General features: G+C 63.7%; 56 protein-coding genes and 1 tRNA gene (2 of these 57 cut by a window edge). 27 read left to right on the top strand and 30 right to left on the bottom strand.

Annotated features, from left to right (window positions below; translation table 11 throughout):
• The 5 genes in view from ACR0NB_RS10275 to ACR0NB_RS10255 are tightly spaced (at most 23 nt apart) and all read right to left on the bottom strand, a layout consistent with a single transcriptional unit that may run on beyond the window.
• Positions 1-178, bottom strand: partial view of an ExbD/TolR family protein gene (locus tag ACR0NB_RS10275; RefSeq protein WP_480775578.1) — the start only. It extends 218 nt beyond the left edge of the window; the window shows 178 of its 396 coding nt (coding positions 1-178); it begins with the start codon at positions 176-178; the stop codon falls past the left edge of the window.
• Positions 175-546, bottom strand: coding sequence for a biopolymer transporter ExbD (locus ACR0NB_RS10270; protein WP_480775577.1), 372 nt, complete (start codon positions 544-546; stop codon positions 175-177). The genes ACR0NB_RS10275 and ACR0NB_RS10270 overlap by 4 nt, the downstream gene beginning before the upstream one ends.
• A complete protein-coding gene (locus tag ACR0NB_RS10265) occupies positions 536-1,201 on the bottom strand; it encodes a MotA/TolQ/ExbB proton channel family protein (protein ID WP_480775576.1) in 666 nt (221 codons plus the stop codon). The genes ACR0NB_RS10270 and ACR0NB_RS10265 overlap by 11 nt, the downstream gene beginning before the upstream one ends.
• A 4-nt stretch (positions 1,202-1,205) precedes the next feature.
• Positions 1,206-1,652 (bottom strand): hypothetical protein, encoded by a 447-nt coding sequence (locus ACR0NB_RS10260; RefSeq protein ID WP_254445444.1) that lies wholly within the window; start codon positions 1,650-1,652, stop codon positions 1,206-1,208.
• A gap of 23 nt (positions 1,653-1,675) precedes the next feature.
• Positions 1,676-3,640, bottom strand: a complete 1,965-nt coding sequence (locus tag ACR0NB_RS10255) for a TonB-dependent receptor domain-containing protein (protein WP_480775575.1) — start codon at positions 3,638-3,640, stop codon at positions 1,676-1,678.
• 307 nt (positions 3,641-3,947) lie between these two features.
• Here ACR0NB_RS10255 and ACR0NB_RS10250 point away from each other — a divergent pair, with 307 nt between their 5' ends.
• The 8 genes from ACR0NB_RS10250 to ACR0NB_RS10215 all read left to right on the top strand — a co-directional run bounded on the left by ACR0NB_RS10250 (position 3,948) and on the right by ACR0NB_RS10215 (position 12,739).
• Positions 3,948-5,000 carry a hemin-degrading factor gene (locus tag ACR0NB_RS10250; protein WP_480775574.1) on the top strand — a complete coding sequence of 351 codons (1,053 nt, stop codon included), beginning with the start codon at positions 3,948-3,950 and terminating at the stop codon, positions 4,998-5,000.
• On the top strand, positions 5,000-5,848 hold the full coding sequence (locus ACR0NB_RS10245; protein WP_480775573.1) for a heme/hemin ABC transporter substrate-binding protein: 849 nt from the start codon (positions 5,000-5,002) through the stop codon (positions 5,846-5,848). The genes ACR0NB_RS10250 and ACR0NB_RS10245 overlap by 1 nt, the downstream gene beginning before the upstream one ends.
• A complete protein-coding gene (locus ACR0NB_RS10240; RefSeq protein ID WP_480775572.1) occupies positions 5,845-6,918 on the top strand; it encodes a FecCD family ABC transporter permease in 1,074 nt (357 codons plus the stop codon). Before ACR0NB_RS10245 ends, ACR0NB_RS10240 begins: the two co-directional genes overlap by 4 nt.
• Entirely contained in the window at positions 6,919-7,695 is a 777-nt protein-coding gene (locus tag ACR0NB_RS10235; RefSeq protein ID WP_170420135.1) for a heme ABC transporter ATP-binding protein, read from the top strand.
• A 347-nt stretch (positions 7,696-8,042) separates the two neighbouring features.
• On the top strand, positions 8,043-8,993 hold the full coding sequence (locus tag ACR0NB_RS10230) for an ABC transporter substrate-binding protein (protein ID WP_170340226.1): 951 nt from the start codon (positions 8,043-8,045) through the stop codon (positions 8,991-8,993).
• A gap of 84 nt (positions 8,994-9,077) precedes the next feature.
• On the top strand, positions 9,078-10,115 hold the full coding sequence (locus ACR0NB_RS10225; RefSeq protein WP_170339611.1) for a quaternary amine ABC transporter ATP-binding protein: 1,038 nt from the start codon (positions 9,078-9,080) through the stop codon (positions 10,113-10,115).
• Positions 10,108-11,697 (top strand): ABC transporter permease, encoded by a 1,590-nt coding sequence (locus ACR0NB_RS10220; RefSeq protein WP_170436158.1) that lies wholly within the window; start codon positions 10,108-10,110, stop codon positions 11,695-11,697. The genes ACR0NB_RS10225 and ACR0NB_RS10220 overlap by 8 nt, the downstream gene beginning before the upstream one ends.
• Before the next feature lie 61 nt (positions 11,698-11,758).
• Positions 11,759-12,739, top strand: coding sequence for an arginase family protein (locus tag ACR0NB_RS10215; protein WP_170390782.1), 981 nt, complete (start codon positions 11,759-11,761; stop codon positions 12,737-12,739).
• Here the strand turns inward: ACR0NB_RS10215 and ACR0NB_RS10210 are convergent.
• Together ACR0NB_RS10210 and ACR0NB_RS10205 are read right to left on the bottom strand one after the other, a co-directional pair.
• Positions 12,736-13,704: an agmatinase gene (locus ACR0NB_RS10210; RefSeq protein ID WP_480775571.1), complete on the bottom strand. Its 969-nt coding sequence runs from the start codon at positions 13,702-13,704 to the stop codon at positions 12,736-12,738. The genes ACR0NB_RS10215 and ACR0NB_RS10210 overlap by 4 nt on opposite strands.
• An 83-nt stretch (positions 13,705-13,787) precedes the next feature.
• The gene (locus ACR0NB_RS10205) at positions 13,788-15,305 is read right to left on the bottom strand and encodes a trimethylamine methyltransferase family protein (protein WP_480775570.1); all 1,518 of its coding nucleotides are present in this window, start codon (positions 15,303-15,305) and stop codon (positions 13,788-13,790) included.
• 185 nt (positions 15,306-15,490) lie between these two features.
• Here ACR0NB_RS10205 and ACR0NB_RS10200 point away from each other — a divergent pair, with 185 nt between their 5' ends.
• Positions 15,491-17,926: a GcvT family protein gene (locus ACR0NB_RS10200; protein ID WP_480775569.1), complete on the top strand. Its 2,436-nt coding sequence runs from the start codon at positions 15,491-15,493 to the stop codon at positions 17,924-17,926.
• 90 nt (positions 17,927-18,016) lie between these two features.
• Positions 18,017-18,988, top strand: coding sequence for a LysR family transcriptional regulator (locus ACR0NB_RS10195; RefSeq protein WP_170339623.1), 972 nt, complete (start codon positions 18,017-18,019; stop codon positions 18,986-18,988).
• Between the two features lie 14 nt (positions 18,989-19,002).
• Here ACR0NB_RS10195 and ACR0NB_RS10190 read toward each other — a convergent pair whose 3' ends face one another.
• A complete protein-coding gene (locus ACR0NB_RS10190) occupies positions 19,003-20,028 on the bottom strand; it encodes a LacI family DNA-binding transcriptional regulator (RefSeq protein ID WP_480775568.1) in 1,026 nt (341 codons plus the stop codon).
• A gap of 135 nt (positions 20,029-20,163) precedes the next feature.
• On the opposite strand from ACR0NB_RS10190, the gene ACR0NB_RS10185 reads away from it, so the two are divergent.
• The 11 genes from ACR0NB_RS10185 (at position 20,164) to ACR0NB_RS10135 (ending at position 29,170) form a co-directional block, all read left to right on the top strand.
• Positions 20,164-20,346, top strand: coding sequence for a hypothetical protein (locus ACR0NB_RS10185; protein WP_170598971.1), 183 nt, complete (start codon positions 20,164-20,166; stop codon positions 20,344-20,346).
• A 24-nt stretch (positions 20,347-20,370) separates the two neighbouring features.
• Positions 20,371-21,516: a TRAP transporter substrate-binding protein gene (locus ACR0NB_RS10180; RefSeq protein WP_170340240.1), complete on the top strand. Its 1,146-nt coding sequence runs from the start codon at positions 20,371-20,373 to the stop codon at positions 21,514-21,516.
• Between the two features lie 98 nt (positions 21,517-21,614).
• Complete coding sequence (locus ACR0NB_RS10175) at positions 21,615-22,127, top strand: TRAP transporter small permease (RefSeq protein ID WP_093964490.1); 513 nt, start codon at positions 21,615-21,617, stop codon at positions 22,125-22,127.
• Between the two features lie 11 nt (positions 22,128-22,138).
• The gene (locus tag ACR0NB_RS10170; protein WP_170367758.1) at positions 22,139-23,467 is read left to right on the top strand and encodes a TRAP transporter large permease; all 1,329 of its coding nucleotides are present in this window, start codon (positions 22,139-22,141) and stop codon (positions 23,465-23,467) included.
• Positions 23,468-23,479: 12 nt separating this feature from the next.
• The gene (hisD, locus tag ACR0NB_RS10165; RefSeq protein ID WP_170356995.1) at positions 23,480-24,787 is read left to right on the top strand and encodes a histidinol dehydrogenase; all 1,308 of its coding nucleotides are present in this window, start codon (positions 23,480-23,482) and stop codon (positions 24,785-24,787) included.
• A complete protein-coding gene (locus ACR0NB_RS10160) occupies positions 24,780-25,541 on the top strand; it encodes an SDR family NAD(P)-dependent oxidoreductase (protein WP_480775567.1) in 762 nt (253 codons plus the stop codon). The genes hisD and ACR0NB_RS10160 overlap by 8 nt, the downstream gene beginning before the upstream one ends.
• Positions 25,538-26,518 carry a zinc-dependent alcohol dehydrogenase gene (locus ACR0NB_RS10155; protein ID WP_480775566.1) on the top strand — a complete coding sequence of 327 codons (981 nt, stop codon included), beginning with the start codon at positions 25,538-25,540 and terminating at the stop codon, positions 26,516-26,518. The genes ACR0NB_RS10160 and ACR0NB_RS10155 overlap by 4 nt, the downstream gene beginning before the upstream one ends.
• A 22-nt stretch (positions 26,519-26,540) precedes the next feature.
• On the top strand, positions 26,541-26,951 hold the full coding sequence (locus tag ACR0NB_RS10150; RefSeq protein WP_170340249.1) for a universal stress protein: 411 nt from the start codon (positions 26,541-26,543) through the stop codon (positions 26,949-26,951).
• A 49-nt stretch (positions 26,952-27,000) separates the two neighbouring features.
• Complete coding sequence (gene comD, locus ACR0NB_RS10145; protein ID WP_170339639.1) at positions 27,001-27,507, top strand: sulfopyruvate decarboxylase subunit alpha; 507 nt, start codon at positions 27,001-27,003, stop codon at positions 27,505-27,507.
• Entirely contained in the window at positions 27,504-28,058 is a 555-nt protein-coding gene (gene comE, locus ACR0NB_RS10140) for a sulfopyruvate decarboxylase subunit beta (RefSeq protein WP_170340252.1), read from the top strand. Before comD ends, comE begins: the two co-directional genes overlap by 4 nt.
• Positions 28,058-29,170, top strand: a complete 1,113-nt coding sequence (locus tag ACR0NB_RS10135; RefSeq protein WP_480775565.1) for an alpha-hydroxy acid oxidase — start codon at positions 28,058-28,060, stop codon at positions 29,168-29,170. The genes comE and ACR0NB_RS10135 overlap by 1 nt, the downstream gene beginning before the upstream one ends.
• On the opposite strand, the gene ACR0NB_RS10130 is transcribed toward ACR0NB_RS10135, so the two are convergent.
• The 12 genes from ACR0NB_RS10130 to ACR0NB_RS10075 all read right to left on the bottom strand — a co-directional run bounded on the left by ACR0NB_RS10130 (position 29,167) and on the right by ACR0NB_RS10075 (position 42,593).
• On the bottom strand, positions 29,167-30,300 hold the full coding sequence (locus ACR0NB_RS10130) for a membrane dipeptidase (protein ID WP_480775564.1): 1,134 nt from the start codon (positions 30,298-30,300) through the stop codon (positions 29,167-29,169). The genes ACR0NB_RS10135 and ACR0NB_RS10130 overlap by 4 nt on opposite strands.
• Positions 30,301-30,460: 160 nt before the next feature.
• A complete protein-coding gene (locus tag ACR0NB_RS10125; RefSeq protein ID WP_480775563.1) occupies positions 30,461-31,642 on the bottom strand; it encodes a carbohydrate porin in 1,182 nt (393 codons plus the stop codon).
• Entirely contained in the window at positions 31,639-32,442 is an 804-nt protein-coding gene (locus ACR0NB_RS10120; protein WP_170420570.1) for a DUF3299 domain-containing protein, read from the bottom strand. Before ACR0NB_RS10120 ends, ACR0NB_RS10125 begins: the two co-directional genes overlap by 4 nt.
• A 7-nt stretch (positions 32,443-32,449) precedes the next feature.
• Positions 32,450-33,733 (bottom strand): metal-dependent hydrolase family protein, encoded by a 1,284-nt coding sequence (locus tag ACR0NB_RS10115; RefSeq protein ID WP_480775562.1) that lies wholly within the window; start codon positions 33,731-33,733, stop codon positions 32,450-32,452.
• Between the two features lie 329 nt (positions 33,734-34,062).
• Positions 34,063-34,139 (bottom strand) — tRNA-Met (locus ACR0NB_RS10110).
• Positions 34,140-34,210: 71 nt separating this feature from the next.
• A complete protein-coding gene (locus ACR0NB_RS10105; protein ID WP_170405168.1) occupies positions 34,211-35,185 on the bottom strand; it encodes an alpha/beta hydrolase in 975 nt (324 codons plus the stop codon).
• On the bottom strand, positions 35,182-36,663 hold the full coding sequence (locus ACR0NB_RS10100; protein WP_480632576.1) for a flavin-containing monooxygenase: 1,482 nt from the start codon (positions 36,661-36,663) through the stop codon (positions 35,182-35,184). The genes ACR0NB_RS10105 and ACR0NB_RS10100 overlap by 4 nt, the downstream gene beginning before the upstream one ends.
• A 72-nt stretch (positions 36,664-36,735) precedes the next feature.
• Positions 36,736-37,536, bottom strand: coding sequence for a PaaX family transcriptional regulator C-terminal domain-containing protein (locus ACR0NB_RS10095; RefSeq protein WP_480632577.1), 801 nt, complete (start codon positions 37,534-37,536; stop codon positions 36,736-36,738).
• Between the two features lie 51 nt (positions 37,537-37,587).
• Positions 37,588-39,618 (bottom strand): phenylacetic acid degradation bifunctional protein PaaZ, encoded by a 2,031-nt coding sequence (gene paaZ, locus ACR0NB_RS10090; RefSeq protein ID WP_480775561.1) that lies wholly within the window; start codon positions 39,616-39,618, stop codon positions 37,588-37,590.
• A 43-nt stretch (positions 39,619-39,661) separates the two neighbouring features.
• Positions 39,662-41,014 (bottom strand): TRAP transporter large permease, encoded by a 1,353-nt coding sequence (locus ACR0NB_RS10085; RefSeq protein WP_480775560.1) that lies wholly within the window; start codon positions 41,012-41,014, stop codon positions 39,662-39,664.
• Complete coding sequence (locus tag ACR0NB_RS10080) at positions 41,011-41,517, bottom strand: TRAP transporter small permease (RefSeq protein WP_170598951.1); 507 nt, start codon at positions 41,515-41,517, stop codon at positions 41,011-41,013. Before ACR0NB_RS10080 ends, ACR0NB_RS10085 begins: the two co-directional genes overlap by 4 nt.
• A gap of 56 nt (positions 41,518-41,573) precedes the next feature.
• Complete coding sequence (locus ACR0NB_RS10075) at positions 41,574-42,593, bottom strand: TRAP transporter substrate-binding protein (RefSeq protein WP_480775559.1); 1,020 nt, start codon at positions 42,591-42,593, stop codon at positions 41,574-41,576.
• A 166-nt stretch (positions 42,594-42,759) separates the two neighbouring features.
• On the opposite strand from ACR0NB_RS10075, the gene paaG reads away from it, so the two are divergent.
• The 5 genes from paaG to ACR0NB_RS10050 all read left to right on the top strand — a co-directional run bounded on the left by paaG (position 42,760) and on the right by ACR0NB_RS10050 (position 46,183).
• Entirely contained in the window at positions 42,760-43,545 is a 786-nt protein-coding gene (gene paaG, locus ACR0NB_RS10070; RefSeq protein WP_480775558.1) for a 2-(1,2-epoxy-1,2-dihydrophenyl)acetyl-CoA isomerase PaaG, read from the top strand.
• A gap of 2 nt (positions 43,546-43,547) precedes the next feature.
• On the top strand, positions 43,548-43,976 hold the full coding sequence (paaI, locus tag ACR0NB_RS10065) for a hydroxyphenylacetyl-CoA thioesterase PaaI (protein ID WP_480775637.1): 429 nt from the start codon (positions 43,548-43,550) through the stop codon (positions 43,974-43,976).
• A gap of 15 nt (positions 43,977-43,991) precedes the next feature.
• Positions 43,992-45,302, top strand: a complete 1,311-nt coding sequence (gene paaK, locus ACR0NB_RS10060) for a phenylacetate--CoA ligase PaaK (RefSeq protein WP_480775557.1) — start codon at positions 43,992-43,994, stop codon at positions 45,300-45,302.
• 3 nt (positions 45,303-45,305) lie between these two features.
• The gene (locus ACR0NB_RS10055; protein ID WP_005978266.1) at positions 45,306-45,902 is read left to right on the top strand and encodes a TetR/AcrR family transcriptional regulator; all 597 of its coding nucleotides are present in this window, start codon (positions 45,306-45,308) and stop codon (positions 45,900-45,902) included.
• Positions 45,903-45,973: 71 nt separating this feature from the next.
• On the top strand, positions 45,974-46,183 hold the full coding sequence (locus tag ACR0NB_RS10050; RefSeq protein WP_170585162.1) for a hypothetical protein: 210 nt from the start codon (positions 45,974-45,976) through the stop codon (positions 46,181-46,183).
• Here ACR0NB_RS10050 and ACR0NB_RS10045 read toward each other — a convergent pair whose 3' ends face one another.
• The 10 genes from ACR0NB_RS10045 to ACR0NB_RS10000 form a co-directional block, all read right to left on the bottom strand.
• Complete coding sequence (locus tag ACR0NB_RS10045; RefSeq protein WP_170340287.1) at positions 46,184-46,942, bottom strand: Phenylacetic acid catabolic protein; 759 nt, start codon at positions 46,940-46,942, stop codon at positions 46,184-46,186. It abuts the gene before it with no gap.
• Positions 46,943-46,955: 13 nt separating this feature from the next.
• Positions 46,956-48,029 carry a 2Fe-2S iron-sulfur cluster-binding protein gene (locus ACR0NB_RS10040; RefSeq protein WP_480775556.1) on the bottom strand — a complete coding sequence of 358 codons (1,074 nt, stop codon included), beginning with the start codon at positions 48,027-48,029 and terminating at the stop codon, positions 46,956-46,958.
• A 10-nt stretch (positions 48,030-48,039) separates the two neighbouring features.
• Positions 48,040-48,501 carry a 1,2-phenylacetyl-CoA epoxidase subunit PaaD gene (paaD, locus tag ACR0NB_RS10035; RefSeq protein ID WP_480775555.1) on the bottom strand — a complete coding sequence of 154 codons (462 nt, stop codon included), beginning with the start codon at positions 48,499-48,501 and terminating at the stop codon, positions 48,040-48,042.
• Between the two features lie 6 nt (positions 48,502-48,507).
• Positions 48,508-49,269 carry a 1,2-phenylacetyl-CoA epoxidase subunit PaaC gene (gene paaC / locus ACR0NB_RS10030; RefSeq protein ID WP_480775554.1) on the bottom strand — a complete coding sequence of 254 codons (762 nt, stop codon included), beginning with the start codon at positions 49,267-49,269 and terminating at the stop codon, positions 48,508-48,510.
• Positions 49,269-49,553, bottom strand: coding sequence for a 1,2-phenylacetyl-CoA epoxidase subunit PaaB (gene paaB, locus ACR0NB_RS10025; protein ID WP_005978248.1), 285 nt, complete (start codon positions 49,551-49,553; stop codon positions 49,269-49,271). Before paaB ends, paaC begins: the two co-directional genes overlap by 1 nt.
• 23 nt (positions 49,554-49,576) lie before the next feature.
• Complete coding sequence (gene paaA, locus ACR0NB_RS10020; protein ID WP_480775553.1) at positions 49,577-50,569, bottom strand: 1,2-phenylacetyl-CoA epoxidase subunit PaaA; 993 nt, start codon at positions 50,567-50,569, stop codon at positions 49,577-49,579.
• 15 nt (positions 50,570-50,584) lie between these two features.
• Positions 50,585-51,787 carry a 3-oxoadipyl-CoA thiolase gene (gene pcaF, locus ACR0NB_RS10015; RefSeq protein WP_480775552.1) on the bottom strand — a complete coding sequence of 401 codons (1,203 nt, stop codon included), beginning with the start codon at positions 51,785-51,787 and terminating at the stop codon, positions 50,585-50,587.
• A 191-nt stretch (positions 51,788-51,978) separates the two neighbouring features.
• On the bottom strand, positions 51,979-52,371 hold the full coding sequence (locus ACR0NB_RS10010; protein WP_170365225.1) for a carboxymuconolactone decarboxylase family protein: 393 nt from the start codon (positions 52,369-52,371) through the stop codon (positions 51,979-51,981).
• Positions 52,355-53,479, bottom strand: a complete 1,125-nt coding sequence (locus ACR0NB_RS10005; protein WP_480775551.1) for an aromatic ring-hydroxylating oxygenase subunit alpha — start codon at positions 53,477-53,479, stop codon at positions 52,355-52,357. Before ACR0NB_RS10005 ends, ACR0NB_RS10010 begins: the two co-directional genes overlap by 17 nt.
• Complete coding sequence (locus tag ACR0NB_RS10000) at positions 53,476-54,363, bottom strand: MurR/RpiR family transcriptional regulator (RefSeq protein WP_480775550.1); 888 nt, start codon at positions 54,361-54,363, stop codon at positions 53,476-53,478. Before ACR0NB_RS10000 ends, ACR0NB_RS10005 begins: the two co-directional genes overlap by 4 nt.
• 68 nt (positions 54,364-54,431) lie before the next feature.
• On the opposite strand from ACR0NB_RS10000, the gene ACR0NB_RS09995 reads away from it, so the two are divergent.
• On the top strand, positions 54,432-55,919 hold the 5' portion of the coding sequence (locus ACR0NB_RS09995; protein ID WP_480775549.1) for an FAD-dependent oxidoreductase. 966 nt of this gene lie beyond the right edge of the window; 1,488 of the gene's 2,454 nt are visible here — the first part of the coding sequence; its start codon is at positions 54,432-54,434; the stop codon falls past the right edge of the window.

Raw genomic sequence — 55,919 nt, 5'->3', positions numbered from 1 at the left:
GCGCATCCGAGGGCTCGCGCCCTTCAAGATCGGCCGTCCGCACCAGTTGCACCGACTGGCCCAGGGGCGGCGCCAGCGTGCCCGCGATCATGAAGAAGACCAGCATCAGAAAGACCACGTTGATCAGGGCGATCGTCGGCTCGCGGCCGGGTTTCGTTTTGGGGGTCAGCCGGATCATCCGATGACCTGCGTGCTGAGCCGGGACACGGGCGCAAGGGCGGTCAGCAAGTCGATCAACTGCTGCGAGGTCGCCCCGCCGCCCAGGCTGATCAAGGCCAGCTCGTCGGTCCGGCCGTCGAACCGGGCGGCGACCGCTTCGGGCGCGACTTCGGTGCCGTCTATCAGGATGCGGTCGCGTTCAAGCTTGATGAACCGGATGGACCGCTGGGCCTGCGCCCCGCCCGCCGCGGCGGTGGTCAGCTCGACCTCGGCATATTTCGAAAACGTCGAGGTGAGCATGAAGAACAGCAGCAGCAGAAAGATGACATCGATCAGCGATGTCATCGACAGGCGCCGGCGCCGCCTTTTGCGGGTTTCAAGCGCCATGGGCCAGCGCCTCGGAGGACGGGATGGCCGGGCGTGGCGCGGCGGCGTGGCCGGGGGCAAACACCGTGCGCAGGGCGCGGTTGGCAAAGACCCGTTCGCGGGTCATCCGCGCCTCGAACCAGGTCAGGACCAGCGAGGTGGGCATGGCCACGGCCAGCCCCGCGGCGGTCGTCATCAACGCAACCCAGATGCCGCCGGCCAGCAGCGCCGGATCCACCGCGTTGCCGGCCGCCTGAAGGGTGCGGAAGGCCTCGATCATGCCCAGCACGGTGCCGAACAGCCCCAGCAGCGGCGCAAGCTGCGAGACCATGTCCAGCACGTTCAGTCCGCGTTCCAGCCCGGCAAAGCGCGCCTCGGCCTCGGCATCGGCGCGGTCCATCAGTTCCGGCCCGTGCCCCTCCAGCGCCATGGCGACCACCGGCGCCAGATAGCTGCGGCTTCGGTCCAGATGCGCGCGCGCGGTGGCCCGGTAGTTGCGGTCCCAGGCTTCGATGGCCTGCGACAGCTCGACATGCCGCCCGACCCCGGCGGCCTTGTACTGCCACAGCTTGTAGAGGATCAGCGCCATGGTCGCGACCGAGGTCGCGATCAGCACCGCCACGACCGGGCCGCCCAAGTCCAGAATTGCGGTCAGTCTTTGCAGAAACGCATCCATCGGATCATCCAATCAATTCGGTCTCAAGGCGGCTGCGCAGCGTCAGGCCGGACAGGCAGGCATCGGCCAGATCGCCGGGATAGGCGCAGTCCTGCACCCCGTTGATCAGGATCCGGCTGATCTGATTGCAGGCCAGACCGGCGAATTTGAACTGGCGCACGCGGGGCCGCCCGGCGGGCAGGTCCTGGAAATCCAGCAGCGTCAGCAGGGCCACTTCGCCTTGCGCGCCGAACAGCACCGTTTCGTAGACGGCGCCGCCGATATCGGCGGGATGGGCGTTTTCGACCACGAAGCTCAGCAGGCAGCCCTGATCCTGGTCCACGGCCGAGCTGAGCTCTATCGTGACGCCGCCCGCGACCTGCGTGTTCTCGGCGCTGGCCAACCCCGCCCCCGCGATGGGGGGCAGGGCCAGCAGGACCGCCGGAACAAGATTTTGCATGGCTTTTGTCATGACGGGTCCTTTCCCTTGTGGGTTCAGAAGGTCTTGGCCAGGGTCAGCTTGAAATTCCGGCCCGGCGAATTGCGGGTCGACAGGTTCGGCTGATAGGCCTTGTCGAAGATGTTCTCGATCCCGGCGCGCAGTTCGAACCCGGCCAGCGCCCCCTCTTGCGGCAGATAGGTTGCGCGCAGGGTGTTCACCCCGTATCCGCCCACCGGATCGCCCGAGGAATCGAGCCCCGACTTGGCGCCGAAGATCTCCCAGCTGACATCCAGGGTTTCACCGAACCGCCTGCCCAAGGTGATCCGGGCCGAATCCGTGGGTTCGTTGCGCCACGGCGATCCGATGCCCGCCGCGCTGAATTCGGTGGCGCTGACGATGTTGGCGTTGAAATCGACGTAGAAGCCCGTGGCATGGACATAGGACGCCTCGATCTCGACGCCCTCGGTTTCGACCTTGGACAGGGGCAGGGACGGGGTGCCCGACACGTACGAGGTGATGTCCCACAGATCGGTGCTGTAGAGATTGACCTTGGCCCGCACAACGTCGCCGGCGGCGAAGATGTCGCCGCGGTCATAGGAAAAGCCGGCCTCCCAGGTGCGAGATTTCTCGGGCTGGGTCATGTACAGAGGTGTGCCCAGATCGTCGATGATCGGCAGGCTTTCAGTATAGGCCCCGCCCGCGAACACAGCGAAGCCGCTGGCGAATTCGTATCGGGCCGACAGGCCGCCCATCAGCGCGTCGTTGTCATAGCTGGCGTTGAAGGGCGCGGCCGCGTCGCCGTTGCCCTTGATGTCCTGCGTTTCATACCGCAGCGCGGGCGTGACCGTCAGCCGGTCGCCGAACTGGATGTCGTCAACGGCAAACAGCGCGACGCGACGGTCGGTGCCACCCGGCGCCGATGGGGCATCCAGCCGCTCGCGGTCGATGAATTCCACCCCGAACCGCAGATCATGCGACGCGGCCCCGGTCTGGAAATACGCGCTGTTCTTGATCGTCAGCTTGGTGGTTTCGTAATTGTGCGTGGCATCGGCCAGCGCCCGGATGCCGGGGAAGAAGGGCGTTCCCTCCAGACTGGACGAGCCGGGCACATAGCTGCTGTCGATGGCCTGCTCGGAATAGCTGAGATTGACGTCCAGATCGACCAGATCGTTACCGGCCGGCCGGTACTGATAACGCAGAACGGCGATCCGGGTTTCTATGTCGCGGTCCACGTTGCCAAAGGCGTCCGCCGTCGTGCCGAAGGAATCATAGGGCACGTCCCGCTCTTCCGAGGTGGACTGGTTCCAGGACGCGGTGATCGAATGTTCAAGGTTGTCGCCAAAGCTGTATTTCCCCTTGGCCAACAGCGACGGCAGGGTAAAGGCGCTGTTGCCGATCGTCTCGCCGTTCCCGTCCTTCTGATCGCTTTGGTCGCGATAGGTGTAGTTGAACAGGAATTCGGTCTGCCGGTTGGGTTGCCAGGCCAGGATCGACGACGAGGCAAAGCCGCTGCCGTTGGAATACCCCTCGAGCGTCTGGCGGAAGCGGAACCCCGGCTCGCCGCCGGTAAAGTCGGACGCGTCCTTGGTTTCCAGCTGAACCACGCCGCCGACGACGCCCGAGCCGTATTCAAAGGACCCCACCGTGCCGCGGATGACCGAGACGCTTTTGTACAGCTGTGGATCGGTGAACAGCTGGTTGCCGATCCGGTACAGTTCTTCCGCGCCGGTGGTGGCGCCGTCGACCAGGATCAGAACCTTCTGGTCGGTGCCGAAGGTGCCGTTGGCTCCGTATCCGCGGATATTGATGCCCGATCCTTGCGGGGTCGAGCCGTTCACCAGGGTGACGCCGGGAACCGAATCGATCAGCTCGGCCACCGTGTTGGCCTGACGGTCATCAATCTCTTCCTGGTCGATATTCGTGACCGGAACCGCGGTGCCGGTCTGGATCTCGCGTTTGCTTCCGCCCAGTTCCAGGGTCCCGAGGAACCCGTCATCCTGTTCCTGCGCCCAAACCATGGACGCCATCAAACCAAGGCAAGAGGCAGTCCCAAGCAGGCCTGCAATATGAGTACGCGCACGCATTTCTGTCCCTTCGAAACAAGTGTGAGGACCGGAGATGCTTGCAGTTCGCTGGCGCTGGTCAGTTTTTTTGCTGTTTTTCGGAATCGCCTTTTCGTGGCGACTTGTGCTCGTTAATAAAGGTGACTAAAACAGTCAACATAGTTTCGTGCCTTTAATTTCGGCACTGCCAGCAGGACGCTGTTTGCGATCAGCGCCCGGGCCAGCACCCCCTTGGAACCACGAAGAAGACGGGAAACCCGCTATGGAACAGGCGCTTATGGCTCCTCAGGATATTCGTGCTGCCTATGCGCAGAAGACAGGCCAGCGAGACCGCGATTTCGCGGAAGCGCTGGGGTTGAGCGAGGGCCAGCTGGTCGCGGCCTTTGCCGGACAGGGCGTGACGCGGCTGACCCCCGGCCTTGACGGGATGTTCGGCCAGTTGGCCGGTTTGGGCGAGGTCATGGCGCTGACGCGCAACCCGTCCTGCGTGATCGAAAAGATCGGGCGATACGACAATTACCACGGCGGCCAGCATGCCGCGATGGTGCTGACCGAAGAGATCGACCTGCGCATGTTCCCCGCGCAATGGCACCATGTCTTTGCCGCCGAGCGGGAAACCGAGGCCGGTCTGCGCCGCTCGATCCAGGTGTTCGATGCGGCCGGGGACGCGGTTCACAAGATCATCCTGCGCGATGGCTCGGACCTGGGCCACTGGGACAGCTTGGTCCGGACACTGGCTGCCGAGGATCAAGGCCAGACGATGATGGTCGCGCCGCGCAAGCCGGCCGAAGCGCCCAAGGCCAATGCCGACAAGGCCGACGCGCTGCGCCGCGAATGGGCAAAGATGACGGACACGCACCAGTTCCTGCGCCTGACCTCGAAGCTCAGGATGAACCGGCTGGGCGCCTATCGCATCGCGGGCGAACCGCTGGCCCGCGCGGTTGATCCCGCGGCGGTCACCGGCCTGTTCGAACAGGTGCGGGACCGGCAGATCGAGGTGATGATCTTCGTCGGCAACCGCGGCTGCATCGAGATCCACGGCGGCCCGGTGCAAAATCTTCAGCAGATGGGGCCGTGGTTTAACGTGCTGGATCCGGGCTTCAACCTGCATCTGCGCAGCGATCACATCGCCGAGGTCTGGGCCGTCGACAAGCCGACCCAGCGCGGCCCGGCGATCTCGGTCGAGGCTTTCGACGCGGACGGCGCCCTGATCCTGCAGATCTTCGGGCGCCGCACCGGCGAAGCCGATCATCGCCCTGCCTGGGACGCGCTGGTGGCCGCGCTGCCCGGCCCGGCCGATACCGGAGCGGCATGATGCGGGGCCTGGTGACACTCTGCGCCGCCCTGCTGGTTTCGGCGGCGGCCGCGCAGGCCGAGAGCAACCGCGTGATCGCCATCGGCAGTTCGCTGACTGAGATCGTCCATGCCCTAGGCCAGCAGCACCGGCTGGTCGGCCGTGACCGCAGCTCGACCTGGCCGCCCGAGGCGGCGGATCTGCCCGATGTCGGGTATCGCCGGGCCCTGTCGCCCGAGGGTGTGCTGTCGGTTGCCCCCGACCTGATCCTTGCGCTCGAAGGGTCGGGCCCGCCCGAAACCATCGCGGTGCTGCAGGAGGCCGACGTGGAATACGTCACCATTGCCGACGAGTTCTCGCGCGATGGCGTCATCGACAAGATCCGCGCCGTGGGGGCCGCGCTGGGGGTCGAGGCCGAGGCCGAAACCCTGGCGGCCGAAACCGCGCGCCGGCTGGACCGGGCGCTGGCCGAGGCCTCCGCCGCGCAGGGTGCGCCGGTGAAGGTGCTGTTCCTGCTTTCGGCGCGGGGCGGCGAGTTTGTCGTCGGCGGGGCCGAGACCCAGGCCGACACCATCATCCGCATGGCCGGAGGCAAAAACGCGGCCGCCGATGTGACGGGTTTCAAGACGATGACGCCCGAAGCCATGGCCGCCACCGCGCCGGACGTGATCCTGATGATGGAGCGTCAGGGCGGGCCGATCCTCTCGGAGGAAGAGCTGTTCGCGCTGCCCGCGGTCCGGCTGACCCAGGCGGGGCGGAACCGGGCGCTGATCCGGATGCCCGGCGCCTATCTGCTGGGCTTCGGCCCGCGCACCGCCGACGCGGTCATGGATCTGTCGGCCGCATTGCGGGGCGTCCGGGGCTCATGACGCTGGCACTGGACAACGGCGCGCCCCAGTCCGCCGCGGCCCGCAGGTCGCGGGCGGCATGGGTGACCCTGGCTCTGATCGGCCTTCTGGCCGTGACCAGCGTGGCCAGCATTTCGGTCGGCGCGTCCGAGGCCTCGTTGAAGATGGCCATGTCAGATCTGCTGCATGGCCGGGGCCTGTCGGATCTGAACCGGATCGTGCTGTGGGACATCCGCCTGCCGCGGCTGGCGATGGGCATCCTGGTCGGCGCGGCGCTGGCGGTGTCGGGCGTGGTGATGCAGGGGCTGTTCCGCAACCCGCTGGCGGATCCGGGCATCGTCGGCGTCAGCGCGGGGGCGGGGCTGGGCGCGATCACCGCCATCGTCTTCGGCAACCTTCTGCCCGCCGCCGTTCTGGCCTGGGTCGGCAGTGGCCTGGTCGCGGTTGCCGCCTTTCTGGGCGGCTGGGCGTCGGTCCTGATCCTCTATCGCGTTTCGACGCGTCAGGGGCAGACCTCGGTGGCGACGATGCTGCTGGCCGGCATCGCCCTGGCGGCCCTGTCGGGCGCGGTGTCGGGGGTCATGGTGTACATCGCCGACGATCAGCAGCTGCGCGATCTGACCTTCTGGGGCATGGGCTCGCTGGCCGGCGCGACCTGGACCAAGGTCGCCACCGCCGCGCCCTTGATCCTGGCGTCGATCCTGTGCGCGCAGCGTCTGGCCCGCGCCCTGAACGGCCTGGCCATGGGCGAAGAAGTGGCGCATCACATCGGCATTCCGGTGCAGCGCAGCAAGAACATCGCGATCCTTACAGTGGCCGCCGCCACCGGCGCGGCCGTGGCCGTGTCGGGCGGGATAGGGTTCATCGGCATCGTCGTGCCGCATCTGCTACGGCTGGGCACCGGCCCCGATCACCATCGGCTGCTGATGAATTCCGCCTTGCTGGGCGCCGCCCTGTTGCTAGCCGCCGACATGATCAGCCGGGTGATCGTGGCCCCGGCCGAACTGCCGATAGGCATCGTCACGGCCATTCTGGGCGCGCCGGTGTTCTTCTGGATCCTGCTGCGCCGCCACGGATCGATGGGAATGTGAATGATGAAAGCTGAAAATGTCAGCGTCCGCATCGGGCGCAAGCAGATCCTGCGCGATGTGGATTTCCTGGCCGAACCCGGAGAGGTCACTGCGATCATCGGGCCCAACGGATCGGGCAAATCCACCTTGCTCGGGGCGCTGTCGGGCGACATCCCGCACACCGGCCGGATCACCTTGAACGGCCAGGACATCGCGGCCCTGCAGCCCTGGGAACTGGCGGCGATGCGGGGCGTTCTTCCGCAATCCTCGGCGGTCGCCTTTCCCTTTACCGCGCTGGAAGTCGTACGGCTGGGCCTGCCCGGCGGCCTGGCCGACGGCGACGACGCCTTGCCGTCGCGCGCGCTGGCGCATGTCGATCTTGCGGGGTTCGAGCCGCGCTCGTACCAGAACCTGTCCGGCGGCGAGCAGCAACGCGTGCAGCTTGCGCGCGTTCTGACCCAGGTCTGGAGCTCGGTGCGGCGCGACAGGCCGCGCTGGCTGTTGCTGGACGAACCCGTCGCCAGCCTGGACATCGCGCATCAGTTCACGGTTCTGCGCATCGCGCGCGAATTCGCCGATCAGGGCGGGGGCGTCGTGGTCGTGATGCATGACCTGAACCTGACCGCGTTGTTCGCCGACAAGGTCTGCGTTCTGTCGAACGGAGAGGTCTGGCGCACTGGGGCTGTTTCGGACGTCATGACCAACGAGGTGATGCGGCAGGTCTATGGCATAGATCTGCCGGTTAGCACGCTGCCGGCAACTGACGTTCCGTTTGTCTTGCCGCAGGCGCTGGTTTGAGGCCCAATCCCCACTGAACCAAACTGCATGGCAGCCAGATTTCATGCTGCAGGCGTACCAATCCAACGCACGGTCTAACGGGCTTCACCCCGACGCGTGGGACCGTTATTCGGAATTTAGCGAAACCATTTTGCGAGAATTTCGAAACCGTGACCCCGGTTCGAAGTTGCGCTTGATGGGTCAAACTGCAGGTGCTTCACTTTTTTAAGTGCGGGGCGTGTTCACATGCGAAACGCGCTCAATACATCCGAGACGCTGACCCGATCTCGACGATCTGGCCCGTCCGCCCGATCGCTTTCGATCAACGAGAATCAGCGCCGAAGACGACCAACATGGAGAGATGCAACATGAACAAACTTGCTACGTTACTGGGGGGCGCATCGATGGCGGTCGCTGCCCCGGTTTTTGCTGCCGATATCGTGATCGGTGTGCCGAACTGGGCGTCGGTGAACGCCACCGCGCACATTCTTGAAGTCGTTATCGAAGAAAACCTTGGCCTTGATGTCGAATTGCAGAACGGCACCAACCCCATCGTTTTCGAAGCGATGGATTCCGGAGCGATGCACGTCCATCCGGAAGTCTGGATGCCGAACCAGCAGAACCTGCACGACACCTATGTCAAGCAGAACGGCACAGTCGTGATGAACGAGAACCCGGTTCAGGCCGAGCAGGGTATGTGCGTTCCGACCTACATTGCCGAGGAATATGACATCAAATCCATCGACGACCTGAGCGATCCGGACAAGATGGCCATCTTCGACACTGACGGAAACGGCACCCCGGAGGTCTGGATCGGCGCACCCGGCTGGGCGTCGACCGTGGTCGAGAAGATCCGCGCCAAGTCCTATGGCTATGACCAGATCTTCGAACTGACCGAGTACGAAGAAACCATCGCCTATGCCAACCTGGCAAACGCGACCAAGGCCGGCGATCCGTGGATCGGGTTCTGCTACAGCCCGCACTACATCTTCGTGACCCAGGATCTGACCGTGCTGGAAGAGCCGCCGCATGATCCGGCCACCTGGACGATCGTTCAGCCGACCGATGACCCGGACTGGCTGGACAAGTCCGAGGCCTCGACCGCGTGGAACGGGGCAACTCTACACCTGCACTACGCCAAAGAGCTTGAGGAAAATCACCCCGAGGTCGCGGCCCTGTTCCGCAACTACCAGATGCAGGGTGATGATCTGAGCGCGATGGGCAAGGCGCTGGCCGTGGACAACATAGAAGCAGCCGATTTCGCCCGCCAGTGGGTGGCTGAAAACGAAGACACCGTTATCGGCTGGCTGACGAACTAAATCACAAACGCATGGGGCCGTCGCGACTGATCGCGGCGGCCCTTTGCCTGTTTGCCGGGATGCAACCCCGTAGATGAGGGGCAAATGGACGAACCTGTCGTAAAACTAGAAAATGTCTGGAAAATTTTCGGCGCACGGGCCGAAGAAGCCATGGCTGCGGTCCGGAATGAAGGTATTGGAAAACCTGAAGTTCTTGAAAGATTCAATTGCGTGGTCGGCGTTCAAGGCGCCACGTTCGAAGTGCCGCGCGGCGAGATTTTTTGCATCATGGGCCTGTCGGGTTCAGGCAAGTCGACCCTTGTGCGCCATGTCAATCGCCTGATCGAGCCCACGGCCGGAAAGATCGAGATCATGGGGCAGGACGTGTCCAAGATCTCCGAGTCCGAGCTGCGTCGCATTCGCGCCCAGCAGATCGGGATGGTGTTCCAGCACATGGCGCTGATGCCGCACCGCTCGGTGCGCGACAACGTGGCCTATCCGCTTGAGATCCGCAAAGTCTCGAAATCCAAGCGCTGGGCGGTGTCCGATCACGCGCTGGGACTGGTGGACCTGACCGGCTACGAGGACCGGCTGCCCAAGGAACTGTCCGGCGGGATGCAGCAGCGCGTGGGCATTGCGCGCGCGCTGGCCTCGGACCCGGAAATCCTGTTGATGGATGAACCATTCTCGGCACTGGACCCGCTGATCCGGCTGCAATTGCAGGATCAGTTCAAGGCGCTGGTTGCGCAGCTGAAAAAAACCACGCTGTTCATCACACATGACCTGGACGAGGCCATTCGCATCGGCCACCGCATCGCCATCATGAAGGACGGTGTGATCGTCCAGATCGGCACGCCCGAGGACATCGTGATGAACCCGGCCGACGACTACGTGCGCGAGTTCGTGCAGGGCATATCCAAACTCAAACTGGTCAAGGCGCATTCGATCATGGAGCCGCTGGACAGTTATTCCGGCCCGCTGGATGGCGCGCCGCGTGCCGATGAGGGCGCAGACCTCGACCAGCTGATCGACCTGGCCGTGAACACCGAGCTTCCGGTGGTGATCACCGATGGCGGTCAGGATGTCGGCGTCGTGACCAAACCACGCCTGTTGCGCGGAATTCAGGGGGGCAAAAATGACTGATGCAACCACGGAATTGAAAGTCACGGCCGCCTCCGACATCGAGGTGGACCGCGAGGCGCTGGATCGGTCGATCCATGAATTCGCCGGCCCCAACGGTGACTATTATGTCAACGCCTTTCACAAGATCCACGACGCGACCAGTCCGATCCCGAATACGTTCAACCTGTGGGCGGCGGTGCTGGGGCCGTTCTGGTCCGCCTCGCGGGCGATCTGGGGAATGTTCTGGACCTTCCTGATCCTTGAGATCATCGCCTGGGTGCAGATCGGTCGCGGTGCCTGGGGTAACCCGGGGGCCGATCTGGCCGAACGCGCGGCCCGTCAGCAGGAACGCGCAAACGAGCTGCTGGCCCGCGCGGCGGATGCAACCGAGAAGGCAGACATAGACCGGTTCAACAAACTGGCTGCAAATATCCAGAAAGCGGCGGACAGCAGCCTTGAGAAAGCGCAGCTGGCCCAGTCCGAAGCCCTAGGGATCATGGTCACCGGGCTTCTGATGCTGTTGGTTTTCAAGCTGGTTCAGGGGTTCTACTCTGACCGGGTGTACGAAAAACAGTACTCGAACTGGCGGATCAACCCCGACAACACCGAAAGCGGCCGCTCGACTCGGAACACGGTTCTGGGGGCAGTTCTGATCGCTGCGATCGGACCGCTGATCGTTTACAAGTTCACAGTGAATGCCTCGCTTCCGCTGCTGGATGCCTTCCCCGAAAAACAAGTGTCCGAGATGATACTCGGGCCTGATCAGGGAACATTGTTCTCGGTCGTGGCCAGCTGGATGGAGGCCCGGATCGACGCCGCCGCCGCCGCGGGCGGAGACATTTTCGACGGGATCGTTGCCGGTGTACGCTCGGTTCTGGACGGGCTGACCGTGGCCCTGATCGGGTCGCCCTGGCCCGTGGTCATGCTGGTGATCTGCGTGACCGCGTGGCGCGCAGCGGGTCCGCGCGTGGCGATCTTCACCGCCGCGTCGTTGGCCTATATCGCGCTGCTGGGCTATTGGGACGTGGCGATGGAGACGGTGGCTTTGGTGGGCGCGGCCGTGCTGCTGTGCGTCACCTTCGGCATTCCGCTGGGCATCTGGTTCGGCAAATCCAAACGCGCCTATCGCGCGGCCGAGCCTGTGCTGGACCTGATGCAAACCCTGCCGGCCTTCGTCTACCTGATCCCGATCATCGCCTTCTTTGGCACCGGCAACCCGCCGGGCATCCTTGCTACGATCATCTTCGGCATGCCGCCGGTGATCCGCCTGACGGCGCTGGGCATGCGCGGGGTGCCGGAAAGCATCAAAGAGGCCGCCGTGGCCTTTGGCGCCTCGAAATGGCAGTTGCTGAAGGACGTGGAAATCCCGCTGGCGCTGCCGTCGATCATGACCGGCGTGAACCAGACCATCCTGATGTGTCTGTCGATGGTCGTGATCATCTCGCTGATCGGCGGCGGGGGTCTGGGCAAGGAAATCCTTGAGGCGCTGCAATACGCGGCCAAGGGGCCGGGCCTGCTGGGTGGCTTTGCGATCCTGTTCCTGGCCATGGTCATGGATCGCATCGTTCAGGGCGCCTTCCGACGCGAAGACGAAAAGATCTGACGCGACAGCCGCCCCCCGGGTCACCCGTGGGGGCGGTTTCATTTAAGGGCGGGGAGACATGATGGCGGACCGCTACGAACAATCCATGATGGACAACCTGTACTGGTGGGGCGTGCCGACCCTGTTCCGGTGCCCCCATGTGGGGCCGCAGGACCAGGATATCGCCCTTGTGGGCGTGCCGCATTCCGCCGGCAACGGCACCACCGAGCGCGACCAGCATCTGGGCCCGCGTGCGCTGCGTCATGTCTCGGCCGTGCAGCGCCGGGTGCATTCGCTGTTCCAGATCGATCCGTGGTCTAGCGCGCGCATTGCCGATGTGGGCGACGTACCGTTTCCGCGCGCCAACGACAACGAAGACTGCATCGAGCGTATAACCGCCTTCTACCGTGACATCGACGCCGCCGGTGCGCGGCCCGTTTCGGTGGGCGGCGATCACTCGATCACGGGCGGGATCGTGCAGGCGCTGGGCCGAGGCGAACTGGCGGGCGGGCAACCGGTCAGCTTTCTGCATCTGGATGCGCATACGGATGTGTTCACCAAGGTCGATCATTTCCTGGGGGCCAAGAAGTCCGCCGCGCATTGGGGGGCTTACTTGGCCGATCAGGGGCAGGTGGACCCGACCCGGTCGATGCAGATCGGGTTGCGGGGGCATCCGCGCAGCCTGGACTGGCTGCAGCCTTCATATGACTATGGCTACAACATCGTCACCATGCGCGAGTTCCGCCAGCGTGGCTTGGCCGATGTGGTGGCCCAAACGCGCGATGTTCTGGGCGACCGGCCGGTCTACATCACCTTCGATCTCGACTGCCTTGACCCGACCATCGCGCCGGGCGTGTCGAACCTGGAACCCGGCGAGAAGGGTTTTGACATCGACGAGGCCGTAGGCATTCTGCATGCCGCGCGGGGGCTCAACATCGTCGGCGGCGATGTGGTCTGCATGATGCCGACCAAGGACAGCCCCAACAACATCACCGCGCTGACGGCGGCGGCGGTGATGTTCGAGATGATCTCGATGATCGCCGAGAACGTCGCGCGGGCCTAGCGCCGCGCGTCGATCGCCTGGGCCAGCACGCACAGCAGTTCGAACATCAGCGAAATGCCCAGCCACGCGGTGCCGCCCGCCGGGTCAAAGGGCGGCGAGACCTCGACCAGATCCGCGCCCACAAGGTTCAGACCTTCCAGCTTGCGAATGACCTGCTGGGCCTGAAAGCTGTTGGGGCCGCCGATCTCGGGCGTTCCGGTGCCGGGGGCATGGGTGGGGTCCACGAAATCGATGTCATAGGTGCAATAGCAGGGCGCGTCGCCGACGATGGAGCGAACCTCGGCCATGACATCGTCGATGCCGCGGTCGAACAACTCTTCGATGCGAATGATGCGGATGCCCTGCGCCTCGCCCCATTCGATATCCTCGGTGTTGTAGGCGGTGCCGCGAATGCCCACCTGCACGAAGCGTTCGGGATCGACCAATCCTTCCTCGACCGCGCGGCGGAACGGGGTGCCATGGGTGTATTTGTGCCCGCCGAAATAGCTGTCGAACAGGTCGGTATGGCTGTCGAATTGGATCAGCCCCAGCGGGCCGTCGCTGGCCAGCGCCCGCAGGACGGGCAGGGTGGTCAGGTGATCGCCGCCCGCCGTCAGGGGCACGATGCCGCGCAGCGTCAGGTCGGTGTAGAAGCGGGTGACGCGGTCCAGCGTATCCTCGATATCCACCGGGTTGGGCGGCACGTCACCCAGGTCGGCACAGTTGACCAGCTCGAACGGGGCAACCCCGGTCACCGGGTTCATGGCGCGGATCATGGTGGATTGGTCGCGCAACTGCCGCGGCCCGTGCCGCGCGCCGGGCCGGTTGGTGGTGCCCCCGTCCCAGGGGATGCCGACCAGCCCAAGCTCGACCAGATCCATCCGGTCATCGTTTGGGGTCAGGGCCGGCAGACGCATGAAGGTGGGGACACCGGCAAAGCGAGCCAGCTCCATCGCCGAGACGGGTTGAAAGAACGCATTTGCCATGGGGCCCCCTGTGTCGTCGTTTGCCCGAGCCTAGCGCCAAGCCCGCGTCAAAAACACCCGGTCCGCGACACAACGGCGTCGGATCAGGACAGAATCCGGAAATTGGCGCGGATCTCGGCCTCCTGTTCGGGGCTGAGGTATTGCGGGTGATGCGTGCGCAGGATTTCACGCGCGCGGTCGCGGGCGGTGGACCACGCATCGCGCGCGCCGCTGTCCTGCCAACTGCGCGGCTCGGCCCGGTCGGCAAGGGCGGGGTAGAAATAGTCACGCTCCATCGCTGCATGGGTGTGGGCGCTGCCCAGGAAATGACCCTCGCCCAGAACCGACTGGCAGATCGCGTTAAAACCCAGGTTTTCTTCAGTCACCTCGATCCCGCGCAGGGCGCGATAGGTGTGCGAGTGCATCTCGTCATCCAGCACGAACCCCTCGAAGCTGACCCCCAGCAGCGAAGCCGTCATGCCCGAGCTTTCGTAGATCAGGTTGCCCCCGGCCAGCGCGGCGGCCAGCGAGGTGATGCCCTTTTCGGCGCCGTATTGCGCGTCGATGGCCTTGGCATCGGTCATCGAACAGGCCACGCCCGAGGGCAGCCCCAACCAGTTGGTAATCTGGGCCGAGGCCGCGTTCAGCACGGCGGTTTCGCCACTGCCGCCCGAAAACGCGCCGGTGCGCAGATCGATGATGAAGGGCCAGTTGGAAAACACCATGGGAAAGCCCGGCCGGATCGCGTTGACCATGACCAGGCTGGCCAGGGTTTCGGTCAGAGACTGGGCCAGAAACCCGGCCATGGTTGCGGGCGCGGTCGCCCCGGCTTGGGCTGCGGTGATGCAGGACATGGGGATGTTGTGCGCGATGCATTCATAGACCACGTCCACCGCATCTTCGCCGTACCGCAAGGGCGAGATCACCGGGCTGATATGCGCCTTCAGAAACGGGCGTTCCGCAAAGGCGCCCTGGCCTCCGGCGGCGATATCCAGCATCCGCACGATGGGCGCGACATGTTCAGCCAGCGTGAACGAGGTTGCCACCGGTTTGGTGGTATTCCGGATCAGCGCATACGCTGTATTCACGTCCAGATCGAAATTGTCCGGCACGTCGGTGGCGACGCAGCATCGGGTGAACCAGCTGACATTGGCCAGCGTGTCCTGAAGGCGGGTGAAGTCATGCAGGTCAGCCAGGGTCGACGGGCGATAGAGCCCGCTGTCCAGGTCCAGCGTCTGGACCGCCGCTCCGCCGGTGCCTAAATGCACGCGGTCGCCGCCCACCTCGATCGACCGGGCCGGGTCGCGCCCGTGCAGGGTAAACCGTTTGGCAGCCTGCCGGACCGCGCCTTCGACCATCGTGCGGGGAAAGACCAGCCGTCCCGGCGGGCCGGGCCGCGCGCCGGCGGCGATCAGGTCTTGTGCCAAACGGTCGGGCACCTCGCCCATGCCCAGCCTTTCCAGCAGGCGCAGGGCGGTGTCGTGGATCGCCGCAATCTCGGGCAAGGTCAGGGGTTTGTACTGCCCACCGGTCTGGCCGGGCGGGCAGGGGTCAAAGGCCGGTTTGGCCGCCCGTTGCGCCAGCCTGGCCCGCCGCCCGCCGCGTTTGCCCTGTTCTGGCATCTTCGAAGGCTCCTGATCCGATCCTGCCATGCAGAGTACGCGGCAACGCGGGGTGCGGCCAAAGCGGAAATGCCGTTTTGAGAAATCTCAATCCCCGTTTCGATTTTTCGGGACCGGCCACTGCGCCATTGCCCGCCCGCTGCGTCGTTCGGCAGGGTTCGGGGAATGTCAGAAGGAGCACACCCATGAAATCGCGCACCAAGGTCGTGGTGATCGGCGGCGGAATCGCTGGCTGTTCAACCCTGTATCACCTGACGCAGGAAGGCTGGAGCGACGTGGTTCTGGTGGAGCGCAACGAGCTGACATCCGGCACCACATGGCATTCGGCCGCGCAGGTGACGAACTTCGGAATGAACCAGACGATGGTGGGGCTCAAGTCGCATTCGATCCGCCTGTACAAGGAACTGGCCGAGGACCCGGACTATCCAATCAACTACCATCATGGCGACGGTGGCATCCGGTTGGCCAATACCGAAGCGCAGATGCAGGGCTATCGCCATTTCGCGTCGATGGCGCGGGGGATGGACGTGCATTTCGAGGTGATCGACGCGCAGGAATGCGCCCGCCGCCACCCGCTGATTTCCACCGAGAAGCTGCTGGGTGGCCTGTGGGATCCGCTGGACGGAGACATTGACCCGGCGCAGCTGTGTCAGGCGCTGGCGCGGCGGGCGCGCAAGGCCGGGGCCGAGGTCTATCGCAACACGCCGGTCACGGCCCTGACCCAGCACAGGGACGACACCTGGACCGTTCATACCGAGCACGGCGACATCGACTGCGACATCGTGGTGAACGCCTGCGGCTACCGCGTGAACGAGGTTGGCGCGATGATGGGCGTACACCATCCCGTGGCCTCGATGGAGCACCAGTATTTCCTGACCGAGGAAATCCCCGCGATCCGCGACGCGGGCCACCGCATGCCGCTGCTGCGCTGCCCGATCAGCGATTACTACTGCCGGCAGGAAAAGAACGGGCTGCTGTTGGGTTTCTACGAACAGGACTGCAAGACCTGGGGCATGGATGGGATCGACCCGAATTTCGTTAACGCGCTGTGCCCGGACGATCTGGACCGGGTGACCGTTGTGCTGGAAGGCGCGTTTGCCCGCATGCCCGCCCTGATGGAGGCCGGGATCCACACGGTCGTCAACGGCCCGATCACCTACACGATCGATGGCGCGCCTCTGGTCGGGCCGATCCCCGGCAAACGCAACGCATTCTGCATCATCGGGCTGCGGGCCGGGCTGGGCGAGGGGGGCGGCCACGGCTGGCTTCTGGCCCAGCAGATCGTGCATGGCGAGGCCTGCTATGACACCTGGTGCCTCGACCCGCGCCGGTTCGCCGGGCATGCCAATGTCGAGCTGACCGCGCTGAAGGCGATCGAGGATTACCAGAATGAGTTCCGCTTTCACTTTCCGCACGAACACCGCCCCGCCGGGCGGCCCGCCAAGACAACGCCGCTGACCCCGGTTTTGGCCGCCGAGGGCGCGGAATTTACCGTGGTGAATGGCTGGGAGCGGGTCGAGTACATCAAGCCCGCGCCCGATTTCACGCCGACACTCAGTTTCGATTTTGACGAAACATTCGACGTGATCGCCGCCGAGGTTGCCAATGTGCAGCAGAATGCCGGGCTGGCCGAGGTGAACGGGTTCAACCGGATCGAGATCACCGGCGCCGACCGGCATGCGTTCCTTGACCGGATGGTCTGCGGCGCGCTGCCCCGTCGCCCGGGTCGGGTGGGGTTGGCCTATCTTCTGAATCACAAGGGCATGGTCAAGGCCGAGGCGACCATTGCCAATCTGCCCGCCAGTGACCGGGGGCCGGATCGGGTTTGGTACGGCTCGGCCGCAGCGGCCGAACTGCATGACATGGATTGGCTGTCCAGGCACATCGCCCCCGACGAGGACGTGCAGTTGCGTAGCCTGACCAACGACCAGACCATCCTGGTTCTGGCCGGGCCACGGGCGCGTGACGTGCTGTCGGCCTGTTCGCGCGGGGATTGGTCGCGGGACGCCTTCCCGTGGCTCAGCGTGCGCGAGTGCTTTGTCGGCATCGCGCCCGCCACCGTGATGGGCGTCAGTTTCTCGGGCGAACTGGCCTATGAGATCCATGTGCCCAACGCCTCGCTTTATGCGGCCTATCTTGCGCTGCGACAGGCCGGACAGGCCTTTGGCCTGCAACTTTTCGGCGCGCGGGCGATCGAGTCGATGCGGATGGAGAAGACCTTCCTGCATTGGAAGGCCGACCTGATCACCGAATATGACCCGTTCGAAACTGGGTTGGGCCGCTTTGTTAGGCTGGACAAGCCGGAGTTCATCGGGCGCGCGGCGCTGATCGAACGGCAAGCCAATGGGCCGTCGCGCAAGCTGGTTGCCCTGCAAGTGCAGGCCACGCACGCGCCCGCGCATCCCGGTGCGTCGCTGATGGTCGGGGATCGGGTGGTGGGAACGGTGACCTCAGGCGACTGGGGGCATCGCACCGGGCTGAACCTGGCGCATGCCTTTGTCGAGCCGCACCTGTCAGCCGAGGGCAGCGAGATGATGCTGGACCTGTGTGGTGACAGGGTTCCGGCGCGGGTGATCCCTGCCTGCCCCTACGATCCCGAGTTCACCCGCATGCGCAGCTAATGGGTGTGACCAACATTCACCATTGCCCGAAAGCAAAAACTCTGTTTCGCTAGTTTCGATGAAATCGAAATTGCGGGAGGGTTTTGCCCCGTGTCCAAAACACTGAGCCTGCGCTGGTTGGAAGTGTTCCGCCTGATCGCCAAGTCCGGTTCGATTCAGCAGGTGGCCTCGGAAACGGGTTTGTCGATCAGCACCGTTTCCAACCATCTTCGCAGCCTGGAAGACGCCCTTGGCATCGCACTGGTGGATCACGGCCGTCGTCCGATGAGCCTGACACCGGCTGGCGAGGTATTTTCGCGCTATGTACGCGATGGCCTGACCGTGTTGAAGCGGGGCGAGGCCGAGATCCGGTCTGGCAACTGGCGCCACGCCACCGATCTGCGGCTGGCCCTGGTGGATGATTTCGACAACCAGATCGCGCCCGAACTGATCCGGTTTCTGGCCCATGCGCTGCCGCGCTGCAATTTCCGGCATTTCACACGGCCCAGCCACGAGATCATCGAGAAATTGCAGGAGCACAAGCTGGACGCGGGCGTGGCGACCCGACCGCCGGGCGGCACACAGGGGCTAATCGAATACCCTTTGATGCGGGATCCGTTCATCGTGATCGTGCCCGAAAAGTTCAAAGGCGAGGTGCAGGATCTGTTCTCACCCCATTCCGACCTGCCGCTGCTGCGGTATTCGCGAGACTACACGATCGGCAAGCAGATCGAGATCCAGCTGACGCGCAACAAGTACAACCTGCCCAACCGGTTTGAGCTGGAATGCAACCAGTCGATCATGGGGCTGGTCGCCGAAGGCAGCGGATGGGCGATCACCACGGCCGGGTGTTTCCACCGGGCGCATCGCTATCATGACTCGGTTCGGGCAACGCCTTTTCCGGGTCGGAACTTTGTCAGGATCGTTTCTCTGTTCACGACCGAGGTCTATCCGGACACCACTTCTAAACTGATCCACAAGGCCCTCAGCAGCTTGATCCGGCAGTATTTTACCGAACCGATGTGCAAGCGGCATTTGTGGCTGAAGGGTGATTTCCGGACGATGGAAGATCAGGCCGCCTGACCTGGGCACACGGATCACGCCGAGTTGGCCGGACCCAGGGACTGTCGTTCAACGATGTGCGTGAACAAGTGTTCACCGGCCGCCGGGGCCCTTTTTTCAACCATTTCGATCAATGCCTTGGCGGCTTTTCCGCCCATTTCCCGATGCGGCACGTGCACGGTCGTCAGCGCCGGGCGCAGGATCCGGGCCAGTTCGATGTCATCGAACCCGGTGATCGAGACATCCTGCGGCACTTTCAGCCCCATGTCCTGAGCCCTGAGCAAAGCGCCGGCGGCCAACACATCGTTGCCGCACATGACAGCCGTCGGCGGCGCGTCCTGCGACATGAGACGCGCGAAGGCTTCTGCGCCGTTTTCGATCTCGTACGGAGTCTCGATGACCTGAAGCATCTGCGGGTCAAGCCCGTGCTGCCGAACAGCGTCGCGCACCCCGTCCAATCGAAGGCGCGCGCGGTCGTTGCCGTGGGTGATGCCCGATATCACCGCAAGGCGTCTGTGCCCCAGGTCGAGGACCTTTTTCGCCAGCTCGTGCATGGCCGCCCGGTTGTCGAAGCCGATGGAGGGCAGACGCCCGTCCGGGGAAAATGACCACGCGACCAGCGCCGGAATTTCTCGGTGCTCAAGAAATTCGTAGATGCGCGGCGCCCGGTCGTGTCCGATCAGCAGCAGGCCATCGGCGCCGCGGGCGACCAGAGTTCGGATCTGCTCTTCTTCGGTGGCCGGTTTGTAGGCCGAACTGGATACCAGAAGCGTATAGCCATGTTGGTGCAGCTCTTCCTGAAACGCCTGCAAGCCGCGCGCAAAGATGGCGTTCTCCATCGTCGGGATGATCGCGCCGATGGTAAACGTGCGCTTGGCCGCCATGACCCGTGCCGCGAAATTCGGTGTATAGCCCAAGGCCTCGATCGCCGACTGCACGCGTTTGCGGGTCGCCTCGACAACCCGGTCGGGCGTGTTGATGCAACGCGAGACCGTAGCCGTCGAAACGCCCGCCTTTCTGGCAACGTCATCCAGTGTCGGGGCGGGCTTCAGCTTCGACATTTCCAAACCTAATCTTTGCTCTTCGCAATTCTAACCGGATCGGATTGGCAATGAAAGTTGAAATGTAAGCGCTTGCATTTTCCATGTAAGCGCTTACAAATGGCATCAGTGCCGATTCTACCCGGAGTCCCGAACATGTTTCTTGCCGCTTCCGCCGTCGTCTTCGTCGTCTATTTCGCGAACGTGGCGCTGGGTGCGTTTGCAGGCCGCGCGTTTCTTGGGGATGTGGGTGAGATGCTGGTTCTGTTCGCGGCGTCGATCCTGTTCGTTGTCGCAATTCTGAAAAAAGAGGCCGACCGCGAGGAGAATGGCGGCTGAATTTTTCCAATGGGAGGGCAATCAATGAACAAAGATCAAATGGAACTGGCGTCAGCTGAACGCCGCAATTTCCTCAAACTCAGTGCCAGCGGCGCGTTCACGGCCGCGCTAGTGGCAGGTGCAAGCGGCGTGTTGTGGTCATCCGAGGCCGCGGCGCAGACCGCGAAGGAGGAAAAGGAACGCGAACAAGCTGCCGAGCATGTGATGACGGTCGCTACGGCCTATGTGCTGGGCGCCTCGCGCAGCTATCCGATCATGCAGCTGGATCTGAAGGAAAACATCCAGAACGCAACCAACGGCAAGGTCTATGTCAAGCTGGCCCCGGGCGGGCAGCTGGGCGCGGGCGGCGCATTGGTGCAGAAGGTGCAGGGTGGAACCATCCAGGCCGCGCAGCATTCGCTGTCGAACTTCGCACCCTTCGCTTCGACCGTGGACCTGATCAACATGCCGTATCTGTGCGGCTCGAACCAGCGGTTCACCAACCTGGTGCATTCCGACACCTGGAAGAACGAAGTGCACCCCAAGGTCGAGGCCGCAGGCTTCAAGGCGCTGTTCTATGTCGTGATCGACCCGCGCGTCGTGGCCGTGCGCCAGGGCGGAAATGCCATCATTACCCCATCGGACATGAGCGGTGTGAAGTTCCGCGTGCCCGGGTCCAAGATGCTGCAGCAATACTACCGCATGGCCGGCGCCAACCCGACGCCCGTTGCCTGGGGTGAGACCCCCTCGGCCATCAAGCAGGGCGTGGCGGATGCGCTCGACCCGTCGGTCGGCGCGCTCTATGTGTTTGGGTTCAAGGATATTCTGTCTCACGTCACCTTCACCCAGGCGGTGCCGGACAGCCAAGTCTATTCCTGCAATCTGGAATGGTTCAACTCGATGCCGGCCGACGTGCAAGAGGGCATCATGTGGGGCTCGGAGATGACCAGCCACCAGAACCTTGCCAAGGTCCCCTCGGCCCGCGCCTATGCCATGGCCGAGCTGAACAAGGCCGGAGTCGAGTTCCACTCGTTGACCGACGACCAACTGGCCGAGTGGCAGGAGGCCGGCGGTTATCAGCGCTCGGAGTGGGACCCCTTCAAGACCGAGCTGGCCGGGTCGATGGATGCCTTCGAAAAGCTGGTCGAGGCGGCCGGTACCCAAGGCAAATACTACGTCCACGACGCCTGATGCGAACCGGGCGGGCGCCGGACGCGCGCCCGCCTTTTCGTCAGACCTGCAGGGCCTGAGCTTTCAGGCCCATCCCCCCAGCCTTGCCGAGGGAAGCGATGTCCTTACTCAAAACCATAGACCGCAATGCCGAACGCTGGCTGCTTCTGGTGTTCTACGTGATGCTCGTCATCACGATGGCAATCGAGGTGCTGCGGCGCGAGATCTTCGCCTATTCCTCGATCTGGGGCGAGGAGATCGTCCGCTATTCCTTCATCTATCTGGCCTGGATCGGCGCAGCGGCGGCGGTCAAGGAACGCGCCCATATCCGGATCGACGTGATCATGCATTACCTCGGCCCCCGGCCCAAGGCGGTGCTGTATATCTTCGGTGATCTGGTGATGTTCGCGGTGGCGGTCATCGCGCTCTACTGGTCCTACGAGGCGGTGCATGTCTCGGCCAAGTTCGGTTCGGTCACTGACGGGTTGCGGGTCTCGAAGGTGTGGTTCCTGATGGCGGTGCCCACGGGCTTTGCTCTGATGATCTGGCGCCTGATCCAATCGTTGATGAATGACATCAAAAGTCTTCGTGACGGCACGCCCGTCTTCGAAGGCGACAAGCTGTTTGACTGAGGAGAAACCGGATGCTTTGGAGTTCTCTCAATCAAACGGTTGAACTGGGCTGGGATTTCTACCTGCCCGTGATCCTGTTCGTCGGCCTGATCGCGCTGGCGGTACCGGTCTGGGCCGCGATCGGCTCGGCCGCGATCGTGATGCTGGTCATGTCGGGCGACCTGCCGCTGAGCCTTGTGGGCGAAAGCCTGTTCACCGGCATCGACGCCTTTGCCCTGACAGCGGTGCCGCTGTTCATCCTGACCGGCGACGTGCTGGTGCGCACCGGGCTGTCGCGCAAGTTTCTGGACGTGGCCGAGGCGCTGACTTGTTTTGCCAAGGGCGGGTTCGGTTCAGCCACGGTTCTGGTCTGCGGCATGTTCGCGGCCATCTCAGGCTCTGACGCGGCGGGGGCGGCGGCGGTGGGTCGGATGACGATCAACCGACTGGTCGAAAGCGGCTATCCGCGCCCCTATGCCTGTGCGCTGGTGGCGGCGGGGGCCTGTACCGGCATCCTGATCCCGCCTTCGATCGCCTATATCATCATCGGGCTCGTGCTGGGCATCTCGGCCTCGACCCTGTTTCTGGCTGCTCTGATCCCGGGGTTGGCGATCCTGATCTCGATCCTCGTGACCAATATCATCATGAACCGTCTCTACGCCTATGAGGGCGGCGGGATGATGACCATGGGCGAATGGCTGGCCAACCTGGGCAAGGCGCTGAAGTCGGGCTGGTACGCCTTCATCGTGCCGGGCATCATCTTCTATGGCATCTTTTCGGGTCGCCTGACCCCGACCGAGGCCGGCGCGACCGCCGTCGTCGTCACCATCATCATGGGGTTCATCCTGCGCACGCTGACGCTGGCGGACTTCCCGTCGATGCTGGTCAGCTCGGCCAAGGTGAACGGGGTTATCCTGCCGATCATCGCCTTCTCGGCCCCGCTGGCCGAGGCGCTGGCGATCATGGGCGTGCCGCAGGGCTTCGTGGCCTCGGTGACCTCGCTGACCGAGGATCCGTTCCTGCTGATCCTGCTGATGATCGGCATTCTGATCGCGGCCGGTTGCGTCATGGAGACGACACCGAATATCGTCATCCTAGCCCCGATCCTGAAACCGCTGGCGGACAATATCGGCATGAACGAGATCCAGTTCTGCATCATGATGATCACCGCCTTGGGGGTGGGCTTCATTACGCCGCCACTGGGGCTGAACCTGTTCGTGGTGTCGGGGATCACGGGTGAATCCATCCTCAAGATCGCGGCCCGCGCCGTGCCCTTCGTGCTGACCATGCTGATCGTCGTCATCCTGATCGCCTACGTTCCGGCGCTGTCGACCACTTTGCTTCCTGAAATCTACCAATAGGATCTTCTGAATATGTCGCGTGAATACCTCAAGAAGGCCACCCTGACCGCACAATCCCACGCGTCCGAGGTGCATGACACGGTCAAGACCATTCTGGCCGACATCGAGGCCGGCGGCGACGCCAAGGCGATGGAATACGCGGCCAAGTTCGACAAGTTCGAGGGCAACGTACTGATGACCCCCGCGGAAATCGACGCCGCCTGCGCCCGGGTGCCGGAAAAGCTCAAGGCCGACATCCGCTTTGCCCAGGACAACGTGCGCCGCTTTGCCGAGGCGCAGAAGGCCACCGTGTCGGATGTGCAGCTGGAAATCGTGCCGGGCTTCATCGCGGGGCAGAAGGCCATCCCGGTCGATGCGGCGGGCTGCTACGTGCCCGGCGGGCGGTATAGCCACATCGCCAGCGCCATCATGACCGTGACCACCGCCAAAGTGGCGGGGTGCCGTCACATCACCGCCTGTTCGCCGCCCCGCCCGGGCGAGGGCGTGGCCCCGGCGATCGTCTACGCCGCCCATATCAGCGGCGCTGACAGCATCCTGGCCATGGGGGGCGTGCAAGGCGTGGCCGCCATGACCTATGGCTTGTTCGGGCTGCCGCGCGCCAACATCCTTGTGGGGCCGGGCAACCAGTTCGTGGCCGAGGCCAAGCGCATTCTGTACGGTAAGGTCGGCATCGACATGATCGCCGGCCCGACCGACAGCCTGATCCTGGCGGATGCCACGGCCGACCCCTTCGTCGTGGCCACCGACCTGGTGAGTCAGGCCGAGCATGGCTACAACTCGCCCGTCTGGCTGGTGACCGATGACCGCGATTTGGCGACCCGGGTGATGGAGATGGTTCCCACCCTGATCGCCGATCTGCCTGAGCTGAACCGCGACAATGCCGCCGCCGCCTGGCGCGACTATGCCGAGGTGATCCTGTGCGCGGACCGCGAAGAGATGGCCGCGTGTTCCGACGACTACGCCCCCGAGCATCTGACCGTGCAGGCCGCGGATCTGGATTGGTGGCTGGATCGGCTGACCTGCTATGGCTCGTTGTTCCTGGGCGAAGAAACGACCGTGTCCTATGGCGACAAGGCCACCGGTACGAACCACGTCCTGCCCACGTCAGGCGCGGCCAGCTATACCGGCGGGCTGAGCGTGCACAAATACATGAAAATCGTCACCTGGCAGCGGGCCACGCGCGAGGGTTCGAAACCCATCGCCGAGGCGACCGCGCGGATTTCGCGTCTGGAAGGGATGGAGGGCCACGCCCGCGCCGCAGATGTGCGTTTGGCCAAGTATTTCCCGGACGAAACCTTTGACCTGACCGCCGATGAATGACCCCCGCGACCTGTTCGATCTGACCGGCCGGGTGGCCTGCGTCACGGGCGCCAGTTCGGGGCTGGGCCGGCGCGTTGCGCAGGTGCTGGCGACCGCGGGCGCGCGGGTGGTGGGCGTTGCCCGCCGGGCCGAGGCACTGGCCGAGTTGCAGGCCGAGATCGGTGCAGGCTCTGCGGTGGTCGCAGGTGACGTGGCCGACCGGGACGGCCTGCCATCGCTGGTCGAACAAATCTCGGCCCCGTTCGGCGCGCCGGATATCGTGGTTCATGCCGCCGGGGTGAACTCGCGACAGGCCGCCGATGACGTCACGCCCGAAGGCTGGGACGCGACACTGGGCCTGAACCTCGGTGCGCCGTTCTTCCTCAGCCAGGCCATGGTGCCTGCGATGAAGGCGCGTGGTTGGGGCCGGATCGTGAATTTCGCGTCGCTGCAGACGACGCGGGCCTTTCCCGGCGGGATCGCCTATGGGGCCAGCAAGGGCGGGATCGCGCAGCTGACCCGCGCCATGGCCGAGGCCTGGTCGCCCCACGGGATCACCGCCAACGCCATCGGCCCGGGCTTCTTTCCGACCGAGCTGACGCAGGCGGTGTTCGATGACCCCGCCCGCGCGGCCCGCAACGCGGCGCAGACCTGCATCGGTCGCAATGGCCGTATGGACGACATCGACGGGCCGATCCTTTTTCTGTGCTCGCAGGCATCCGACTATGTCACCGGGCAGATCCTGATGGTTGACGGGGGGTTCACGGCGAAATGAAAGCTCTGGTTTATGAAGGTGTCGAACAGCTGGCCTATCGCGACGTGCCGGACGCCGCGCCGCAACCCGGTGAGCACCTGATCCGGGTCGAGGCCGCTGGCATCTGCGGGTCCGACATGCACGCCTACTTGGGTCATGATGCGCGCCGCCCGGCGCCCTTGATCCTGGGGCACGAGGCGGCGGGCACAGTGATCGGCGGCCCCAAAGACGGAACGCGGGTCACGATCAATCCGCTTGTAAACTGCGGGCAGTGCCCGGCCTGCCAAGCGGGACGGGAAAACCTGTGCCCCGACCGCCAGATCATCTCGATGCCCCCGCGCGAAGGCGCCTTTGCTCAATATGTTTCGATGCCCTGGGATAATCTGGTCGAGGTGCCGGATCACGTGCCCTTCGCCAAAGCCGCCTTGGCCGAGCCGCTGGCCGTCAGCTGGCATGCCGCGCGCCTTGCGCTCGAGGCGCTGCACCCGGCGATGGAGCGTCGTGCGCTGGTGATCGGGGGTGGGGCGATTGGCCTTGCGGCGGCGCTGGCGCTGCGGGCGATGGATGTCGTGGATGTGACCATCGTCGAACCCAACGACCTACGGCGTAAGTTCCTGCAAAGGCTGGATTGCGCCAAGGTCGCACCCGAAGCGCAAGGCGAATTTCCGATCGTGGTCGACGCCGTGGGTTTTGCCGCCACCCGTGTGGTTGCCTCGGAACGGGCCCAACCCGGCGGAGTGATCGCGCATGTGGGCCTGGGCGAGGACGCCGGCGGGTTGGACGTGCGACGCATGACCCTGCAAGAGATCACCTTCATCGGAACCTACACCTATACCGCGCAGGATTTCCGTCAGACCGCGCAGGCCATCTTTGACGGCGCTTTGGGCCTTCTGGACTGGATCGAAGAACGCGATCTGGCCGATGGCGCCCGGGCCTTCGCCCAGCTACGCTCGGGCGAGGTCGCGGTTCCGAAAATCGTGCTGTCCCCGTGGGCTTGACCGCCCGGAACTGGAGGTAACCATGTATAAGAAAATTCTTGTCCCCATGGCGCTTGACCACGGCATTTCGCCCCAAACGCTCGAGATCGCCCGTGCTCTGGGCGGCGGATCCGCCGAGATCGTGGCGCTGCATGTCTATGAGATGCCGCAGGGCTCGGTCAGCGTCTATCTGGACAAAGATGCCGTGGCCGATGGCTTTGCCCGCGCCCGCGAAGTCCTGATGAACAAGCTGGAAGGCCTTACGGACGTAAAGCCCGAACTGGTCAAAGGCCACACCGCGCGCACGATCATCGACTATGCCAACGACCACGGGTTCGATTGCGTGGTCATTGGCTCGCACCGTCCCGGACTGACTGATTATTTCCTTGGCTCCACCGCGTCGCGCGTGGTGCGGCATGCAAAATGTGCCGTCCACGTCCACCGCAGGGCCTGACCCGTCCATCGCGCCCTCGGCGCCCCAACCCAGGAACAGAAGTTTCGACATGAACATAGACAAGAAGATCACCGAAGATCTGGTGGCCAACGACATCTCGTTCGTCACCACGGTGCCGTGCAAGCAATTGGCCGGCGTCATCGCCGAGATCGACGCCCACGACTCCATCTACCACATCCCCTCGAACAAAGAGGACGAAGGCATGGGCCTGTGCGCCGGGGCCTGGATGGGCGGCAAGCGCCCCGCGATCATCATGCAGAACACCGCGATCGGGGTCACGATCAACACGCTGGCGACGCTGATTCAGTATTACCGAATGCCGCTGCCGATGCTGATCTCGTACCGGGGCGAACTGCGCGAGCCCATCGCCTGCCAGGTCGAGATGGCCGTTCACACCAAGGCCCTGCTGGCGCAGATGCACATTCCGACCTACCATTTCCATCATCAGGAAGACGTGGCCGAACTGGACGCGATCCTGAAATACACCTTCATGTGCAACAAGCCCGTCGCGATCCTGACCGACGCCAATTTCTGGGGAGGCTATGGCGACCAATGATCCGTTCTGAAATCCTGAAGGAAATCGCCCCGACCCTGCGCGACCAACTGGTCGTGTGCAATATCGGCATCCCCAGCCAGGAACTGCATGCCATCGACGATCAGCCCACCAATTTCTACATGCTGGGCACGATGGGGCTGGCCTCGAGCATCGGTCTGGGTCTGGCGCTGGCCCAGCCAAAACCGGTGATCGTCATCGACGGCGATGGCTCGATCCTTACCAATCTGGGGACGCTGCCGACCATCGCCAACAACGTGGCCGACAACTACATCCTGCTGATCATCGACAACGGCTCGTACGGCTCGACCGGAGATCAGCCGACCTATGCGGGGCAGAAGACCTCGCTGGCCAAGATGGCCGAGGCGGCGGGCTGCGAGCGCGTGATCGAATGCCAGGCCGAAGAGACCGGCCGCGTGCTGCAAGAAGCGCTGGACGCCCGCCAGATGACCATCATCGTCAGCAAATGTGAGAGCGGAAACGCCAAGATGCCGCCGATCACGATGGACCCGGTCGTCATCCGCGACCGCTTCATGAAGGCCGTTCAGGCCTGATGGGCGCAAGCGCCATCCACAGCGCCGAGGATGCCCGCCGGCTGGCCCGGCGGCGTCTGCCGTGGATGGTGTTCGACTATATCGACGGGGCCGCCGGGTCCGAGGCTGGGGCCCGGCGCACCCGCGCGGCGCTGGACGCCATGACCCTGCGGCCCCGGATCCTGCGCGATGTCAGTAGCCGGTCACTGGCAACCCGCGTATTCGGGCAACCAGCCGACAGGCCCTTCGGTATCGCGCCCATGGGCATGTGCAACCTGTCCGCTCCGGGCGCCGACCTGATGCTGGCGCGGCTGGCGGCGCAATACGGGGTGCCGCTGGGCGTTTCCACGGTGGCCTCGACACCGATGGAGGCGCTGATCGAAGAGGCCCGGGGCCATGCCTGGTTTCAGCTGTATTTCAGCGGCGATGGCAGCGGCACGTTCAAGCTGGTCGATCGGGCAAGGGCCGCGGGCTACAAGACTCTGATCCTGACGGTTGATGTGCCCGAAGTCGGCCGCCGCCCGCGCGAACTGCGCCACGGCTTCCGCATGCCGTTCCGGATCGGGCCGTGGCAGTTTCTGGATTTCGCGCTGCACCCGCGCTGGTCGATCTCGACCTTGCTGAAGGGCAAACCGCAGATGGCGAATTTCCTGATGGAGGGGTTCGCGTTCGACCGCACCGAAAGCCGTGCAAAGGCCGATTGGGACACGCTGGCAAGGTTGCGCGACCGGTGGCCGGGCAAGCTGGTGGTCAAGGGCGTGCTGGACGTCGAAGACGCGGTTGCACTGAAGGCTGCCGGAGTCGACGCCATCCAGGTCTCGAGCCACGGCGCCCGCCAGTTGGAGAGTGCGCCCGCGCCGATCTCGGTCCTGCCACAGATCCGGGCGGCGGTCGGCGACGACTATCCGCTGTTCTACGACAGCGGCCTGCGATCCGGCGAAGATGCGCTCAAGGCGCTGATGGCCGGCGCCGATTTCCTGTTCTTCGGGCGTGTCCTGCAATTCGCCATCGCGGCGGGCGGCGAGGCCGGTTTGCACAGGCTGTGGGCGGTGCTGTCCGAGGAGATGGACATCGCCATGGCCCAGATCGGTGTCAGCACCTTGTCGAAGATTCAACGACCGGACGGGGACTAGCGCGAGTGGAACAGGTTCTGGAACTCCTGCCTCATCCGCAGGCGTTCAGGGTATTCCTGCAAGAACCGTTCGGGCGGCCTGCCCTCCCAGACTTGGGCATAGACGCGCATTTTGTTGCCGCCGTAGATTTTGGCGAGGTCCTCGTTTGAATAGCCCCCCGCCCACAGATCGTCGGTTATCGCGGCAAGGATCTTGGCCAATTCACCATTCCCGGTTGCGCCTTTGTTGAACGCATCAATCATGTAGCCACCGTCGTCATACATGCTGGCATTCGCGGTCGCGAACTGAACGACAAGTTCGGTTGAAAACATGTCGTCCGTCGCGATCCCGACATGGTCGACGCCGACAAGTTGGACATAATAGTCGATCATATCGGCGGCTTGCTTGGGTGAGATGTCTTCGGGCCATACCCCGTCCATCATCCATTCTGTGAATGTGGGCGATATGTATCCTCCGGACTTGGCTGCGCGCAGTGCCTCGTCGTCCGGGATGGCTCGGTAACAGCCCTTGGTCGTGGCGTTGGGCTCATTCGCGTAGAGCCCCGCCGGAACCGAGTGAGTGTAGACATAGGGCACGCCGGGATAGTTCTCATCCATGTAGTCCATCGCGTCGTTGGCCGTTTTCGACCCGGTGTGGCTAAGGTCCAGCAGGATGCCAAAGCGCACCATCTCATCGATCACGGATTTGCCCCATGGGGTCAGACCGATGTCCCGTCCGTTGTAAGCTGCTAACTGCCCTGATCCGGTTCGGAAAATGTCGTTGTAGGCCAGGATCATGCTTTTGATGCCCATGTCCTTGAGCAGGGCCATCTTCTTGAGGTCGCCATCCAGAACCGTTGCCGTTTGGCTGTTCCAGATCACAGCCGTCTTGCCCTGAGCATGCGCGGCCTCGATATCGCGTGTTTCATTCACGATCAGATAATTCTCGGGCTGCTGCGCCATGGCGGCGCGGAAATGATAGTGCTGTTCAAGCAACGTGTCGAACGACATGTCAGCGGCGACCAATGTCATTTCATGGCCGGTGATGCCGTTGTCCCGGGCGCGTTGGAAGTAGGTGTGCAGTTGTTCGTCTTCGGTCCAGCCGGTTCCGTAGGGGCTGGCCAGCATGCCCAGTACGATCGTGTCCTGCACTTACTGCCTGGCTTCGTCCGATGCGTCCCAGGTCTTGCTCTCTTCGCTGGCGTGAAGGGGTGCGGCGATTGTCAGGACAGTTGCGGCTGCAGTCATCAGTGGCTTCATCGAGTGTCCTTCCATGGGTTTCATTGCCTCAAGTGGGCAGACCCGGCCAGCGTCAGAACACGAGCCTTGTCCGCAGGCCGAACAGGGCCACGCTGTCCTGGCCGGGGTTCAGCAGTGGGTTCGAGATGAACTGCACCGACGGCGTGATCTGCAAGCCGGGCGAAATCGAAAAACGGTAGAAAGCTTCGAGGGTGAACTGATCGCCGTCGATGCCACGGGCTTCGGCCCAGTTCAGCCCCAGCCCAGCCAGATCGGTGTTCCGGCCGTAGTACCCGATGCCGGCTGACAGGGACCGATCATACAGCGCCGCCGTTCCCTTTGCCGCGCCGGCGCGCAGGAACGGCATCCATTGGTTGCCCACGAACCACGCGGCGGAGAAGGCCGCGCCGTAGTCTTCGGCCCGGCTGCCGTCATCGGCTGCATCCGCGTGCCAAAGTGTCAGATGGATGTTGTCGAAATAGATCCGATCAAAGCCCGACGTGTAGCCCAGTTCGAGCGATTTGAAGAGGTTGCCGTCGCTGAAAACGTCGAAGTTCGGATCGGACGGATCGGCGTTTGCGTCAGCGACACTGGCCACAGCATAGAAATTGCTGCCCAGCCGCACGCCCCCGGCAAGACCCAGCCCGGGGTTGGGGGCGTTTATCGTCGGATTGGTGTTGAACGACAGGTTCTGGAAACCGCTATAGGGACTGACAAGGCCATAGATGTCGACGAAGTCGGTCACGTCGATCTGACCGAATTGCAGCGTCCACGACCCGTCCGCGGCCCGCTGCGACCAGAACAGGTTGGTCAGCAGAAAACCCGTGTCGTTGAAGGCGGTTCCTGTGATCGAAAGCGCGCCTCCGTCCAGGCCCAGAAACTGCGGAGCGACATCGGTATAGCTGTGCCGGTGTTCGACCTTGTAGGTCAACGAACCCTGTTCGGTTGCCTGCCAGCTGCCATAGAAACGGGCAATTCCGCTGGCGGCTTCGCCGGTGCCCAGGTCGGCATCCGTCGTTTGCCCAAGGGCGAGATAGTCAATGTTGAAACGGAACCCGTCTTCGGCCAGACGATCCTTCCAGGCAAACCATCCAGGCGCGATATTGCGCGGAAAATCCGACCGGAATTGCGGATCGGTCAAGCCGTCTCCGGGCTCAAGCTCGGCATTCACCGACGAGGGACCTGACAATCCCTGAGCGACCGCACCCGAAGCCCAGACAAGGGCCGCCAGCACCAGCGCAATCCGCCGGATCATTCCGAGGCCGCCTGACCACCGGTTTTGCGCCGCCCCGCGGCCCGAAGAAGATCTGTCGCGTCCTCGCTCCACTCCAGCCCGTCGGTGCGGTTCTGGAGCGTCTCGACCTTGTCTGCCTCCAATTGGAACGTGGCGCGCATCGGCATCAGCCCGTCGACCACGACCATCTGGTGATCGGTCGGCGAAATCGTCAGACGTCCCGTCAGGCGGACGGGTTCGTGGACATAGCTGGGAACCCAGTCGGCATCCAGCATCACACGGATCATCTGGTTCGGCGGCGGCGGCGGCATATGGCTGCACATGCCCCGTTCGGGCACCAGATAGACAACGGATCGCCCGTCCGCGTCCGCAGGAGCCGGAATGGCGAAACCGGACAGCGTGACCTCTTGCCCGTCATACAAGGGGTTGCCAAGCGTGGCTGCTTTTTCCCTGCGTTCGGTCACGACCTCGCGTTGACCCAACAGCCAGTCCACGTCGACACCGCCCGCGGCTAGCGCATCCTCGGTCTCGTGCAGAAGTTCCTGCCACTTCTGGCGGTCCTCGTCCGTTCCGACATCCTGCTGCAGCCGGCCACGCAGCCGAACGACGAACAGGACGTCGTCGAACTGTTCGGGGCTGAGGTCGCGATAGGGGTCCTCAAAGGTCTGGACGGTCGGGTCAGGCAGATCGTCCCAACCAACCGAGAGGCCGGCCCAAGTGGGCGCGCCCGTACCCAAGCTGAGCGTCGCCGCAATCAGCAGAGTTCGGACGGAGTTCAGAAAGGCGGGCTTGTCATGGCGGTCCCGACCGCGAATCCTCATCATGGCCCTAGTTGAGCGTATTTTTGTGGATCACGCCATCCTTCATGATCAGGCGGATGGTCTCGGGGCTGTCAGGCCGCGGGTCCGCACCGAACCACTGATCGCCTGTACCCACGACCGAGAAATCTTCGAGCGGGTTGCCGTCGATCAGCAGAATGTCCGCATAGGCGCCTTCCTCGATCACTCCAAGCTTACCGGCGGTGTAGGGATTGGTGAAATCGCCGGACAACTGGGCGATCTCGCCTCCGATCGAGGTCAGTGTGACCATTGATTGATAGGGGCCGAAGAATTCGTTGTTCAGGTGTTTTTCATACGCGATCTGGATGTTGCAGGCTTCGACAGTGCCCACGCAATCGGTCTGGAACCCGCGCTTGACCGGGCATTCCTTCATGTTCGGGATGTAATTCTCGAAGGTCGCCGAAGCCGAGATTGCCTTGGCAAGGCTCGATGGTTGGTTCTTGACCGCTGGAATATCCAGAAGGCCGGGATCGAACGCTGTGAGATTGGTCGTGATATACGCGCCCATTTCGTTCATCTTTTCCGCGATATCGCAGTCGAAGGAAAATCCGTGTTCGATGGACATCACGCCCGCGTCGAGCGCACCCAGAATTGCTTCCTTCCGATAGGAATGCGCCATGACATAGCTGCCATATTCATTCGCGACTTGCACGGCGGCTTTGATCTCTTCTGGCGATCCGGCCAGCAACTGCCAAGGGTCGAAGGCCGAAACGACACCGCCCGATTGCATGAACTTGAGCTGCGTCGCGCCCATCCGGAAGTTGTTGCGTCCGAATTTGTAAACGTCGTCAACGCCGCTGATTTCCTGTGCCATATTCAGGCGGCTGAAATTGGTGTCCGTCCCCGGCGGTGCGGTAAAGTTGCCAAAGTCGGCGTGGCCTCCACGCGTGCTTAGAAAAGCGCCCGACGGATAATAGCGTGGCCCAGGAATCTGACCCGAGTCGATAGCCCGGCGAAGTCCACCGTTGGCCCCGCCTGCATCCCTGACCGTCGTGAATCCCTGCATCAGATACATTTCGGCCATCCGCGTCGCATGGATTCCGAAATCCTCCCATGTCGAATTGGCTTCCATGGCGCTGAGACTGGGCCCCATCAACATGAGATGCGCATGGTTTTCGATGAACCCGGGTGTCAACGTGCGCCCCTCGCCGTCGATCACCGTGGCGTCTGGGGCGTCGATCGCTTCGGTCGAAACCGTTTTGATCAGGTTCCCTTCGACCAGAACACTGGCGTTTTCGATGCGTTGTTCGCTTGTACCGTCGAAGACATGCACGTTGGTGAACAGTGTTTGAGGTGGTTTTTCATCCTAGGCCGCTGCCGGCCAAGCGAAACTGAGGGCACAGACCAATCCAAGGTATAGACGTTTCATCACTGTTCCTCCCGCTTGTGCCGGTTTGGCTATCATTATCATAGATTTGAATATGATAGGGCCGGCCATCCAAAGTCAAACCTTCCGGGTTGATAATTGGAGGAGGGCGAACAGGCCGTTTGTCCGATCCGCTTGATGCAGACGGGTGGCATGAGGGCATTGCCATCGTCGATGATAACCGCGACTGGCCAAGCGGACGCGGCCCAAGGCCAAACTCGAGGATTTCAGGGAAGTGGTAGCGGAGGAGGGACTTGAACCCCCGACACGCGGATTATGATTCCGCTGCTCTAACCAACTGAGCTACTCCGCCACGGTGAGAGGCGATTTAAGGGAGGGGCCGGAGAGGGTCAAGAGGGAAATGCCACGAAAATGCGGGATTCTTCATCCGGCCGTGTTGGCGGGTTTCGACGGCGATTGCGAAGCATTGGCCATGCGGCGGACGAACTCTGCGCAGGCCTCGGGCGCGGTCAGGGGGATCATGTGGCCGCGGTTCTCGAGCTGTTCAAAGCTCAGCCCGTATTCCACCATCGGTGCGCCTTGCTGGCTGGGTGACAGGATCGGATCTTCGGCCCCGTACAGGATGCCGCCCCCAACCTTCAGTTCGTGGTAGCGCTGGGACTGGGCGTCGATGCTGGCGTCCACGCCCGCCAGATCCTGCGATCCGGTGATGTAGGCTGACGGGCGCAGCCCCAAGGCGCCACCGGCGCGGTCCAGGAAATCACTCGGGGCCGGTTCCGGGGCAAACGCCTCATCAATCACGTGCGGCGCCGTGGTTTTCGCCAGGGGAACAGCGATCGTGTTGGCGATCAGGCTGCGCAGCCATTCGGTCCGGATCTCCAACGCCTTGAAGATGGCGGGTGTGCTGGGTACCCGATGTGTCAGCGGGGCCAGCAGGGCCAGTGCCCGAACCCGTTCAGGATTGTCCAGCGCCATGGCGAGCGACACCGCGCCCCCGAGCGAGTGTCCGACCAGAATGGCCTGCGATACGCCCTTGGCTTCGAGGAATTCGTGGATCATCCGCGCCTGTTCCGGCAAGGTGGCCAGCCGCGCGTGGTCGCGGGTCGAATACGCGCACCCGGGCCGGTCAACCGCGATGACGTGAAAGTCGTCGGCCAGAAGGTCGGTCATGGCATAGGTGAAGTGCTGCAACTGGCCGGTCAACCCGTGGATCATCACCACCGTCGGCTTCTCTGGATCGCCCTGTTCGACATAGTGGATCGAACCGCCGTTCATCGGCAGGATCTGCCCGGGCTGAGGCACGGATTGGGCTCCCATCCGCGTCAGGCGACGGGTCCAAAGATGCATCAGGATCAACGCGGCACCGATGATCAGCGCAATGGTCAGCAGGGTGGTCATGTCGGCGGTCCTTTGGTCTGGGCGGGATCAACGGGATGGTAATGCTCGAGCCCGGCCTTCGCCAGACGTTTGCGGAATTCCGAAACGGTGCCGGGCCACAGCGTCGTATTGCGCCCCTGTGCGTCCTGATACCACGAAGTGCATCCGCCGGCCTGCCAGACACTGTCAGTATGACGCTCCTGCATTTCACGGGTGAAGTCGGCCTGCCGGTCAGCGTTTGGAGCAATCGCGGGCAGACCCGCGCGCCGCATCTCCTCCAGCACCCGGCCGATATGGGCGACTTGTGCTTCGATCATCAGAACGACCGAGTTGTGGCCCAGCCCGGTATGCGGCCCCAGCAGGATGAAAAAGTTGGGAAACCCGGCAATGGCGGTGCCCAGATTGGCCTGCATGCCGTCGGCCCAGGCCTCCTGCAGGCTCAGCCCGTTCGCGCCGCGGATGTCCAGCCTTTGGACCGCGTCCGTCACGTGGAAACCGGTGCCCCAGATCAGAATGTCGGCCGCCGTCCGACTGCCGTCGGTCGCGATGATCTCGGTCCCTTCGATCCGCTCGACCCCATGCGGGTTCACGGTGACATTGTCGCGGGCCAGCGCCGGGTACCAGTCGTTCGAGCTGAGGACGCGCTTGCATCCGATCCGATAGTCCGGTGTCAGAATGCGGCGCATGTCGGGGTCGGATACGGCGTCCTCCAGCCCTTTGCGCCACATCTTCATGGCAAAGTCGACCGCGCGTTTTTCGCCGCGAAATACGCGGTGGCGGAATTCGAACAGCCAGTAGATGAACTGCCTGCGGATGCGCGGCAGCAGCGGAATGCGGCGATAGAGGCGCCGGACCCAGGGCGCAATCGGTCCGTCGGGACGCGGCAGAACGTAAGGCGCGCTGCGTTGGAAGATGGTGACATGGGCGGCGGTTTTGGCGATTTCCGGCACGAACTGAACGGCGGATGCGCCGGTGCCGACAACTGCTATGCGTTTGCCCTGCAGCGGCACCGTGTGGTCCCATTGGGCCGAGTGGAACGCCGGTCCCGGAAAGCCCGCTGCTCCTGGGATCTCGGGAATGCTGGGGATGTGCAGGGCGCCGATGGCCGACACCAGGAACCGTGCCGTCCATTGCGCGCCGCCGGTCGTCTCGACCCGCCAATGCGTGCCTTCCCACTGGGCCGACTTCAGTTCGGTGTGGAAATGGCACAGATCGTACAGCCCTTCGTCGCGCGCAACGCGGCGCATGTAGTCCCAGATTTCGGCCCCGCCTGCATAGGCGCGGGTCCAGTCCGGGTTCGGATGGGTTGCCATCGAATACAGGTGCGAGGGCACATCGCAGGCCACGCCGGGATAAGTGTTCTCTCGCCATGTGCCGCCGATGTCGTTGGCCTTTTCAAGGATCGCGATGTTGTGGATGCCGCGTTTGCGGGCCTCGATCGCCATGATCAGCCCGGAGAACCCGGCCCCTACGATCAGCATGTCAGTGTCGTGGGTCATGCCTGCACCTCCTCCCAAAGGTACAAGGTCAGGATAGGGTCAAACGGCGTTTCAGGAAAACCTGCCGTGGGGTCAGTCTTGGTTTAGCTCGTCGGGCAGGGGGCGCGGCAGTTGATCCAGCAGGCGGAATACCTGCGCGCGACAGGCCGGGCCGGTCCAGTCCGGCGGGCAGAATCCGTCGGGCAGGTCGGGCAGACGCAGAACGACGCGCCGCCACCGGTGCACGATCAACGTGCGCAGCGTGGCGATCTGACAGGGCGTGGGCTCCCAACTGGCCGGGCGGCCTTGGGACACGTGGCGCACGGCCCCGTGCAGGGACCGGCAAGCCGTTCGCAATTCGGGTGGGAGCAGCTTTTCATGCACCCAGCGCGGGACCGAGCGGGCGGTGACCTCAAGGATCAGCAGTTCGTCCTGGTCCACGGGCGGTGCCCCCGATCCCAACGCGGCGTTGCGGCCGATCGGCGTGTAGTCTTGGCTGAGCAGGATGTCTTCCAGCAGCCGGGTGCCGGTGCCATCCTCGGCGATCAGCAGGTGCAGTGGCGTATCCGGCGCAGGGTCACGCGCATAGATGCGCGGCGTGACCCGGGCAGATTGCGTGCGGCCATATTCGGTCAGGAAATGCATCGAAACGCGCCCGACCCGGTCGCTTTCGATCCAGCCATCCTTGCGCAGGCGGTGCAGGGCCACGCGGATCGCCTCGGGCTTGATGCCCATCGGTTCGATGATGCGGCCCAGCGCCCCGCCCGAGATCTTGGCGCCGCGCTCCTGCGCCATGTCGCCGAACAGCGACACGATGATCGACCAGACCCGCTGATTCTGCGGGTCGGCCAGTTCGGCTACGGCCTGGGTGAACCACGGATGCGCGTTGGTCATGCGCCCAGTCTATCCGGCCCAGCGGTGCAAGAAAAACACTTTGCCGTGCGCTCAGTAGGCGTTCATGGTCAGCAGTTCGTATTCGGCGACCTTCTCGTCATCCTGATTGGTCAGCGTCACGTGCCAGCGCACCTCGCCATAGTCGTCGGTGCGGCGGGTCTTTTGCTTGATCGTCAGGCGGACCTTGATGCTGTCGCCGGCCACAACCGGTTTCATGAAGCGCAGGCCGTCCAGCCCGGTATTGGCCAGCACCGGCCCTTCGTTCGGCTCGACGAACAGACCGGCGGCAAAGCTCAGCAGCAGATAGCCATGCGCCACGCGGCCCGGAAAGAACGGGTTTCTGGCCGCCGCGTCCTCGTCCGTGTGGGCATAGAATGTGTCGCCGGTGAAATGGGCGAAATGTTCGATGTCGTCCAGGGTGATGGTCCGGGGCGCCGTGTGCAGCGTCTCGCCGATCTGCAGTTCCGTGAACTTGCGGGTGAAGGGATGCGCGGGGCCTTGGATCTCGGGCGCGCCGGGAATCCATTTCCGGCCGATCGTCGCCAGCATCCGGGGCGAGCCCTGCAGGGCCGTGCGCTGCATGTAGTGTTTCACGCCGCGCACGCCGCCCATCTCTTCACCGCCGCCGGCGCGGCCGGGGCCGCCATGGACCATGTGCGGCAGTGGCGAGCCATGGCCGGTGGATTCCTGCATCGAGTCGCGGTCGTTGATATAGATCCGCCCGTTGAAGGCGGCCGCGCCCATCACCACCTGGCGCGCGACCTCGGGGTCATGGGTGATCAGCGAGGTGACCAGCGACCCCTGGCCGCGATTGGCCAGCGCGATGGCGTGGTCCAGATCGCGATAGCCCATGATGGTCGAGACCGGGCCGAACGCCTCGGTGTCATGCACGTGCCGGGCGGCGTCGGGGTCGGCGCAGTGAAACAGCATCGGCGGGACGAAGGCGCCTTTTTCGGCATCGGCGCCGACCACCTCGAACGCGTCGGGGTTGCCGAACACGCGTTCGGCCTCTTGCCCGATGAGGCGGGCCTTGGCCAGAACGTCGGCCTTCTGCCCGTTCGAGACCAGCGCGCCCATACGCGTGCCGTCCAGTCGCGGATCGCCGATCGTGGTCTGCGCCAGCTTGGCCGAGATCGCGGCGATCAGCGCCTCGACCTGCGCCTGGGGGGCGATGATGCGGCGGATGGCGGTGCATTTCTGTCCGGCCTTCGTCGTCATCTCGCGCACGACTTCCTTGACGAACAGGTCAAATTCGGGCGTGCCGGATGCCGCGTCGGGGCCCAGGATCGAGGCGTTGAGGCTGTCCTGCTCGGCCACGAACCGCACCGAGTTGGTCACGATCACCGGGTTCTGCCGCAGCTTCATCGCGGTGTCGGCCGAGCCGGTAAAGCTGACCAAGTCCTGACAGGTCAGATGATCCAGCATGTCGCCCAGCCCGCCCGAGACCAGCTGCAGTGCGCCGTCGGGCAGGATGCCGCTGTCCAGCATGATCCGCAGGGCCAACTCGGTGACATAGCAGCTGTTGGTGGCCGGTTTCACGATCGCCGGAACCCCGGCCAGCAGGGTGGGGGCCAGTTTCTCCAGCATCCCCCAGACCGGGAAGTTGAAGGCGTTGATATGCACCGCGACACCCTGCAGCGGGGTGCAGACATGCTGGCCCAGGAAGGTGCCGTTCCGCGACAGCTGCTCGACATCGCCATCCAGATAGACATGGCCGTCGGGCATCTCGCGCCGCCCTTTCGAGGCAAAGACGAACATGGTGCCGATACCGCCATCGATGTCGATCAGGTGATCCTTCTGCGTGGCGCCGGTTTCAAAACTCAGGTCATAGAGCGCCTGTTTGCGTTCCGACAGCGCCTGCGCCAGCGCCTTGAGCATCTTGGCGCGTTCATGGAACGTCAGCTGGCGCAGGGCAGGCCCGCCCACGTCGCGGGCATGGGCCAGCATCGCCTGCACGTCCAGCGCATCGTTGCCGGCGGTGGCGAAGGGTTCTCCGGTGATGGCCGAGGCGATGGTGCGGGCCCCGGCACCGGGCGCAACCCACTGGCCCGCGGCGAAACTGGAAATCTGTTTCAGAGACATGAAATGCTCCTGTTTTGGGGCCGCATTGCGCGGCGAAATGTGATCAGTGACCCAGCGCACCCATCTGTTGCGGCAGGTACAGAACCACGATCGGAACCAGAACGATCAGCGCCAGGCGGAAGATGTCGGCCACCCAGAACGGGGTCACGCCGCGAAAGATCGTGCCGGTCGAAACATCGCCCACCACGCCTTTCAGGATGAACACGTTCAGGCCCACCGGCGGGGTGATCAGCGAAATCTCGGTCACCACCACCACGACGATGCCGAACCAGATCGGATCATAGCCCAGCGAGGTCACCAACGGGAAGAAGATCGGAACCGTCAGCAGCAGCATCGACAGGGATTCGAACACGCAGCCCAGGATGATGTAGATGCCCAGGATCATGAGGATCACAACGAAAGGTGCCACGTCATAGGCGGTGACCATGGCGATCAGCGCCTCGGGCAGGCCGGCCAGGTTGATGAAGTTCGAAAAGATCTGCGCGCCGATCAGCACCGCGAACAGCGCGGCGGCGGTAAAGCAGGTTTCCTTCAGCACCTCAAAGGTCGATCCCACGGTCAGCCCGCCGCGGAACAGCGCGATCAGAAAAGCCCCGGCGGCGCCCATGCCTGCGGCCTCGGTCGGCGAAAAGGTCAGGTTCAGTGGTTCGAAATCGAACACGCCATACAGCCCGCCGATCACCAGGAAGAACAGCAGAAGCACCGCCCAAACGGACCCCAGAGCGCTGATGCGCTCGCCCCAGCTGGCGCGTTCACCGGCCGGGCCGGCATCCGGGTTGCGCCAGACGGTCCAGCGCACGGCGAACAGGTAGAACAGGATGCCCAGAATGCCGGGGATGATGCCGGCCATGAACAGCTTGCCGATCGAGGTTTCGGTCAGCAGCCCGTAGATGACCAGGATGACAGAGGGCGGGATCAGGATGCCCAGCGTGCCGCCGGCCGCGATCGAGGCGGTCGAGAGTTCGTCGGAATACCCATAACGGCGCATTTGCGGCATCGCGACTTTGGACATGGTCGCGGCGGTGGCCAGCGACGATCCGCAGATGGCCGAGAACCCGCCGCAGGCCGCGACGGTCGCCATGGCGATGCCGCCGCGCATATGGCCCAGAAAGGCGTTGGAAACGGCATAAAGCTCGCGCGCCATGCCGCCCTTGTTGACGAACAAGCCCATCAGGATGAACAGCGGCACGACCGACAGGCCGTAATCCTGCGCGGTATCGGTGATCTGGCGGCCGACCATCGACATCGCGGCCTTCAGCCCGCGCTCGTCAAAGATCGAGCCGCCGCGTTCATAGGCAAAGCCCAACGTGCCGACCAGCCCCATGGCAAAGACGATGGGCAGGCGCATCAGCACCAGGATCAGGACAAGGGCAAATCCGATGAGGGCAGCGGTCATTGAGTGGATTCCGTCAGGGTCTTGGGGGCAAACAGGTGCAGCAGTCCGGTGATGATCATCACCACGGCGGTGATCGCCACCGACGCAGCGATGAACCAGCCGACGAGGTATGTCGGGATGCTGAGGTATTCGGTGACATCACCATAGTCGCGGGCGCGTTCGGCCAGAATCCACACGCGCTGGACCGGCCAATACAGCATGGCGCCGCTGAGGATATAGATCACCGCGTCACGCAGGCGGCTGAGGCGCAGGCGGTGGAAGATACCGTCGGTCAGGTCCACGGCGATATGCCCGTTGGTGACCGAGATGATGGGCAGCACCGAGAACACCAGAATCGCCATCAGGATGCGCGTCAGTTCGGTGGCGGCCTCGATCGGCGCGTTGAAGACCGACCGCAGGATCACGTCGCAGAAGGTCATCACCATCAGGATGAACAGGGCCGTGCAGGCGACGATCACCGGCAGGACGCTGGCGCGCCGTACAAGCTGGATGAGAGGGGTCATCGGGTGGCTCCGGAAGGGGCTGGGTGGGGGCGGCCAGTGCCGCCCCGCATCAGGGATCAGTTCGAGGACATTTCCGACTTGATCATGTCATAGGCGGCTTGCGCATCGACGCCGGCTTCGTTGACTTCGGCAATAACCTTGGCGCGCACGTCCTCGGCGATCGTCGAGAACTTCTCCATGTCCTCGGCAGCGGCTTCGTGGATCGCATTGCCCTCGGTGCTTTGGGTCGCTTCACGGCCGATGGCGTCGATCTCGTCCCAGATCTTGCCGATTTCGCGGCTCAGCGGTTCGCCGAACACGTTTTCTTCCAGCGCTTTCTGGATGTCCTCGGGCAGGTCGGCGAAGGTGTCCTCGTTCATGATGAAGGCAAACGACCCGCGATACAGGCCGCCCGGCATCTCATAGACGTTCGGGGCCACTTCGGTCAGCTTGAAGCCCTTGCGGGATTCGAACGGCATGACCACACCGTCGGCGGCCTTCGAGGCCAACGTCTCATAGACCTTGGGGGCCGGAACCTGGATGCCGGTCGCGCCCAGTGCGGTGCCCACATCGCCACCGACGCCACCGGGGATCCGCACCTTGAGGCCCGAGATCTGGTCCATCGAGGTCACCGGGCTGCTTGTGTGCAGCTGGGCGGGGCCGTGGGTGTGCAGGGCAATGACCTTGACGCCGCGGTGTTCGTCGGCGGCCTTCAGGTATTTGTCGTAAGCGAGCCAATAGGCGACCGAGGCGGCCTCGGCCGAGCCTTCATAGCCCGGCAGTTCGATCAGTTTGGTCGTCACGAAACGGCCCGGCTGATAGCCGTGGAAGATGATCGACGCATCCGCCGCGCCATCCATGATCAGGTCCATCTGGGCCGGGGGCGGGGCGATGCCCAGCTTCAGCTCGGCAGTCACTTTGCCGTCGGTGGCCTCTTCGACCATCTCGACGAATTTGGGCCACATCTTGGCGTTGATCCCGTGGGTGGGCGGCGCCCAGCTGGAAATCGTCAGGGTGTAATCCGCCGCAAATGCCACGCTGCCCGACACTGCCAAGGCAGCCGTCGCCAACAGCGTTTTGATCCCGTTGAGTTTCATGACTGGTTTCCTCCTCCAAAACATGAGTCACAAATGCGTTAATGGTCCTTTTTGTAACCATCAACTGGCCGAAAGCCCGGATTCGGCGCTTCGTCGGAGAAATTTATTGACCAACCGTTCGGTTAATGCAAGAAGAATATCGAAACGAATGCAAAGCGAGCGGCCCATGAGCGATACGATTCTTGCGCAGCGGCGTGGAAATTATGTGGAAATCACTCTCAACCGCCCTGATCGCCTGAACAGTTTCACCGAGGAAATGCACCACGCCCTGCGCCGCGCCATCGAAGGCGCGCGCGATGAAGGCGCGCGGGCGATCCTGCTGACCGGGGCCGGGCGCGGGTTCTGCGCGGGGCAGGATCTGGCCGACCGCGACCCGTCGAAAATGGACGGCCCGCCGGATCTGGGCCACACGGTGCGCACCTTATATGCGCCGCTGGTGCGGTTGATCCGGTCGCTGAACTTTCCGGTGATCTGCGCGGTCAACGGGGTGGCCGCGGGCGCGGGGGCCAATCTGGCGCTGGCCTGCGATATCGTGCTGGCGGCCGAGTCCGCGAAATTCATCCAGTCCTTCGCCAAGGTCGGGCTGATCCCGGATACCGGCGGCAGCTGGCACCTGCCGCATCTGCTGGGCGAGGCGCGGGCCAAGGGGCTGGCCCTGACCGGCGAGCCCTTGATGGCGAAGACGGCCGAGGACTGGGGCCTGATCTGGAAAGCCCTGCCCAATGCCGACCTGATGATCGAGGCGCGCGCGCTGGCCGAACGCCTGTCGAACGGCCCGACGTTGGGCCTGGGTCTGACCAAGCAGACCATCCAGGCCGCCGCGACCAACAGCCTGACCGATCATCTGGAGATCGAGGCCGACGCCATGAAGGCCTGCGGTGAATCCGCCGATTATGCCGAAGGTGTCGCAGCTTTTCTGGAAAAGCGCAGCCCGGAGTTTCGGGGCAAATGAGCATGACGCCGAAAGAACGCGCCGAAAAAGCCGCCGCCGCGATGTGGGCACAGGACCATGCCTCGAAATGGGCGGGGATGGAACTGGTCGAGGTCGACGAGGGCACCGCGACACTGGCGCTGACCGTGCAGCAGCACCATTGCAACGGGCACGGGATCTGCCATGGCGGCGTGACCTTCATGCTGGCCGACAGCGCCTTTGCCTTTGCCTGCAACAGCCGCAACCAGTCGACCGTGGCCCAGCACAACGTGATCAGCTATGTCGCGCCGGGTCGGCTGGGCGACCGGCTGACCGCCCGCGCCACCGAGCAGAGCCTGACAGGCCGCAGCGGCATCTATGACGTGACGGTGACCAACCAGGACGGCTGCAAGATCGCCGAGTTCAGGGGTTTTTCCCGCGCGATCAACGGCACCCTGTTTCCAGAATCTTGAGGTGAGGAGGACATCATGAAGGATCTGACCCCGAACAAAGCGGATCTTGACCCGATCGAGATCGCGTCGATCGATGAAATCCGCAGCTTGCAGCTGGACCGCCTGAAATGGTCGCTGCGCCATGCCTATGACAACGTGCCGATGTACAAGCAGCGGTTCGACGAGGCCGGGGTACATCCCGACGATCTGAAAACCTTGGCCGATCTGGCCAAGTTCCCCTTCACCTACAAGAACGATCTGCGCGACCACTATCCGTTCGGCCTGTTTGCCGTCCCGCGCGAGCAGATCATCCGCCTGCATGCCTCGTCCGGCACCACGGGCAAGCCGACCGTGGTGGGCTACACAAAAAACGACATCGACCACTGGGCCGATCTGGTGGCCCGCAGCCTGCGCGCCAGCGGTCTGCGCAAGGGCGACACGATCCACAATGCCTATGGCTATGGTCTGTTCACCGGCGGTCTGGGCGCGCATTACGGAATCGAGAGGTTGGGCGCCACGGTCGTTCCCATGTCCGGCGGTCAGACCGAGAAACAGGTGGCCCTGATCACCGATTTCAAACCCGACGGGATCATGGTCACGCCGTCCTACATGCTCAACATCCTGGAACAGTATCACAAGGTCGGGATGGACCCGCGCGAAAGCTCGCTGTCGGTGGGCGTATTCGGGGCCGAGCCCTGGACGGATGCGATGCGCAAAGAGGTCGAGCAGGCGTTTGACATGCATGCCGTCGACATCTACGGCCTGTCCGAGATCATGGGGCCGGGCGTCGCCAACGAATGCGTGGAAACCAAGGACGGCCCGGTCATCTGGGAGGATCACTTCTACCCCGAGATCATCGACCCGCAGACCGGCGAGGTTCTACCCGACGGCGAAATGGGCGAGTTGGTCTTTACCACGCTGACCAAGGAAGGCCTGCCGATGATCCGCTACCGCACCCGCGACCTGACGCGGCTGCTGCCGGGCACCGCGCGTTCGATGCGGCGGATGGAGAAGATCACCGGCCGCAGCGACGACATGATCATCCTGCGCGGGGTCAACGTCTTCCCCAGCCAGATCGAGGAACAGGTCATGGCCACCGGCGGCATCGCCGCGCATTACCAGATCGAGCTGTACAAATCCGGCCGCATGGACGCGATGCGCGTCTATGTCGAGGCGATGCCCGACGCGGCCGATGAGCTCAGCAAGACCGCCGCCGCGCGGATGCTGACCAAGCGGATCAAGGACATCGTTGGCGTTTCCACCGAGATCGTTGTAGGGGACCCCGGCGATGTCGAGCGCAGCCAGGGCAAGGCCAAGCGCGTCGTCGACAACCGAGACAAGGAGTGAGGTTTGGCCCGTACGATTGCAAAAGATCACGACCAGAAACGCGCCCAGATCCTGAAATCGGCGGCGCGGGTCTTTGCCCGCGAAGGCTTCGACCGCGCCTCGATGACCCAGCTTGCGCGCGAATGCGGGATCTCGAAGGCCAACATCTATCACTACTACGACAGCAAAGACGCGATCCTGTTCGACATTCTCGAGACCTATCTGCGGGAACTGCGCGACCTGATCTGCGGGCTCGAGATGGACGGCCTCAGCCCGCCCGAAAAGCTGCACCGCGTAGTGGCCGAGATCCTGCTGGCCTATCAGGGCGTGGATGACGAACACCGGGTCCAGACCAGCGGCATGTCGGCTCTGCCCGAGGATCAGCAGCGCCTGTTGCGCGGGTATCAGCGTGACATGGTGAATTTCCTCAGCGCGATCCTGTCCGAGGTCGCACCCGACGTGTTCCAGGGCGACGGGGCCAAGCTGCGGTCGGCCACGATGTCGGTCTTCGGCATGCTGAACTGGTATTACATGTGGAATTCCGGTGCCGATGCGCAGGCGCGCCGGGACTATGCCGCGCTGGTCAGCAACCTGACCCTGTCGGGCGTCAAGGCGCTGTAGCTCCGGCCCTGCCGGCATTGTGATTTGGCTTTTGCGGGTGTCCCGGCGTTTACTTGCGGTCGGAGGGCGCCATGCAAAAACCGGAACGGTTCGACAAATTCTATTTCGCCAAGGTCGGGATGGGCGAGGCCTGCGGTTGCGCCGAGCGCATCATCGACGTCTATGAATTCAACCGCAAAGCGGGTGCGCGTGACGCGGGCATGGTGGCTCGGCCACGGCGTCGCGGCCTGCGATCGCTTGCCCTGAAATACGGCCTGATCAGCCGCCCCAGCGGGCGGTGATCACGGGGTGCGAAGGCCCAGCCGCGTGACGACCTCTGCGGCCTCGGCCAGCCAGCGGTTTTTCAGTTCGACCCCCGAGGCCCGGCGCAGGCCCATCTGGCGCAGCTTTTCCATCCGCTCGGGGTTGCCCGCGCCGAAACTTGCGGCCACGCGGGGCCACCAGTAATCGACCGAGTCCTGCATCGCCGGCGCCGCGCCCTGTTCCAACAGCTTGACCGCGCCTTCCAGAGCCAGTTCGCCGTGATGCGCCTCGATCGGGGCGATGGCGCGGAACGCCTCGGCCAGCGGCTGATAGGACACCAGCGCGAACTCGGCCAGTTGCACGCCCACGGCCCGGCTCATCAGCAGGTTCATCACCACCGCATCGGTCCAGCCTTCGATTGGATAGTTGAAGACCGCAAGGCGCATGTCATGTTCGCTGCGCGTGGCCCCGATATCGGCGGAACGGTCCAGCCGGGCGGTCCACGGGTGATGCGTGGCATAGCGGTCGGTATCCGCGCCGAACTCGCCCATGATCTTCAGCACGCGGTCGGCATTGTCGGTCTTTTCCAGAACGATCTTCGCCGCCGCGATGCGTTCCTTGATGCCCGGCCCCTGGTTGATGATGTCCGCAAACCCAGCCGCACCGGCCAGTTCGCTATCGACGAAGGTCGCCATCAGTTTCATCAGCTCGGCCCGGTATCGGGGTGGCACATTGGTCGGGTTGGTCAGAACGCCGCCTGCCGCTAGGTAGCTTTCGATGCTCATGTCTTCGGCCATGGTCCCTCTCCCTTTACTGGTCGTAATCGACGACGACATTGTCGGTCAGCGGGTAGGCCTGGCAGCTGAGCACATAGCCTTTCTCGACCTCGTAATCCTCGAGCGCGTGGTTGGCGACCATCTCGACCTCGCCTTCGATCACCTTGCAGCGGCAGGTCGAACAGACCCCGGCCTTGCAGGCATAGGGGGCGTCCATCGCGTTTTCCAGCGCCGCATCCAGAATGGTCTGGTCCTTGGGCATGGTGATGGTCTGGGTGGCGCCGTCCAGCGTGACCCGCGCCTGGGTCTGGTTGGCCTGCGCGGCGCTGGCGGCATCGCCCTGCTTGCGTTTGGCGCGGCCGGGTTGGGCGCTTGCGAACAGCTCGAACTTGATCTGGCTGTCGTCCAGCCCGTGTTCGCGCAACGCCTCGGCAATGCCCAGCATCATCGGCTCGGGGCCGCAGATGAAGGCGGTGTCGGTGTTTTCGACGTCGATCCAGTGCTGGAACAGCTCGGCGCATTTCTCCTTGGTCACCAGCCCGGTGAACAGGTCGATCTCCTGCGCGTCGGTTTCCAGGATATGGATCACGTTCAGGCGGCCCATGTACTGGTTCTTCAGGTCTTCCAGCTCTTCGCGGAACATGATCGTGTTCACGCCCTTGTTGGCATAGACCAGCGTGAAGCGCGCATTCGGCTCGCGTGCCAGCGTGGTCCTTAGGATCGACAGCACGGGCGTGATGCCCGACCCGCCGGCAAAGCCCAGGTACTGCCGATGCGCGGCCGGGTCCAGCGGTGTGTGGAAGGCCCCCATCGGCGGCATCGCCTGCAGCCTGTCGCCCACTTTCAGCTCGGTGTTGGCCCAGGTTGAAAAGGCGCCGCCCTCGACCCGTTTGATGCCCACCTGCAGAACGCCGTCATCCTTGCCCGCGCAGATCGAGTAGGAGCGGCGCAGCTCTTCCCCGTCAAATTCACGGCGGAAGGTCAGGTACTGGCCCTGGACAAAGTCGAATTCCTCGGCCGCGCCGTTCACCGGTTTCAGCGTGACCACGACCGCGTCGCGGATGGTCTTGTGGATGTCGGTGACTTCCAGATCGTGAAAACGTGCCATCCGGTCCTCCTCAGATGCACTTGAAATAGTCGAAGGGTTCCAGGCAATCGGTGCAGCGCCAATGCGCCTTGCACGGGGTCGAGCCGAACTGGCTGACCTTTTCCACTGCCGTGCTGCCGCAATGCGGGCAGCGGTCGGGTCCGCCCGCGGGCTGGGGCGGCGCGATGCCATAGTCCTTCAGCTTCGCACGCCCCTTGTCGCTGAGCCAATCGGTCGTCCAGGCCGGAGAAATGCGGGTCTCCAGCTTGATATTGTCGATGCCGTGGTCGCGCAGGGCGGTTTCGATGTCCATCGCGATGACCGAGGTCGCCGGGCAGCCCGAATAGGTGGGCGTCACGGCAACCTTCAGCGTGTCGCCCTCCCATGTCACATCGCGCACGATGCCCAGATCGACGACCGAGATCACGGGGATCTCTGGGTCGGGTACGGCGTCGAGCCATTCCCAGACCTGCTCTACGGTGGCGCGGTTCATCGGGCTTTACCAGGTTGCGCCCGGATAGGCCCGCTGCAGCCATTGCATCTGGGTCAGCAGATGGCCCAGATGTTCGGTATGCATGCGCCCGTCGCGGCCGCCCTTGTGGGCAAAGCGGCTGTCGGGAATGCTCAGGGTGGCTTCGGTCAGCACGCGCCGAACCAGCGCGTCATATTCCTCGCGCAGGCTGGCCGGATCGGGGGCGATGCCCGCGGCGGCCATCTCGGCATCGACCTCGTCGCTGGCGAACATCTCGCCCACATAGGGCCAGAGGTAATCCAGCGCCTCCTGCATGCGTCTGTGGCTTTCCTCGGTGCCGTCGCCCAGCCCGACCACCGTGTCGCTGGACCGTTCCAGGTGATAGGCGACCTCTTTGCTGGCCTTCTCGCCAATCGCCGCGACCCGGTCGTCAGACGACTTCAGCAACCGGCCCAGCATGATCGAGTGCCAGGCATCAAACAGGAACTGGCGCATCAGGGTGCGGCCGAAATCGCCGTTGGGCACCTCGACCAGCAGCACGTTGCGGAAATCCCAGGCGTCGCGCAGAAAGGCCAGATCGTCGGCGGACTTGCCTTCGCCCTGAACCTCTCCGGCCAGGCCCAGCCACATCTGCGTCTGGCCGATCAGGTCCAGCGCGGTGTTGGCCAGCGCGATGTCCTCCTCCAGCACCGGCGCGTGGCCGCACCATTCGCTGACGCGATGGCCCAGGATCAGCGTGTTGTCCCCCATCCGCAGCAGGAATTGCAGGAATGCCTCGTCGCGGGTCATCACATCGCCCCCACTTCTTCGGGGATGTCGAAAAAGGTCGGATGACGATAGACCTTGCTTTCGCTGGGCTCGTACAACGGGCCCTTGTCGCTGGGCGAACTGGCGGTGATGTTGTTGGCCTCGACCACCCAGATCGAGACGCCCTCGTTGCGGCGGGTATAGACGTCGCGGGCGTTCTTGATCGCCATTTCGGCGTCGGGCGCGTGCAGCGAGCCGACATGGCGATGACTCATGCCGTGCTGGCCGCGAATGAAGATTTCCCACAGGGGCCATTCGTTTTTCATCAGGTGTCCTCCTATCGGGCAGGTTATTCGGCTGCGACCTTGCGGGCGCGTTTCTTGCGGGCATGTTCCAGCAGACCGTCACGCACCCATTTGCCGTCGTCCCAGGCCTTGTTGCGGGCGGCCAGGCGGTCGGTGTTGCAGGGGCCGTTGCCCTTGATCACGTCAAAGAATTCCGACCAGTCGGGCTGAGTGAAATCGTAATGCCCGCGCTCCTCGTTCCACTTCAGGTCCGGGTCGGGGATGGTCAGGCCCAAAAACTCGGCCTGCGGCACGGTCTGATCGACGAATTTCTGGCGCAGCTCGTCATTGGTGTTGATCTTGATCTTCCACGCCATCGACTGCGCCGAATGCACCGAGTCCTTGTCGGACGGGCCGAACATCATCAGCGCCGGGTACCAGAACCGGTTCAGCGCGTCCTGCGCCATCTTGCGCTGTTCGGGCGTGCCCTCGGCCATCTTGCGGATCGCGTCATAGCCCTGGCGCTGGTGAAAGCTTTCTTCCTTGCAGATGCGGATCATCGCCCGCGAATACGGCCCGTACGAGGTGCGCTGCAGCGGCACCTGGTTCATGATCGCCGCGCCGTCGACCAGCCAGCCCACCGCGCCGATATCGGCCCAGTTCAGCGTTGGATAGTTGAAGATCGAGCTGTATTTCATCCGCCCGTCCAGCAGCATCTCGGTCAGTTCGTCGCGGCTGACGCCCAAGGTTTCGGCGGCGCAGTACAGGTACAGGCCATGCCCGGCCTCGTCCTGCACCTTGGCCAGAAGGATCGCCTTGCGTTCCAGCGTGGGCGCGCGCGTGATCCAGTTGCCTTCGGGCAGCTGGCCGACGATCTCGGAATGGGCGTGCTGGCCGATCTGGCGGATCAGCGTCGCGCGATAGTCGTCGGGCATCCAGTCCTTGGGCTCGATCTTGATGTCGGCGTCGATCTTGTCCTGAAAGGCGCGTTCCTGCTCGGTCATTTCCTCGCGGGATTTGACGCCTGTTCCTGCCGTCTTGATCATCTGAGCGTACATGTCGGGTCTCCTCCCTTACACGCGTTCGAGAATTAGCGCGGCGCCCTGGCCCACGCCCACGCACATGGTGCACAAGGCATAGCGCCCGCCGGTGCGGCGCAGCTGATAGGCCGCCGTCATGACCAGCCGCGCGCCGGACATGCCCAGCGGATGGCCGATGGCGATGGCGCCGCCATTAGGATTCACATGGGGTGCGTCATCGGCCACGCCAAGTTCACGCAGGGTGGCCAGACCCTGGGCGGCGAAGGCCTCGTTCAATTCTATCACATCCATCTGCTCGATGCTCAGCCCCGTGCGGGCCAGCACCTTGCGGGTGGCCGGGACCGGGCCGATCCCCATGACACGGGGTTCGACCCCGGCAACCGCCATGCCCACGACACGGGCCATCGGAGTCAGACCGTTCTTCTGCGCGGCGGCCTCGTTGGCCAGCAGAATGGCCGCGGCGCCGTCATTGACACCCGAGGCATTGCCCGCCGTCACCGTCTTGTCCGGCCCGTTGACGCCCTTCAGCCCCGCCAGCTTTTCGGTCGTGGTGCCGGGGCGGGGATGTTCGTCGGTGTCCACCACCAGCGGGTCGCCCTTGCGTTGGGGGATGGTGACGGGGGTGATTTCCTCGGCAAAAACGCCGGCTTGATGCGCGGCCGCCCAGCGGGCCTGGCTGCGCGCGGCAAAGGCATCCTGATCTGCGCGGCTGATGTCATAGTCCTCGGCCACGTTGTCGGCGGTCTGCGGCATTGAATCCGTGCCGTACATCTGCTGCATCTTCGGGTTCACGAAACGCCAGCCGATCGTGGTGTCATAGACAGCGTTGGCGCGGGAAAAGGCGCTGGTGGCCTTGGGCATCACGAAGGGCGCGCGCGACATGCTTTCGACGCCACCGGCGATCGCCATATCATAGTCCCCCGCCTTGATGGCGCGTGCGGCCATGCCGACCGCATCCATGCCGCTGGCGCACAGGCGGTTGATCGTGGTGCCGGGCACTTTAACCGGGAAACCGGCCAGCAGGGCGGCCATGCGCGCCACGTTCCGGTTGCTTTCGCCGGCCTGGTTGGCATCGCCCAGGATCACGTCATCCAGGCTGGCCCAGTCCACCTGCGGGTTCCGCTCTTTCAGCGCAGCCAGCGGGATCGCGGCCAGATCGTCGGTGCGAACCTGGGACAGGGCCCCGCCATAGCGTCCGATCGGGGTGCGCTGTGCGTCGCAGATGAAAGCGTCCATGCGTCGGAACCTCGTGTCTTGCGTCCGGGTCAATAAGTGACCGCTTGGTCGGGTAATACGCCCGGAAGTGATTCGCGGCAAGGAAAATGTAACGCAATCGTGCGCCAAATCGAAATTCAGTAACGTATTTGTGCCGACATGAGAAAACCCGCACGGGGGCGGGCGATCTCGATCTTCGGGGCAGGAACCGGCTAAAGCTGACCGGCTTCGGTTAGAACCTTGCGCGCCACGCGAAAGCATTCCAGCGCCTGCGGGACGCCGCAATAGATAGCGACGACATGGATGATCGCCCGAATCTCCTCCTTGCTGACGCCGTTGTTCAGGGCTCCGCGACAGTGGATCTCCCACTCGTGCATCTTGCCCAGGGCGCCGATCATCGACAGGTTCATCATCGAGCGGGTCTTGGGGTCGATCACCTCGTCCCCCCAACCGAAGCCCCAGCACCAGGCTGTCATGGCCTCCTGAAATGGGCGGGTGAAATCATCCGCCGCGGCCAGGTTCTTTTCCACGTATTCGTCGCCCAGCGTCGCCTTGCGCTGCGCCAGTCCCTTCAGAAACAGGTCTTCGTCAAAGATGTCGGCCATCGTCCACTCCGCTTGCATCTGTATCCACCGCCTCGCGCATCCATTGCTGCAAGCGGGCGATCGAATGTTCCGACATTACGCCGCAAGCCGGGTCCAGCACCAGCGGGCCAGGGCGATAGCCGCGCGATTTCAGGCCGCGATGCACGCTTTCAACCAGCCGGATGTCTTCTTCGACCGTGGTTTCCCGGTCCTGCACCGCCAGTTGGCGGATCACCGCGCTTTCGGACCCGCCCTCGGTGTACCATCCGCGCCAGACGGTGCAGTGATCGGCATCCTGCGCGCGCCAGTGATAGGTGTTCAGCACATTGCCGGGATAGCACTGGAACGAGAACATCGGCCACAGAAACCACGACTGATAGTCGCCCGCATGGGGAACAGTCAGGTCGATGGGATAGGTCATCTTGTCGAGGCTCTGACACTCGGTCGTATGGCGCAGGACGTATCCGCCGCCTGCGTCGGGTTGAATGTCATAGGTCTCGGGTTTGACCACACCGGTGGCAAAGGTCGGGTGATTGGTCGGGCAGTGATAGCATTCCGAGTAATTCTCGATACTGACCTTCCAGTTGCAGTTTTCGGGGATTTCGACCCATTCCAGCGGCTCGAGATCGTCGATCTGCGGGACAAAGGCGCGGATTTCCGCACGCACGCCGGGGTACCAGTCGTCCATCGGGGCGGCGTCATCGTCGAGGTTGACGAAAATGAAGCCGTTGAACAGCTCGGTCCGCACCGGGGTCAGACAGATCGCGCTGCGGTCGAAGCCCGGAACCGATTTGATGTTCGGCCCGGCGCGAAGTTGCCCGGTGAGTTCATAGGTCCACGCGTGATAGGGGCAGACGACGACGCGGGTGTTGCCGGCCCCGGTCACCATCTCATGCGCGCGGTGCTGGCAGACATTGTAGAAGGTGCGGATTTCGCCATCGCGCCCGCGGATGCAGAACAGGTTCTGACCTGCGATTTCAAAGGCGAAGTAGTCGCCCGGCTCGCGCACCTGCGCCACATGGCCGGCAAATTGCCAGGTGCGGGCCAGAAGGCCCTGTTTCTCCCGTTCGAATATCGCCGGGTCGGTGTAATAGCGGGCCTCCAACGATCGGGTCAGCGGTGCGGTCATTCAGGCTCCTCCGCATAGAGGCCAAGTTGGTGCCGGCGGCGGTGAAACCGCTCCACACGCTCGACGATTTCATCGCTGGACAGGGCGACCACGAAGGACAGAAGCGTCTCCAGCAGCGCGATGGTCGAAACCGATGACGGAAAGAACTGGGGCGTGTCGGCGGCGACGACAAACCCATGTTGCGCGTTCAGAATGACCGGGCTGGCGGGGCTGTCGGAAATGCCGACCACGGTCATGCCCTGTTCGCGGGCCAGCTTCACCGCCTCGATCACCTCGGTCCGGTAGGGGTGACAGGTCATCGCGATCAGCACGTCCTGTTCGCCGGCCCAGGCCAGATCGTCCACCGGGGTCGAGCCGGGGCGGGGGATGGCGTGGAACTGCTTCATCCCGGTCGAGGCCAGATAGGTAAAGTTGCGCGCGTTCGCGTTGTTGACGCCGACGCCCAGCGTAAACACCTGCCGCGATGTCCAGATCGCCTCGGCCGCGGCCTGCAGCCGGGTCGCATCGATCCCCGCGAAGGTTTCCTCGATGTTTCGGATCGCGGCCCCGACCATGTCGGCATAGAGCCCGCCCAGCTCGCCGGATTTGCCGATCTCCTGCAGCCAGCGGGCGCGGTCGGGGAACGACACGGTGCCTCGGCGGATGGCGTCGCGGAATGGCGCGCGGAAATCCTCGTAGCCCTCGAACCCCACCTGCCGCGCCATGCGGACGAAGGTGTTGGGTTTCACGTTTGCGGCCTCGGCGATCTCGCGCACGGTCGAAACGCCCACATCCGCCGGGTTCTCCAGCACATAGCGGGCGGCCTTCTGCGCCTCGGGCGTCAGGGCGTCCCATTCACGGGTCAGCTGGTCAAGAACGGTGGTTGATACATTTGTGTCATTCATGATTGACGATGGTACAAATGTGGCCTTAGCCTGTCGAGAAGAAATGCGACTCGGTGAGAGGAAAAATCATGTCCGGGAAGGAACTGCCGTCACAGGCCCGCGTAGTGATCGTGGGCGGAGGTGTCATGGGCGTGGGTCTGGCCTATCATCTGGCGCACGAGGGTTGGACGGATGTCGTTTTGCTGGAAAAGGCCGAGCTGACCAGCGGCAGCACCTGGCATGCGGCCGGGCAGATCACCCATTCGACCAGTTCCTTTGGTCTGGGCAAGTGCGTGGACTACAACATCGGGCTCTATTCCGGTGCGCTCGAGGCCGAGACCGGGCAGGCGGTGACATGGCATGGATGCGGCTCGTTCCGGCTGGCCTATACCGAAGACGAGATGGACTGGCTGCGCCACACCCTGTCGGTGGGCCGGTCGCTGGGCTTCAACATCGAACTGGTCGGCCCCGACCGCGTGGCCGAACTGCACCCGTTCTACAACCTCGACGGGGTTCTGGGCGCGCTGCATACGCCGGATGACGGGCATGTGGACCCGACGAACGTGACCATGGCCATGGCGGCGGGGGCGCGTCAGCTGGGCGCGCGGATCATCCGCCGCTGCAGGGCCACCAACATCACCCAGGCGGCCAATGGCGAATGGGTGGTCGAGACCGAACGGGGCACGATCCGCTGCGAACACGTGGTGAATGCGGGCGGCGCCTATGCCCGGCAGATGGGCGAATGGTCTGGCCTGCAACTGCCGATGACCTCGATGACCCACCACTATTTCGTGACCGAACCGGTGCCACAGTTCCAGGACCTCGATCACGAGTTGCCTGTGATCCGCGATGACCGCAAGGTCTCGGGCTATATCCGCATGGAGCAGAAGCGCGGGCTGATCGGGATCTACGAAAAGGAGAATTCGAACTCGGTCTGGCATGACCATTGCCCGTGGGATTATGAAAACTGGTTGTTCGACGCCGATTACGACCGGGTCATGCCGTGGCTGGAAGAAAGCCTGAACCGGATGCCGATTTTCGCCGATCTGGGCATCCAGCGCGAGGTTCACGGGGCGATCTCGCACCCGCCCGACGGCAATCCGCTGATCGGCCCGGCGCCGGGGGTGCGAAACTATTGGTGCTGCTGCGGCACTCAGATCGGCATCGGCTGGGGCCCGGGCCTGACGCGCGAACTGGCGCGGTGGATGGTGCATGGGGCGGCCGACATTTCGATGCGCGACTATGATCCGCGCCGGTTCGGGGCCTATGCCACCAAAGACTGGCAGGTCACCAAGGCGCATGAGGATTACAAGCTGCGCCACGAAATTCCGTTTCCGCATTTCAACCGCCTTGCCGGGCGGCCGGTCAAGCCGTCCCCGCTGTATGACCGGCTGAAAGCCAAGGGTGCCGTGTTCGAAGAGGTCTATGGCCACGAACGCCCCCGCTGGTTCGCAAAGGATGGCATTGAACAGCGCGACCATTATTCTTTCCGCCGCAATGTGGTGCATGACATGGTCGCCGCCGAATGCAGGGTCGTGCGCGAGGCGGTCGGCATCATGGACATCTCGGCCTTCACC

Source organism: Ruegeria sp. CG3, assembly GCF_056537205.1.
This window is presented reverse-complemented; position numbering and strand designations above follow the sequence as displayed.

Coding starts and splice junctions, on each gene's coding strand:
- ACR0NB_RS10270 (WP_480775577.1), bottom strand. CDS start 546: ATGGCGCTTGAAACCCGCAAAAGGCGGCGCCGGCGCCTGTCGATGACA.
- ACR0NB_RS10265 (WP_480775576.1), bottom strand. CDS start 1,201: ATGGATGCGTTTCTGCAAAGACTGACCGCAATTCTGGACTTGGGCGGC.
- ACR0NB_RS10260 (WP_254445444.1), bottom strand. CDS start 1,652: ATGACAAAAGCCATGCAAAATCTTGTTCCGGCGGTCCTGCTGGCCCTG.
- ACR0NB_RS10255 (WP_480775575.1), bottom strand. CDS start 3,640: ATGGTTTGGGCGCAGGAACAGGATGACGGGTTCCTCGGGACCCTGGAA.
- ACR0NB_RS10250 (WP_480775574.1), top strand. CDS start 3,948: ATGGAACAGGCGCTTATGGCTCCTCAGGATATTCGTGCTGCCTATGCG.
- ACR0NB_RS10245 (WP_480775573.1), top strand. CDS start 5,000: ATGCGGGGCCTGGTGACACTCTGCGCCGCCCTGCTGGTTTCGGCGGCG.
- ACR0NB_RS10240 (WP_480775572.1), top strand. CDS start 5,845: ATGACGCTGGCACTGGACAACGGCGCGCCCCAGTCCGCCGCGGCCCGC.
- ACR0NB_RS10235 (WP_170420135.1), top strand. CDS start 6,919: ATGATGAAAGCTGAAAATGTCAGCGTCCGCATCGGGCGCAAGCAGATC.
- ACR0NB_RS10230 (WP_170340226.1), top strand. CDS start 8,043: ATGAACAAACTTGCTACGTTACTGGGGGGCGCATCGATGGCGGTCGCT.
- ACR0NB_RS10225 (WP_170339611.1), top strand. CDS start 9,078: ATGGACGAACCTGTCGTAAAACTAGAAAATGTCTGGAAAATTTTCGGC.
- ACR0NB_RS10220 (WP_170436158.1), top strand. CDS start 10,108: ATGACTGATGCAACCACGGAATTGAAAGTCACGGCCGCCTCCGACATC.
- ACR0NB_RS10215 (WP_170390782.1), top strand. CDS start 11,759: ATGGCGGACCGCTACGAACAATCCATGATGGACAACCTGTACTGGTGG.
- ACR0NB_RS10210 (WP_480775571.1), bottom strand. CDS start 13,704: ATGGCAAATGCGTTCTTTCAACCCGTCTCGGCGATGGAGCTGGCTCGC.
- ACR0NB_RS10205 (WP_480775570.1), bottom strand. CDS start 15,305: ATGCCAGAACAGGGCAAACGCGGCGGGCGGCGGGCCAGGCTGGCGCAA.
- ACR0NB_RS10200 (WP_480775569.1), top strand. CDS start 15,491: ATGAAATCGCGCACCAAGGTCGTGGTGATCGGCGGCGGAATCGCTGGC.
- ACR0NB_RS10190 (WP_480775568.1), bottom strand. CDS start 20,028: ATGTCGAAGCTGAAGCCCGCCCCGACACTGGATGACGTTGCCAGAAAG.
- ACR0NB_RS10185 (WP_170598971.1), top strand. CDS start 20,164: ATGTTTCTTGCCGCTTCCGCCGTCGTCTTCGTCGTCTATTTCGCGAAC.
- ACR0NB_RS10180 (WP_170340240.1), top strand. CDS start 20,371: ATGAACAAAGATCAAATGGAACTGGCGTCAGCTGAACGCCGCAATTTC.
- ACR0NB_RS10175 (WP_093964490.1), top strand. CDS start 21,615: ATGTCCTTACTCAAAACCATAGACCGCAATGCCGAACGCTGGCTGCTT.
- ACR0NB_RS10170 (WP_170367758.1), top strand. CDS start 22,139: ATGCTTTGGAGTTCTCTCAATCAAACGGTTGAACTGGGCTGGGATTTC.
- hisD (WP_170356995.1), top strand. CDS start 23,480: ATGTCGCGTGAATACCTCAAGAAGGCCACCCTGACCGCACAATCCCAC.
- ACR0NB_RS10160 (WP_480775567.1), top strand. CDS start 24,780: ATGAATGACCCCCGCGACCTGTTCGATCTGACCGGCCGGGTGGCCTGC.
- ACR0NB_RS10155 (WP_480775566.1), top strand. CDS start 25,538: ATGAAAGCTCTGGTTTATGAAGGTGTCGAACAGCTGGCCTATCGCGAC.
- ACR0NB_RS10150 (WP_170340249.1), top strand. CDS start 26,541: ATGTATAAGAAAATTCTTGTCCCCATGGCGCTTGACCACGGCATTTCG.
- comD (WP_170339639.1), top strand. CDS start 27,001: ATGAACATAGACAAGAAGATCACCGAAGATCTGGTGGCCAACGACATC.
- comE (WP_170340252.1), top strand. CDS start 27,504: ATGATCCGTTCTGAAATCCTGAAGGAAATCGCCCCGACCCTGCGCGAC.
- ACR0NB_RS10135 (WP_480775565.1), top strand. CDS start 28,058: ATGGGCGCAAGCGCCATCCACAGCGCCGAGGATGCCCGCCGGCTGGCC.
- ACR0NB_RS10125 (WP_480775563.1), bottom strand. CDS start 31,642: ATGATCCGGCGGATTGCGCTGGTGCTGGCGGCCCTTGTCTGGGCTTCG.
- ACR0NB_RS10120 (WP_170420570.1), bottom strand. CDS start 32,442: ATGAGGATTCGCGGTCGGGACCGCCATGACAAGCCCGCCTTTCTGAAC.
- ACR0NB_RS10105 (WP_170405168.1), bottom strand. CDS start 35,185: ATGACCACCCTGCTGACCATTGCGCTGATCATCGGTGCCGCGTTGATC.
- ACR0NB_RS10100 (WP_480632576.1), bottom strand. CDS start 36,663: ATGACCCACGACACTGACATGCTGATCGTAGGGGCCGGGTTCTCCGGG.
- ACR0NB_RS10095 (WP_480632577.1), bottom strand. CDS start 37,536: ATGACCAACGCGCATCCGTGGTTCACCCAGGCCGTAGCCGAACTGGCC.
- paaZ (WP_480775561.1), bottom strand. CDS start 39,618: ATGTCTCTGAAACAGATTTCCAGTTTCGCCGCGGGCCAGTGGGTTGCG.
- ACR0NB_RS10085 (WP_480775560.1), bottom strand. CDS start 41,014: ATGACCGCTGCCCTCATCGGATTTGCCCTTGTCCTGATCCTGGTGCTG.
- ACR0NB_RS10080 (WP_170598951.1), bottom strand. CDS start 41,517: ATGACCCCTCTCATCCAGCTTGTACGGCGCGCCAGCGTCCTGCCGGTG.
- ACR0NB_RS10075 (WP_480775559.1), bottom strand. CDS start 42,593: ATGAAACTCAACGGGATCAAAACGCTGTTGGCGACGGCTGCCTTGGCA.
- paaG (WP_480775558.1), top strand. CDS start 42,760: ATGAGCGATACGATTCTTGCGCAGCGGCGTGGAAATTATGTGGAAATC.
- paaI (WP_480775637.1), top strand. CDS start 43,548: ATGACGCCGAAAGAACGCGCCGAAAAAGCCGCCGCCGCGATGTGGGCA.
- paaK (WP_480775557.1), top strand. CDS start 43,992: ATGAAGGATCTGACCCCGAACAAAGCGGATCTTGACCCGATCGAGATC.
- ACR0NB_RS10050 (WP_170585162.1), top strand. CDS start 45,974: ATGCAAAAACCGGAACGGTTCGACAAATTCTATTTCGCCAAGGTCGGG.
- ACR0NB_RS10045 (WP_170340287.1), bottom strand. CDS start 46,942: ATGGCCGAAGACATGAGCATCGAAAGCTACCTAGCGGCAGGCGGCGTT.
- ACR0NB_RS10040 (WP_480775556.1), bottom strand. CDS start 48,029: ATGGCACGTTTTCACGATCTGGAAGTCACCGACATCCACAAGACCATC.
- paaD (WP_480775555.1), bottom strand. CDS start 48,501: ATGAACCGCGCCACCGTAGAGCAGGTCTGGGAATGGCTCGACGCCGTA.
- paaC (WP_480775554.1), bottom strand. CDS start 49,269: ATGACCCGCGACGAGGCATTCCTGCAATTCCTGCTGCGGATGGGGGAC.
- paaB (WP_005978248.1), bottom strand. CDS start 49,553: ATGAAAAACGAATGGCCCCTGTGGGAAATCTTCATTCGCGGCCAGCAC.
- paaA (WP_480775553.1), bottom strand. CDS start 50,569: ATGTACGCTCAGATGATCAAGACGGCAGGAACAGGCGTCAAATCCCGC.
- pcaF (WP_480775552.1), bottom strand. CDS start 51,787: ATGGACGCTTTCATCTGCGACGCACAGCGCACCCCGATCGGACGCTAT.
- ACR0NB_RS10010 (WP_170365225.1), bottom strand. CDS start 52,371: ATGGCCGACATCTTTGACGAAGACCTGTTTCTGAAGGGACTGGCGCAG.
- ACR0NB_RS10005 (WP_480775551.1), bottom strand. CDS start 53,479: ATGACCGCACCGCTGACCCGATCGTTGGAGGCCCGCTATTACACCGAC.
- ACR0NB_RS10000 (WP_480775550.1), bottom strand. CDS start 54,363: ATGAATGACACAAATGTATCAACCACCGTTCTTGACCAGCTGACCCGT.